49 protein-coding genes and 1 pseudogene (2 of these 50 only partly in view) are annotated in these 57671 nt (G+C 72.7%); 32 read left to right on the forward strand and 18 right to left on the reverse strand.

Annotation, left to right across the window (positions count from 1 at the left end):
• On the reverse strand, positions 1-1208 hold the 5' portion of the coding sequence (locus ACFYL6_RS01680; RefSeq protein WP_387166090.1) for a dihydrolipoyl dehydrogenase family protein. It extends 187 nt beyond the left edge of the window; the window shows 1208 of its 1395 coding nt (coding positions 1-1208); it begins with the start codon at positions 1206-1208; the stop codon falls past the left edge of the window.
• 262 nt (positions 1209-1470) lie between these two features.
• On the opposite strand from ACFYL6_RS01680, the gene ACFYL6_RS01685 reads away from it, so the two are divergent.
• Positions 1471-1944, forward strand: a complete 474-nt coding sequence (locus ACFYL6_RS01685) for a hypothetical protein (protein WP_387166092.1) — start codon at positions 1471-1473, stop codon at positions 1942-1944.
• 85 nt (positions 1945-2029) lie between these two features.
• Here the strand turns inward: ACFYL6_RS01685 and ACFYL6_RS01690 are convergent, their stop codons facing one another.
• Positions 2030-3796: a hypothetical protein gene (locus tag ACFYL6_RS01690; protein ID WP_387166094.1), complete on the reverse strand. Its 1767-nt coding sequence runs from the start codon at positions 3794-3796 to the stop codon at positions 2030-2032.
• A gap of 271 nt (positions 3797-4067) precedes the next feature.
• Positions 4068-5642, reverse strand: coding sequence for an FAD-dependent oxidoreductase (locus tag ACFYL6_RS01695; RefSeq protein WP_387166096.1), 1575 nt, complete (start codon positions 5640-5642; stop codon positions 4068-4070).
• A 76-nt stretch (positions 5643-5718) separates the two neighbouring features.
• On the opposite strand from ACFYL6_RS01695, the gene ACFYL6_RS01700 reads away from it, so the two are divergent.
• Positions 5719-6315 carry a helix-turn-helix transcriptional regulator gene (locus ACFYL6_RS01700; RefSeq protein WP_112725068.1) on the forward strand — a complete coding sequence of 199 codons (597 nt, stop codon included), beginning with the start codon at positions 5719-5721 and terminating at the stop codon, positions 6313-6315.
• Positions 6316-6502: 187 nt separating this feature from the next.
• Here the strand turns inward: ACFYL6_RS01700 and ACFYL6_RS01705 are convergent, their stop codons facing one another.
• Together ACFYL6_RS01705 and ACFYL6_RS01710 are read right to left on the reverse strand one after the other, a co-directional pair.
• The gene (locus ACFYL6_RS01705; RefSeq protein ID WP_387166816.1) at positions 6503-8056 is read right to left on the reverse strand and encodes a hypothetical protein; all 1554 of its coding nucleotides are present in this window, start codon (positions 8054-8056) and stop codon (positions 6503-6505) included.
• A gap of 1959 nt (positions 8057-10015) precedes the next feature.
• A pseudogene (locus ACFYL6_RS01710) lies at positions 10016-11353 on the reverse strand (choice-of-anchor A family protein); the annotation flags it as partial.
• A gap of 200 nt (positions 11354-11553) precedes the next feature.
• Here ACFYL6_RS01710 and ACFYL6_RS01715 point away from each other — a divergent pair.
• From ACFYL6_RS01715 to ACFYL6_RS01770, 12 genes are all read left to right on the forward strand, one after another.
• Positions 11554-12537 carry a zinc-binding alcohol dehydrogenase gene (locus tag ACFYL6_RS01715; protein WP_387166098.1) on the forward strand — a complete coding sequence of 328 codons (984 nt, stop codon included), beginning with the start codon at positions 11554-11556 and terminating at the stop codon, positions 12535-12537.
• Positions 12538-12539: 2 nt separating this feature from the next.
• The gene (locus tag ACFYL6_RS01720; RefSeq protein WP_196926417.1) at positions 12540-12938 is read left to right on the forward strand and encodes a 6-carboxytetrahydropterin synthase; all 399 of its coding nucleotides are present in this window, start codon (positions 12540-12542) and stop codon (positions 12936-12938) included.
• A complete protein-coding gene (locus ACFYL6_RS01725; protein ID WP_387166100.1) occupies positions 12935-13981 on the forward strand; it encodes a glycosyltransferase family 4 protein in 1047 nt (348 codons plus the stop codon). The genes ACFYL6_RS01720 and ACFYL6_RS01725 overlap by 4 nt, the downstream gene beginning before the upstream one ends.
• Positions 13978-14796, forward strand: coding sequence for a class I SAM-dependent methyltransferase (locus ACFYL6_RS01730; protein ID WP_387166102.1), 819 nt, complete (start codon positions 13978-13980; stop codon positions 14794-14796). The genes ACFYL6_RS01725 and ACFYL6_RS01730 overlap by 4 nt, the downstream gene beginning before the upstream one ends.
• 66 nt (positions 14797-14862) lie before the next feature.
• On the forward strand, positions 14863-15801 hold the full coding sequence (locus ACFYL6_RS01735; RefSeq protein WP_387166104.1) for a YbhN family protein: 939 nt from the start codon (positions 14863-14865) through the stop codon (positions 15799-15801).
• Positions 15802-15859: 58 nt separating this feature from the next.
• Positions 15860-16546, forward strand: coding sequence for a GTP cyclohydrolase II (gene ribA, locus ACFYL6_RS01740; RefSeq protein WP_387166106.1), 687 nt, complete (start codon positions 15860-15862; stop codon positions 16544-16546).
• Positions 16543-17286, forward strand: coding sequence for a RibD family protein (locus ACFYL6_RS01745; protein WP_387166108.1), 744 nt, complete (start codon positions 16543-16545; stop codon positions 17284-17286). Before ribA ends, ACFYL6_RS01745 begins: the two co-directional genes overlap by 4 nt.
• Positions 17287-17325: 39 nt before the next feature.
• The gene (locus ACFYL6_RS01750; RefSeq protein WP_387166110.1) at positions 17326-17877 is read left to right on the forward strand and encodes a DinB family protein; all 552 of its coding nucleotides are present in this window, start codon (positions 17326-17328) and stop codon (positions 17875-17877) included.
• Between the two features lie 92 nt (positions 17878-17969).
• Positions 17970-18782 carry a TetR/AcrR family transcriptional regulator gene (locus ACFYL6_RS01755; RefSeq protein ID WP_387166112.1) on the forward strand — a complete coding sequence of 271 codons (813 nt, stop codon included), beginning with the start codon at positions 17970-17972 and terminating at the stop codon, positions 18780-18782.
• Positions 18783-18792: 10 nt separating this feature from the next.
• Entirely contained in the window at positions 18793-19251 is a 459-nt protein-coding gene (locus ACFYL6_RS01760) for a GNAT family N-acetyltransferase (protein WP_387166114.1), read from the forward strand.
• 102 nt (positions 19252-19353) lie between these two features.
• Positions 19354-22044 (forward strand): Hsp70 family protein, encoded by a 2691-nt coding sequence (locus ACFYL6_RS01765; RefSeq protein WP_387166116.1) that lies wholly within the window; start codon positions 19354-19356, stop codon positions 22042-22044.
• A 37-nt stretch (positions 22045-22081) separates the two neighbouring features.
• Complete coding sequence (locus ACFYL6_RS01770; protein ID WP_387166118.1) at positions 22082-22654, forward strand: nucleosidase; 573 nt, start codon at positions 22082-22084, stop codon at positions 22652-22654.
• Between the two features lie 11 nt (positions 22655-22665).
• Here ACFYL6_RS01770 and ACFYL6_RS01775 read toward each other — a convergent pair whose 3' ends face one another.
• Both ACFYL6_RS01775 and ACFYL6_RS01780 read right to left on the reverse strand, forming a co-directional pair.
• Complete coding sequence (locus ACFYL6_RS01775; protein WP_387166120.1) at positions 22666-23850, reverse strand: low temperature requirement protein A; 1185 nt, start codon at positions 23848-23850, stop codon at positions 22666-22668.
• Positions 23851-23979: 129 nt separating this feature from the next.
• Entirely contained in the window at positions 23980-25161 is a 1182-nt protein-coding gene (locus ACFYL6_RS01780; protein ID WP_387166122.1) for a low temperature requirement protein A, read from the reverse strand.
• Between the two features lie 172 nt (positions 25162-25333).
• On the opposite strand from ACFYL6_RS01780, the gene ACFYL6_RS01785 reads away from it, so the two are divergent.
• The 4 genes from ACFYL6_RS01785 (at position 25334) to ACFYL6_RS01800 (ending at position 31959) form a co-directional block, all read left to right on the forward strand.
• Positions 25334-26194: a S1 family peptidase gene (locus ACFYL6_RS01785; protein ID WP_387166124.1), complete on the forward strand. Its 861-nt coding sequence runs from the start codon at positions 25334-25336 to the stop codon at positions 26192-26194.
• 88 nt (positions 26195-26282) lie between these two features.
• A complete protein-coding gene (locus tag ACFYL6_RS01790; protein ID WP_387166126.1) occupies positions 26283-27308 on the forward strand; it encodes a sugar kinase in 1026 nt (341 codons plus the stop codon).
• A 55-nt stretch (positions 27309-27363) separates the two neighbouring features.
• Positions 27364-27972, forward strand: coding sequence for a bifunctional 4-hydroxy-2-oxoglutarate aldolase/2-dehydro-3-deoxy-phosphogluconate aldolase (locus ACFYL6_RS01795; RefSeq protein WP_387166128.1), 609 nt, complete (start codon positions 27364-27366; stop codon positions 27970-27972).
• A 273-nt stretch (positions 27973-28245) separates the two neighbouring features.
• Complete coding sequence (locus ACFYL6_RS01800; RefSeq protein ID WP_387166130.1) at positions 28246-31959, forward strand: S8 family serine peptidase; 3714 nt, start codon at positions 28246-28248, stop codon at positions 31957-31959.
• A 60-nt stretch (positions 31960-32019) separates the two neighbouring features.
• Here the strand turns inward: ACFYL6_RS01800 and ACFYL6_RS01805 are convergent, their stop codons facing one another.
• The 4 genes from ACFYL6_RS01805 to ACFYL6_RS01820 all read right to left on the reverse strand — a co-directional run bounded on the left by ACFYL6_RS01805 (position 32020) and on the right by ACFYL6_RS01820 (position 37193).
• Positions 32020-34125, reverse strand: coding sequence for a penicillin acylase family protein (locus tag ACFYL6_RS01805; protein ID WP_387166132.1), 2106 nt, complete (start codon positions 34123-34125; stop codon positions 32020-32022).
• Entirely contained in the window at positions 34122-34946 is an 825-nt protein-coding gene (locus ACFYL6_RS01810) for an ABC transporter ATP-binding protein (protein ID WP_387166134.1), read from the reverse strand. The genes ACFYL6_RS01805 and ACFYL6_RS01810 overlap by 4 nt, the downstream gene beginning before the upstream one ends.
• 29 nt (positions 34947-34975) lie before the next feature.
• On the reverse strand, positions 34976-36004 hold the full coding sequence (locus ACFYL6_RS01815) for a FecCD family ABC transporter permease (RefSeq protein WP_387166136.1): 1029 nt from the start codon (positions 36002-36004) through the stop codon (positions 34976-34978).
• Between the two features lie 76 nt (positions 36005-36080).
• Positions 36081-37193, reverse strand: coding sequence for a FecCD family ABC transporter permease (locus ACFYL6_RS01820; protein ID WP_387166138.1), 1113 nt, complete (start codon positions 37191-37193; stop codon positions 36081-36083).
• Between the two features lie 73 nt (positions 37194-37266).
• Here ACFYL6_RS01820 and ACFYL6_RS01825 point away from each other — a divergent pair, with 73 nt between their 5' ends.
• The 7 genes from ACFYL6_RS01825 to ACFYL6_RS01855 all read left to right on the forward strand — a co-directional run bounded on the left by ACFYL6_RS01825 (position 37267) and on the right by ACFYL6_RS01855 (position 45139).
• Positions 37267-38298 (forward strand): ABC transporter substrate-binding protein, encoded by a 1032-nt coding sequence (locus tag ACFYL6_RS01825; protein ID WP_387166140.1) that lies wholly within the window; start codon positions 37267-37269, stop codon positions 38296-38298.
• 4 nt (positions 38299-38302) lie between these two features.
• A complete protein-coding gene (locus tag ACFYL6_RS01830) occupies positions 38303-39163 on the forward strand; it encodes a siderophore-interacting protein (protein WP_387166142.1) in 861 nt (286 codons plus the stop codon).
• Between the two features lie 99 nt (positions 39164-39262).
• The gene (locus tag ACFYL6_RS01835; RefSeq protein WP_387166144.1) at positions 39263-40801 is read left to right on the forward strand and encodes a pyridoxal phosphate-dependent decarboxylase family protein; all 1539 of its coding nucleotides are present in this window, start codon (positions 39263-39265) and stop codon (positions 40799-40801) included.
• Positions 40802-40863: 62 nt separating this feature from the next.
• Complete coding sequence (locus tag ACFYL6_RS01840; RefSeq protein ID WP_387166819.1) at positions 40864-42141, forward strand: lysine N(6)-hydroxylase/L-ornithine N(5)-oxygenase family protein; 1278 nt, start codon at positions 40864-40866, stop codon at positions 42139-42141.
• A complete protein-coding gene (locus ACFYL6_RS01845; protein ID WP_387166146.1) occupies positions 42138-42746 on the forward strand; it encodes a GNAT family N-acetyltransferase in 609 nt (202 codons plus the stop codon). Before ACFYL6_RS01840 ends, ACFYL6_RS01845 begins: the two co-directional genes overlap by 4 nt.
• Entirely contained in the window at positions 42743-44590 is a 1848-nt protein-coding gene (locus tag ACFYL6_RS01850; RefSeq protein WP_387166148.1) for an IucA/IucC family protein, read from the forward strand. Before ACFYL6_RS01845 ends, ACFYL6_RS01850 begins: the two co-directional genes overlap by 4 nt.
• Positions 44591-44638: 48 nt before the next feature.
• The gene (locus ACFYL6_RS01855; protein ID WP_387166150.1) at positions 44639-45139 is read left to right on the forward strand and encodes a DUF1772 domain-containing protein; all 501 of its coding nucleotides are present in this window, start codon (positions 44639-44641) and stop codon (positions 45137-45139) included.
• 34 nt (positions 45140-45173) lie between these two features.
• Here ACFYL6_RS01855 and ACFYL6_RS01860 read toward each other — a convergent pair whose 3' ends face one another.
• Complete coding sequence (locus ACFYL6_RS01860) at positions 45174-45647, reverse strand: MarR family winged helix-turn-helix transcriptional regulator (protein WP_387166152.1); 474 nt, start codon at positions 45645-45647, stop codon at positions 45174-45176.
• Positions 45648-45785: 138 nt separating this feature from the next.
• On the opposite strand from ACFYL6_RS01860, the gene ACFYL6_RS01865 reads away from it, so the two are divergent.
• The gene (locus tag ACFYL6_RS01865; protein WP_387166154.1) at positions 45786-46346 is read left to right on the forward strand and encodes an NADPH-dependent FMN reductase; all 561 of its coding nucleotides are present in this window, start codon (positions 45786-45788) and stop codon (positions 46344-46346) included.
• Positions 46347-46439: 93 nt separating this feature from the next.
• Here the strand turns inward: ACFYL6_RS01865 and ACFYL6_RS01870 are convergent, their stop codons facing one another.
• Positions 46440-47378 carry an SDR family NAD(P)-dependent oxidoreductase gene (locus tag ACFYL6_RS01870; protein ID WP_387166156.1) on the reverse strand — a complete coding sequence of 313 codons (939 nt, stop codon included), beginning with the start codon at positions 47376-47378 and terminating at the stop codon, positions 46440-46442.
• A gap of 151 nt (positions 47379-47529) precedes the next feature.
• On the opposite strand from ACFYL6_RS01870, the gene ACFYL6_RS01875 reads away from it, so the two are divergent.
• Complete coding sequence (locus tag ACFYL6_RS01875) at positions 47530-48435, forward strand: LysR family transcriptional regulator (protein ID WP_387166158.1); 906 nt, start codon at positions 47530-47532, stop codon at positions 48433-48435.
• Between the two features lie 16 nt (positions 48436-48451).
• Here the strand turns inward: ACFYL6_RS01875 and ACFYL6_RS01880 are convergent, their stop codons facing one another.
• Positions 48452-49369: an RNA polymerase sigma-70 factor gene (locus tag ACFYL6_RS01880; protein WP_387166160.1), complete on the reverse strand. Its 918-nt coding sequence runs from the start codon at positions 49367-49369 to the stop codon at positions 48452-48454.
• A complete protein-coding gene (locus ACFYL6_RS01885) occupies positions 49366-50568 on the reverse strand; it encodes an NAD(P)/FAD-dependent oxidoreductase (RefSeq protein ID WP_387166162.1) in 1203 nt (400 codons plus the stop codon). Before ACFYL6_RS01885 ends, ACFYL6_RS01880 begins: the two co-directional genes overlap by 4 nt.
• A 125-nt stretch (positions 50569-50693) precedes the next feature.
• On the opposite strand from ACFYL6_RS01885, the gene ACFYL6_RS01890 reads away from it, so the two are divergent.
• The gene (locus ACFYL6_RS01890) at positions 50694-51965 is read left to right on the forward strand and encodes an MFS transporter (protein ID WP_387166164.1); all 1272 of its coding nucleotides are present in this window, start codon (positions 50694-50696) and stop codon (positions 51963-51965) included.
• Positions 51966-52077: 112 nt separating this feature from the next.
• Here ACFYL6_RS01890 and ACFYL6_RS01895 read toward each other — a convergent pair whose 3' ends face one another.
• Genes ACFYL6_RS01895 through ACFYL6_RS01905 form a run of 3 tightly spaced genes read right to left on the reverse strand, consistent with a single transcriptional unit; the run spans position 52078 to position 54701 of the window.
• Positions 52078-52563, reverse strand: a complete 486-nt coding sequence (locus ACFYL6_RS01895; protein ID WP_387166166.1) for a GNAT family N-acetyltransferase — start codon at positions 52561-52563, stop codon at positions 52078-52080.
• A 48-nt stretch (positions 52564-52611) separates the two neighbouring features.
• Positions 52612-53631 (reverse strand): phosphotransferase family protein, encoded by a 1020-nt coding sequence (locus ACFYL6_RS01900; protein ID WP_387166168.1) that lies wholly within the window; start codon positions 53629-53631, stop codon positions 52612-52614.
• On the reverse strand, positions 53628-54701 hold the full coding sequence (locus ACFYL6_RS01905) for a LacI family DNA-binding transcriptional regulator (protein WP_387166170.1): 1074 nt from the start codon (positions 54699-54701) through the stop codon (positions 53628-53630). Before ACFYL6_RS01905 ends, ACFYL6_RS01900 begins: the two co-directional genes overlap by 4 nt.
• A 93-nt stretch (positions 54702-54794) precedes the next feature.
• Between ACFYL6_RS01905 and ACFYL6_RS01910 the strand changes: the two genes are divergently transcribed.
• From ACFYL6_RS01910 to ACFYL6_RS01925, 4 genes are all read left to right on the forward strand, one after another.
• The gene (locus ACFYL6_RS01910) at positions 54795-55139 is read left to right on the forward strand and encodes a cupin domain-containing protein (protein WP_387166172.1); all 345 of its coding nucleotides are present in this window, start codon (positions 54795-54797) and stop codon (positions 55137-55139) included.
• Positions 55132-55848: a cupin domain-containing protein gene (locus ACFYL6_RS01915; RefSeq protein WP_387166174.1), complete on the forward strand. Its 717-nt coding sequence runs from the start codon at positions 55132-55134 to the stop codon at positions 55846-55848. Before ACFYL6_RS01910 ends, ACFYL6_RS01915 begins: the two co-directional genes overlap by 8 nt.
• 157 nt (positions 55849-56005) lie before the next feature.
• The gene (locus ACFYL6_RS01920; protein ID WP_387166176.1) at positions 56006-56980 is read left to right on the forward strand and encodes an ABC transporter permease; all 975 of its coding nucleotides are present in this window, start codon (positions 56006-56008) and stop codon (positions 56978-56980) included.
• A gap of 23 nt (positions 56981-57003) precedes the next feature.
• Positions 57004-57671 carry the 5' portion of an ABC transporter substrate-binding protein gene (locus ACFYL6_RS01925; RefSeq protein WP_387166178.1) on the forward strand. 337 nt of this gene lie beyond the right edge of the window, so 668 of the gene's 1005 nt are visible here — the first part of the coding sequence; its start codon is at positions 57004-57006; its stop codon lies off the right edge, out of view.

Raw genomic sequence — 57671 nt, forward strand, 5'->3', positions numbered from 1 at the left:
CTGGTGTCGATGACCGCCTTCCACACGCCCTGGGTCTGACGCAGGGTGCGTGCCCGGGGGATGGCGGCGACCGGCAGGTGGGCGACCTGGACGTCGTACCCGGCGTGGCGCGCCTCGGTCTCGGTCAGCCCGATCCGTGCCAGCTCCGGGGTGGTGAAGACGGTGTACGGGATCAGCCGGTCGGCGGTGCTGCGCCGGCCTCCGGCGAGGTTGGCCCGGATGATCCGGTAGTCGTCCAACGAGACGTGGGTGAACTGCGGGCTGCCGGCGACGTCCCCGGCCGCCCAGGTGCGCTCGGCGCTGGTGCGCAGGTGCTCGTCGACCTCCACGAAGCCCCGCTCGGTGAGCCGTACGCCGGCCACGTCCAGGCCGAGCCCGTCGGTGACCGGTTCTCGGCCGGCCGCCACCAGCACGTCGTCCCCGATCACCACACCGCCGTCGTCCAGCGTCACCCGGAGCGAGCCGTCGGTCTCCCGGTCGACCCGCGCGACAGCCACACCCACCCGTACGTCGATGCCATCATCGAGGAAGACGCGCATCACCGCGTCGCTGACGTCGGGATCCTCCCGGGTGAGCAGCCGTGGACCACCCTCGACCAGGGTCACCGCGCTGCCGAACGACGCGAACATCTGCGCGAACTCCACCCCGACGGTGCCGCCGCCGAGCACCACCAGCCGGGCCGGCAGCCGATCCAGGCGCAGCAGCTCGTCGCTGGTGAGCACCCCGGCCTCGGCCATCCCGGGCACCGACGGCAGGTGGGGGCGGGTGCCCGTGTTGATCACCACGTCGCTGCCGCGCAGCAGTCGCTCGCCGCCGTCGGCGAGTGCCACCCGTACGGTCCGGGGGCCGACGAACCGGGCCTCGCCGATCACCAGGTGCAGGCCGGAGTCGAGGAACTGCTGCCGGTTGGCGGCGACCATCCCCTCGACCACGTCCTGCTTGTGCGCGCGCAACAGGTCCACGTCGACCCGGCCGCCCTCCACCGCAAGACCGAGCGCCGACGCGCCCCGCAGCTGACGGGCGGCCCGCGCGCTGGTCACCAGCGCCTTCGTCGGGATGCACGCGACGTTGATGCAGCTGCCGCCGATCATGCCGCGCTCGACCATGGCGACCCGCTGCCCGGACCGGGCGACGTCCATGCTCAACGTCTTGCCGGCCTTGCCGCCACCAACCACGAGCAGGTCGAACTCCTCCGGTTGGTCGGTCACCGGGCGCTCCTCTCGGTCACCGGCCAGGGCCGGCGGCCTCCGCTGGTGCGCGGCGGCCAGCCCAGCCTGCCAGCTCCGACGGGTACGGTGATCCGTTCCGCGCAGAATCCGCCCGGGCCGCCCCCTCTCCGCGATCTTGCACTTACTGTCCCGACGTAAGGGGGCATTCCGCGCATCTCGGCGACCGAAACTGCAAGATCGGCGGGGGTGAGGCGGGGCGTCGACTCACCACGCGGCTAGCCCGGTACGGGATCATTGTTGGATGCCTGACATCCCGCTGCGGTTCCGTGCACGGGTCCGCCATGAGGCGGACCGCTCGTACGCCGTGCTGGTAGCAGGACCCGAGGGGGAGGTGCTGGTCGGCGTCACCGGCAGCCTGAGGGAGGTGCGCACTGTGGCACGCGAGGGTGCCGCTCGTTTGTTCGGCGTGCCGACGGAGCGGATCGCCGAGGATCACCTGGACGTGGTGATCCCTCAGCCGCCGTACGCGCGCGACGGGCAGTGGGTGCGAATCGTCTCGGCGGGTGAGTCCGCCGCGCCGGACGACGCCATCGACCTCGGAGCGGCCGGACAGGCGCACTGGTTCGGCCACGAGGGAGCCTGGTTCGTCACGGTGGCCGGCTCCGGCACAGGCGTCCATCCCAGCGAGCACCTCGACTTCGCGCCCGTCCTCACCGACGATGAGGTCGCCGAGTTGCGGAGGTACCTCGATCGGTCAACCCAGCCTCCCTCTTGAGAGGTTGGTCGTTGACCGGCGACCGGGCGCTCGGCCCGGGCCCGTGCGGATCTCGCTCCGGGCCCGGGTGCAACCGCGGCTGAGGTCAGTGTCGGGCGGCGCCGTTCTCGCTGACCGGCTGCCCGAAGGCCAGGAACGGCACGGGCGTCGGTGCGTCCGTGCCGATGTGCCGAGGGAAGGTCGGCTCGGCGTCGTCGGCGCTCACCTCCCGGGCTGCCGCACGGTCGGACGTCGCCGACTCGTCCGCCACTGCCGGTGCGCCACCGTGCTCGTCGTTCGCCTGCTCGGCCGGGGCCCGGTCGCCATCCTCGACCGGGGTCCGGTCGGCATAGCCACTGTCGACCGGCGTCCGGTCGGCGTAGCCGTTCTCGGCCTGCGTCCGGTCGGCAGGGCCACTGTCGACCGGGGCGCGGTCGGCAGGTGCGGAGTCGAGCGGGGCACGGTCGGGGGTGGCGCGATCGGCGTCCGCATCGTCCAGGGTGACTCGTTCCGCGGGGCGCCGGTCGACGCCGAAGCGGTCGACGTTGAGCCGTTCGACGCCCACCCGCTCGGGAGCGGGCCGGTCGGCGCTGGAGCGGGAACCGACCATCGGGTACTCGGCGGTCTCCGTACCACCGGCGGCTGCGGCCATGACCGCGGCGGCCGCGAGGTCGGCCACCCGCTTCGCCTCCCGCTGTACGCGGGCGCGGACCTCCTTGGCGTGCCGCTCGGCGGAGTCGCCGGCCCGACGGGCCTCGTCCAGCCGGGCGCTCTCGGCGGTCAGGTCCCGGCGGACCTCGTTGAGTCGCTGCTGCATCCGGGACAGCTCGTTCTCCAGCGTCTCGCCCTCCTGGCGGATCTCGGCGAGCTGCTGGCGGCCGGTGTCCAGCTCGGCGTGCAGCTCGGCGGCCTCCTGCCGGCGCTCCTCAAGCTCCTTCTGCAGGGCGGCGAGCTGCTGCTGGTGACTGGCGGCCTGCTCGTCGGCGCGGTTGCGCAGCTCGGTCACGTGCTGCTGCGCCTCGGCCAGCAGCGCGGCGATCTGCTGCTCGGTCGCGCTGCGCTGCTCGGCCAACTCCTGCTCGGCGGCGGCCTGCTGTTCGGCGATGTCCTGCTCGGCGGCGGTACGCCGCTCGTTGACCTCTCGCTCCACGCTGGCCTGCCACTGGGCCATCTCCTGCTGGTGCTTGGAGCGGGCCGACTGGAGTTCCTGCTGGATCTGGGTACGGGCCGACTTCATCAGCGCGTCGGCGGCGACCCGGGTCTGGTTGAGCTGCTGCGCGCTCTGCTCGGTGATCCGCTTGGCCTCGTGCTGGGCGCGCTCGTGCGCGGCCTCACCGTCGGCGCGCAACTGCTCGGCGTGCTCGCGGATCGCGGTCAACTCGGCCTCGGCCAGGGTGCGCCGCTCCTCGTGCGCCTGCTCCTGCTCGGCCCGCCGGGCGGCCAACTCCTCGGCCAGATCCTGACGTGCCTGCGCGGCCCGCTCACGGGTGTCGGCGAGAATCCGCTCGGACTCGCTGCGCAGCTCGTTCGCCCGGTCGGTGGCCGACTCGGTGATGATGCCGGCCTGCTTCTCGGCGAGTGCCATGATCTCGCCGACCATCGGGCCCAGATCGTGGAACGAGGCGCGGTCCACCTGCACGGGTTGCTCCTGAAGCTCGGCCAGTTCGGCACGCAGCCGCTGCACCTCGGCGGTCAGTTCACGGACGCGGACGGCGGAGCGCCCGTGCTCTCCACTCAGCATCGAGATCTGACCGTCGAGCTGCTCCAGGTGCCGGTCCACCTGGCGTTTGTCGTATCCGCGCAGGGCGAGCTCGAAGCTCGGCCGGGAGGCCGCATCGTCGCGTGCTGCGTGCGGCTCAGCGCCGATGGACATGCACCATCCTCCGTACGATCGGGGCGTCAGGGTCGGCGGTCGCCTGCCCCACGGGCCGTCAGTGTGGCGCAACGCTACCGCCGAGCGGACCTCATGCGAAGTCCTGCCCCACCACCTCTCACGTTGCCGCCCCGCGTTCCCGCGTTCCCGCGCCGATCATGGACGCGTGGTGCCGGAAAGGTGGTGCTCCACCACCTTTGTCATCCAGCACAAGTCCATGATCGACGCAGGTCAGCAGGTCAGCAGGTCAGCAGGTCAGCAGGTCAGCAGGTCAGCGTCGGCGGGCGACCAGGACCGCGTCGTGCAGGGTGATGTCTTCGCCGTCGGGGTTGGTCGCGGGGCGGGAGCGTTCCTCCGCCGTCAGCACCTCCCAGTCGGCCGGTTCCAGATCGGCGGCGACGTCCTGCGCGGTGTACATCATGTCCGGCATGTGCATCCGGTGCGCCGACCCCCACAGATCCGACGGGTGGTGCCCGACGATCAGCAGGACGCCGCCGGGTGCCACCGCCGCGGCCAACCGGCCGAACAACTCCCGCCGCTGCGCCGGGGGCAGGTGCATGAACTGCGCGGACACCAGGTCGTACGCCTCCTCGGCGGGCGGCTTGTCCCGCAGGTCCGCGTGGGTGAACTCGATCCGGTCGCCCACGCCGACGGTCTCGGCGTGCGCGGCGGCCCGGCTCAGCGCCGTGCTGGAGATGTCCACCGCGGTCACCTGCCAGCCGCGCTCGGCCAACCACACCGCGTCGGCGCCCTCGCCGCTGCCCACGTCCAGGGCGCGCCCCGGGGCCAGGTCGGTGACCTCGGCGACCAGCTGCGGGTTCGGCCGGCCACTCCACACCGAGGGGCGGGACTGGTAGCGCTCCTCCCACGCCGGCTCCTCGAACGTGGTGGCCACCAACTGCCGGTACGCGACCACCGCGTCGCGGGTCTCCTCGGCGATGAGATCGGCGTTGATCGCCGCCGCCGCGGTCAGACCGGCCCCGGCGGACGTGATCACCTGCCCACGGATGTCGGCCACGTTGCCCGCCACCCAGACCCCTGGGACGGTGGTCGCGCCGGTGGCGTCGGTCGGGATCTGGGCACCGATGACGTGCTCACCCATCAGCACCTCCTCCGGGGCCAGACCCAGCCCCACCAGAACGTCGGCGCGAGGAGTCAGCCGGGTCGCCACCACGATCGCGTCGAGCGCCACCACCCGGCCGTCAGCGAGCCTTACGCCGGTCAGCGCGTCGTCGGTCACCTCCACCGCGGCGACCGGACCGGGCACCACCGCGATGCTCCGGGCGGCGAGCCGCTCGGCGGTCTCCGCGTCGGGTGCCGGGGCGTCGTGCAGCAGGAGCAACACGCTGGGGCTCCACTGTCGCCACATCTCGGCCTGGTGCACGCTCAGCGGGCTGGTCGCCAGGACGCCGATTCGCCGGTCCCGCACCTCCCAGCCGTGGCAGTACGGGCAGTGCAGCACGTCGCGACCCCACCGCTGGGCCAGGCCCGGCACGTCGGGCAGCTCGTCGGTCAGGCCGGTGGTCACCAGCAGCCGCCGGGCCCGCACCGACTCCCCGCCGTCGAGGTTCAGCCGGAACCCGTCGTCGTCCCGGGTCGCGGCCTCCACCCGCCCGGTGCGGAACTGCCCGCCGTACCCGGCCACCTCGGCCCGTCCGATCGCGAGCAGCTCACCCGGCGGCGTCCCCTCCCGGCCCAGGTAGTTGTGTATCCGGTCGGCCGGCGCGTTGCGCGGCTCACCGGAGTCGATCACCAGCACCGACCGTCGGGCCCGGCTCAACGCCAGGGCTCCGCTGAGCCCTGCGGCGCCGCCGCCCACCACCACCACGTCGTATGTCTCGTCCACCGGAATCTCCCTCTTGCTTCGTCGGCTGCGCCCACCATCCGTCGCCGCCGGCAAGGTGGCAACTATCCTTGCCGTTATGGCAAACGAGGACAGCGCCGCGCTGGCGGCCGTCGGCCCCCGGCTGCGTGCCCTGCGTCACCAACGCGGGACCACGCTGACCCAGCTCGCCGACCTGACCGGCATCTCGGTGAGCACCCTGTCCCGGCTGGAGTCCGGTAGTCGTCGACCCACGCTGGAGTTGCTGCTCCCGCTGGCGAGGGCCTACCAGGTGGCGCTCGACGAACTGGTCGACGCCCCCGCCACCGGCGACCCCCGGGTACGCCCCAAACCGATCGTCATCCACGGCGTGACGTATCTGCCGCTGACCCGCCGACCGGGCGGTGTCCAGGCGTTCAAGCAGATCTTCCCGCCGGACCCGTCCGCCGGGGGCCGAATCCCGCAGGCCCACGAGGGGTACGAGTGGCTCTACGTGCTCTCCGGCCGGCTACGCCTGCTGCTCGGCGACCGGGACCTGACGCTGACCCCGGGAGAGGTGGCCGAGTTCGACACCCGCGTTCCGCACCTCTTCTTCAACCCCGGCCCCGGCACCGCCGAAGCCCTCAGTCTCTTCGGGCCGCAGGGGGAGCGGCTGCACGTCCGCGCCCGCCCCGCCACGCCCGACAAGCAGCAGTGATCAAGCCTGACTCTGCCCGGTCCGCTGGTCCGGGGGCCAGGTGGGGCAGAGGGAAGAGCTTGTCGCAACGTTGACCGCGGTCGGAGCCGAGGTCGAGTTGTCGGTGGTGCCGGGTAGTGCTTCCCCGAGGCAGCCGCGAGGGCCGGACCGGTTCCCCTCCGGTCCGACCCCCGCAATCAGGTCCGCGCTAGGCGCGGAGCCTGCGCTGCCGGACGACCAGCAGCAGCGCCGCGCCGAGGAGGACCGCCAGTACGCCGGCACCCATCCAGAGCCCGGCCGGGAACGACGTGCCGGTCACCGGGAGCTTGCCCTTCACCGGGATGGTGATGGTGGACTCGGGTGAGACCGGCGCCGGGCCGTCCGGCGGGGTGCCGGTCGCCGTCGCGGTGTTGCGCAGCGACCCGTGGTGGTAGTCCGCCTTGCTGACCGTGTACGTCGCCGCGCAGGTCACGGCGGTGCCGGCCGCGAGGGTGACGGCGCCGTTCGGGGTCCGTTCCGGACCGCAGGTGATCGGGCCGAGGTTGGCCGCCGAGGCCGGCGCGGTCAGGGCGTCGGTGATCGTCACGCCGGTCAGCGGCACCTGACCGGTGTTGGTGACCACGAACTGGAACGGCACGTGCTGCCCCGGTCGGACGATCTTGTCGGTGCTACTCGACTTCACCACCGTGATCGCCGCGCCCCGGGTGGCCGTCACCTCGGCCGAGGCCGGCGCGGAGCGTACCGGTGTGGGCGGGTCCTGGCCGGGGATGGTCGGCGGCGTACCGGCGGCGACGGCCGTGTTGGTGATCCGACCGGCCTCGATGTCCGCCGCGGTGACCGCGTAGGTCGACGTGCAGGTGATGCTCGTCCCGGCGGCCAGCGTGACCGTGCCGTTGGCGACCGGCGGGGTGCCGCAGGTGATCGCTCCGGGCGTCCCGGTGCCGGAGAAGTCGGTCTCGTCGACAGTCACCGCGCTGAGCGTGGTGGTGCCGGTGTTGCTCACCACGAACCGGTAGGTGACCACATCACCGGCCGCGGACACCACGGTGGGCGTCACCGACTTGGTGATGGCGATCGCCGGGTGCGGGATCGGGATGTCCACCGGCGACGGTGGTGAGACCGGCGGCGGCCCGAACGGCGGCGTGCCGGTGGCCGTGGCGACGTTGCGCAGCGACGAGCCGGTGAAGTCCTCCGCGGTCACCGTGTAGGTCGACCGGCACTGGATGGAGGCGCCCGGCGACAATGTCACCGCGCCGTTCGGGATGTCCTGCGGACCGCAGGTGATCGGCCCGAGCACACCGCGCTCGGACGGCGGCAGCACGGTGTCGTTGACTGTCACGTTGGTGAGGGTGAAGCCGCCGGTGTTGACGACCAGGAAGGTGTAGGGCACCTGCTGGCCCGGCGCGGTGATCGCCACGGTGGTCGTCGACTTGATCACCTCGATGTTGGCGACGAGGCCGGACTCCGGGATGGTCAGTGTCGACGGCGGGGAGTCGACGGGCGTACCCCCGCCCGGCGGTGTGCCGTGTGCGGTGGCGAGGTCGGTGACGCCGTTGTTGTCCAGGTCGGCCTGGGTGACGGTGTAGGTGGCGGTGCAGGTGGTGTTCGCGCCGGGTGCGAGGGTGGTGGCGGCGCAGGTGATCGGGCCCAGGTTGGCGTTCGACGAGGGCGGTGTCTGCACGTCTGTCACGTTGACGTTGGTCAGCGTGAGCCCACCGGTGTTGACCACCTGGAACCGGTACGGGACCTGCTGTCCGACCATGTTGATCGCCACCGTCGTGGAGGTCTTCACGACCTGGATCGCGGCGACGATCCCCGCGTCGGGAATGGTGAGCGTCGCCGGCGTCGAGTTGATCGGCGTGTCACTGCCGGCCGGTGTGCCGTGTGCGGTGGCGACGTCGGTGACCTCGTCGTTGTCGAGGTCGGCCTGGGTGACGGTGTAGGTGGCGGTGCAGGTGGTGTTCGCGCCCGGTGCGAGGGTGGTGGCCGCGCAGGTGATCGGGCCGAGGTCGGCGTTGGACGACGGCGGTGTCTGCACGTCGGTCACGTTCACCGAGGACAGCGTCACGGTGCCGGTGTTGGCCACCAGGAACCGGTAGGGCACCTGCTGCCCGACCGTGTTGATCGAGACGGTGGTGGACGACTTCAGCAGGGAGATCGACTGGATCAGGTCGGCCGCCGGGATGGTCAGCGTCGAGGGTGCCGAGTCGATCGGGTCGTCACTGCCGGCCGGTGTGCCGTGTGCGGTGGCGACGTCGGTGACCTCGTCGTTGTCGAGGTCGGCCTGGGTGACGGTGTAGGTGGCGGTGCAGGTGGTGTTCGCGCCCGGTGCGAGGGTGGTGGCCGCGCAGGTGATCGGGCCGAGGTCGGCGTTGGACGACGGCGGTGTCTGCACGTCGGTCACGTTCACGTCGTTGAGCGTCACGCCGCCGGTGTTGGCGACCAGGAACCGGTACGGCACCTGCTGCCCGACCGCCGTGATCGAGGTGGTGGTCGACGACTTCACCAGGGCGATGCCGGGGACGACCACGTCGCTCGGAATCGTCAGGGTCGCCGGCGGCGACTGTACGGGCGGCCGGCCGCCGGGTGGTGTGCCCTGCGCGGTCGCGCTGTCCCGGACCGAGCCGAAGTCCAGGTCGGCCTGCGTGACCGTGTAGGTGGCGGTGCACAGGGTCTGCGCGCCGGGCGCGAGGGTGGTGGCGGCGCAGGTGATTGGGCCGAGGTCGGTGTTGGACGACGGCGGTGTCTGCACGTCGGTGACGGTCACGCCGGTGAGGGTGAACCCGCCGGTGTTGACGACGTGGAACTGGTACGGGACCTGTTGCCCGACCGTGGTGATCGACGTGGTGGTGGAGGTCTTCAGGATCGCGATGGAGGCGGCCAGGCCGGTCTCCGGAATGGTCAGTGTCGAGGGCGTCGAGTCGACCGGGGTGCCGCCGGGCGGTGTGCCGTGCGCGGTGGCGACGTTGGTGACGCCGTCGTTGTCCAGGTCGGCTTGCGTGACCGTGTAGGTGGCGGTGCACAGGGTCTGCGCGCCAGGCGCGAGGGTGGTAGCGGCGCAGGTGATTGGGCCGAGGTTCGCGTTGGACGACGGCGGTGTCTGCACGTCGGTCACGTTCACGCCGGTCAGGGTGAATCCGCCGATGTTCAGCAGGTGGAACTGGTACGGCACCTGTTGCCCGACCGTGGTGATCGACGTGGTGGTCGAGGTCTTCAGGATGGCGATCGCCGCGATCAGACCGGCCTCGGGAATGGTCAGCGTCGACGGCGGTGAGGTGACCGGCGTACCACCGCCCGGCGGGGTGCCCCGCGCGGTGGCGACGTTTGTCACGCCGTCGTTGTCCAGGTCGGCCTGGGTGACGGTGTAGGTGGCGGTGCAGACGGTGCTCGCGCCGGGCGCGAGGGTGGTGGCGGCGCAGGTGATCGGACCGAGGTTGGTGTTGGACGACGGCGGTGTCTGCACGTCGGTGACGGCCACGTTGCTCAGGGTCAGGCCGCCGGTGTTGGCGACCAGGAACCGGTACGGCACCTGCTGCCCGACCGTCGTGATCGACGTGGTGGTGGACGACTTCACCACCGTGACGGCGGCGGCGAGCACCTGCGCCGGGATGGTCAGGGTGCTCGGGTCGGAGACGACCGGTGGACCGGTGGGTGGGCTGCCCGTTGCGGTGGCGACGTTGGTGACGCCGTTGTTGTCGAGGTCGGCCTGGGTGACGGTGTAGGTGGCCGTGCAGGCGGTCTGCGCGCCGGGCGCGAGGGTGGTGGCGGCGCAGGTGATCGGACCGAGGTTGGTGTTCGACGACGGCGGGGTCTGTACGTCGGTGACGGAGATGTTGGTCAGTGGGACGCCGCCGGTGTTGACCACGTGGAACGAGTACGGCACCTGCTGACCGACGCTGGTGATCAGCGTGGTGGTCGACGACTTGATCAGGGCGATGTCGGCCGGGGTGGCGCCCGCGCAGGACAGGGTGGTGCTGAACGGGAAGTAGTGGATCTCGCCGCCGCGGTGGTCCAGCGTACGGGTGATGACGCTGCCCTCGGTGTTGCTGGAGGAGAGGTCGGTGAGGCTGGCGTTGGGGGCGTAGATGGTGCCCTCGACGGTGGCGGCGTTCGGGGTGAGGGTGAGCGCGGTGGCGGTCGGGAAGTTGAACAGGATGTAGCGCGCCTGTGGGCCGCCGATTCCGGCGAAGTTCGGGGCGGTCCAGGCGAACGTGTTGCCGACGCCGCTGGTGTCCACGTTGACCAGCAGCGGCGTGTCGGCGGTCGGCTGGCTCGCGAAGGTCAGAACCTGGATGTTGGCCAGGTCGGCGGCGGTCAGGTTGAGCACGTTGGTCACGCCCGGGGTCAACGTGACGACGGCGTTGCTGCCCGGCGGGATCGGGCGGGGCAGCAGGTCACCGTTCGGCGTCCGCAGCACCACCGTGTTGTCGCAGGTGGCCAGGCCTGCCGTGGTGTCCCGGAAGGCGGCGAACGCGCTGGCGAAGTTGATCGGCGAGGTCGGGCCGACGCTGGCCACCGGCTGCCGGGTCACCAGCTCCACCCGAGGCGAGGCGTCGTAGTCGTTCGCCGGCAGGATCCGCGTGTTGACCTGGGCGCCGTTGTTGTCGGTGTTGCGGACGAAGGCGCCGGTCAGGTTGCCGACCTTGGCGTAGCCGTTGGAGAGCACCTGGAGGCGGCTACCGCCGACGCTGCCGGCGAAGTTGACCTGTCCACCCACGACCAGGGCGCTGGGGTTGGCGTCGCCGGGCACCACGAACGACCCGGCGGTCGCCCCGGCGAGCTGGTAGGTGCCGAAGGTGAGATCGCCGCCGACGGCGAGGGTTCCCTCGTTCTCGTCGTTGTTCACCGTGGCGTTGCCCTCGGTCATCACGCCGAAGCTCAGCGCCTCGGCGACCGGGTCGACCGGTCCGATGGCCTCGTCCACGGCGGCCAGGACCGGATTGGTCGGGGTGGGCGCGACGGGCGCCGGCACCAGCAGACCGTTGACCGCCAGCACGCCCGCGACGGCGGACAGCGCCGCCGCCCGTGACCTGCGGCTACCCCACCACGAAATCCTCATCACGCCCCCGTTGGTTCGAATGTGCCAGAGGAGCCTATCGAGGCAAAACCATCTTATGTCGTATTTGTCCGAATCGCAGTTCTGCTGGGTGGGCTTCGAACTGTGCGCGCCGTACCTCCGTGTTTATGATCGACAACCCCGACCGGGGACCCCGAGGTGGCCGATCGGTCCGGCCCGGAGCAGAGGTGAGGTGCGCGACGGTGATCCGCGAGGCGTACGCCTGCTGGGTGCGTGAACCCGGCGTGGCCGAGATCCGGCCGGTGTCGCTGGCCGCCCCGGGCCCCGACGAGGTGCTGGTCCGGGCCAGTTACTCCGGTGTCAGCCGGGGCACCGAGACGCTTGTCTTCGCCGGCCGGGTGCCCACCGACCAGTACGCCACCATGCGCGCACCGTTTCAGGAGGGCGACTTTCCCGGCCCGGTGAAGTACGGCTACCTCAGCGTCGGTGTGGTCGAGCAGGGCCCACCGGAGCTGCTCGGGCGGACGGTGTTCTGCCTGCACCCGCACCAGAGCGCGTACGTCGTGCCGCTGAGTGCGGTGGTGCCGGTGCCGGAGGGGGTGCCGGCCGCCCGAGCGGTCCTCGCCGGCACGGTGGAGACCGCCGTCAACGCGCTGTGGGACGCCGCGCCGCTGGTCGGTGACCGGGTCACCGTGATCGGCGCGGGCATGGTGGGCTGCTGTGTCGCGGCGCTGCTGGCCCGGTTCCCCGGCGTACACGTCGAGTTGGTCGACACCGACGCGCGCCGGGCCGGTGTGGCCGGGGCCCTCGGCGTCGACTTCGCCCACCCGGCCGACGCCCGCGGTGACCGGGACCTGGTCGTGCACGCCAGCGCCACCGCCGCCGGCCTGCAACAGTCGCTGGACCTGCTCGCCCCGGAGGGCACGGTCATCGAGCTGAGCTGGTACGGCGACCGCCCGGTGCAGGTGTCGTTGGGCGGCGCCTTCCACTCCGGTCGACTCACCGTGCGCAGCAGTCAGGTCGGCATGGTGGCACCCGCCCGACGGGGACGGCGCAGTTACGCCGACCGACTGGCGCTCGCCCTGGACCTGCTCGACGACCCGGCCTTCGACGCGCTGATCACCGGCGCGTCCCGCTTCGCGGAACTGCCCGACGTACTCGCCAAACTGACCTCGGGTGACCTGCCCGCCCTCTGCCACCTCATCACCTACGACGACGGAGAGTGACCGTGTTCAGCGTGACCGTGCGGGACCACATGATGATCGCCCACAGTTTCCGAGGCGAGGTGTTCGGGCCCGCCCAACGCCTGCACGGCGCGACGTTCGTGGTGGACGCGACGTTCCGCCGGCCCGACCTGGACGCCGACGGGATCGTGGTGGACATCGGCCTGGCCACCGAGCAACTGCGGGCCGTGCTGGGCGAGCTGACCTACCGCAACCTCGACGACGAGGCGGCCTTCGCCGGGGTGAACACCACCACGGAGGTGCTGGCCCGGACGGTCGCGGACCGACTGGTCGAGCGGGTGCACGCCGGTGAGCTGGGCGCGGGGGCCCGCGACCTGACCGGCATCACTGTCACCCTGCACGAGTCGCACATCGCCTGGGCGAGCTACGAGCGGTCGTTGTGACCGATGCGGGCCGGGCGGTGCACGTCGTCCTGCCCGGTGACATCGACGACCCGGCCACACCCAGCGGCGGCAACTCCTACGACCGCCGGGTCTGCGCGGGGTTGGGCGAGCGCGGCTGGTCGGTCCACGAGCATCCGGTGCCCGGCACGTGGCCGCACCCCGACCCGGCCGACCGGGCGACGCTGGGCGGGGTGCTCGCCGCCGCGCCCGACGACGCCGTGGTGCTCATCGACGGCCTGATCGCCTCGACCGTGCCCGACCTGCTCGCCCCGCACGCCCGTCGGCTGCGCCTGGTGGTCCTGGTGCACCTGCCGCTGGACGACGAGGCGGAGGCACGCGCGCTGGCCACCGCCCGGGCCGTCGTCACCACCAGCGAGTGGACCCGCCGCGCCCTGCTGGCCCGTCACCCCACGCTCGCCGGCCGGGTCCGGGCCGCGCCGCCCGGGGTGCGGCCCGCGCCGACCGCGGGCGGCTCGGCGACCGGCGACCGGTTGCTCTGCGTCGCGGCGGTCACCCACCACAAGGGGTACGACGTGCTGGTCGACGCCTTGGCCACGCTTGTCGGCCGGTCCTGGACGATGGTCTGTGCGGGCACGCTGGCCCGGGAACCGGACCTGGTGCACCGGCTGCGCGACCGGTTGACCGGGGCGGGCCTCACCGAGCGGGTACGGCTGGTCGGCCCGCTGACCGGCGCGGCGTTGGACGACGCGTACGCCGCCGCCGACCTGTTGGTGCTGCCGTCCAGAGGCGAGACGTACGGCATGGTCGTCACCGAGGCGCTGGCCCGCGGCCTGCCGGTGGTGACCACCGACGTGGGCGGGTTGCCGGAGACGCTCGGTCACGCGCCCGACGGTGACCGCCCAGGACTGCTGGTCCCGCCCGGTGACCCGGCGGCGCTGGCCGCCGCGCTGCTCCGCTGGCTGGACGACGACGCGCTACGCGCCCGGCTGCGGCGTGCCGCTCTCGCCCGGCGCGACACCCTGACCGACTGGCCGGTGACCACCGCGCTGCTGGCCGGCGTGCTGAAGGAGGTGGCGGGATGACCGCCGAGGAGACTTTGCCGTTCGCGGACTGGCTGCGGTTGCGTGAGCCGGCCGACGCGGCGGCGCGCGCCGAGGACCTGCTCGACGCCGTCCGGGCCCGGCTGACCGGGCACACCCCGACGGTGATCCACGACCTGGGCAGCGGCACCGGCTCGATGAGTCGTTGGCTGGCCACCCGACTGCCCGGAGCACAGCACTGGGTGCTGCACGACCGGGACGCCGACCTGCTGGCCCGTGCCGCCGAGGGCATGAGCGGGGTGACCGCCGCCGACGGCGCCCCGGTCACCGTCCAGACCCGCTGCGGTGACCTCACCCGGCTGACCGCCGCCGATCTCGCCGACGCTTCCCTGGTCACCGCGTCCGCGCTGCTGGACATGCTCACCGCCGAGGAGATCGAACGGGTGGTGGCCGCCTGCGTCGGCCGGCCCGCCCTGTTCGCCGTCTCGGTGACCGGGCGGGTCCGGTTCACCCCGGCCGACCCGCTGGACGAGGCGGTCGAAGCCGCGTTCAACGACCACCAGCGGCGTACCGTCGAGGGCCGGCGTCTGCTCGGCCCGGATGCCGCCGCCGCCACCGCCGCCGCGTTCGCCCGACGCGGCGTCGACGTGCGGGAACGGCCCAGCCCGTGGCGTCTCGGCCCGGAGCAGGCCGACCTGGCCGCCGAGTGGTTCCGGGGGTGGCTCGGGGCGGCCTGCGAACAGCGCCCCGACCTGGCCGGCCCCGCCCAGGCGTACGCCCGACGTCGGTTGGCCGACGCGGCGGCCGGCCGACTCACCGTGCTGGTCGAACACAGTGACCTCCTCGCCGGTGGATGAACCGTTCACGCCCTGGGTACGTGCACTAGGGCAAGTGGACGATCTTCAAGGGGAGGGCCGGCGCCGATGTTCTGGGCCTGGGCACGAGTGGTCGGCGGGGTGGGTCTGCTCGCCGTCCTGCTGTGGCAGGTGGGCAGCGGCCCGTTCCTCGCCGGAGTACGACTGATCGACGCGCCGGCGTTGGCAGCGGCGCTGGTCATCGGGGTGCTCACCACGGTCTGCGCGGCGTGGCGGTGGAGCCTGGTCGCCGGGGGCCTCGGCGTCCGCCTGCCACTGGCGACCGCCGTGGCGCACTGCTACCGGGCCGTGTTCCTCAACGCCACCCTGCCCGGCGGCGTGCTCGGCGACGTGCACCGGGCGGTACGCCACGGCCGCGACGCCGGTGACGTCAGCCGCGGCATCCGCGCGGTGGTCTGGGAGCGTACCGCCGGGCAGGTGGTCCTGCTCGGAGTCGCGCTGGTGGTGCTCGCGGCCTTCCCGTCCCCGGTGCGGCCGTACCTGCCGGTCGCCGCCGCGCTGCTCGTCGCCGGCGGGCTGGCCGCCGTGCTGCTGGCCCGGCTCCTTCCCAACGGCGGTGGCTCGCGCTGGGCGACGGCACTGCGTACCGCCGTGGCGGACGTGCGCTCGGGGCTGCTGGCGCGGCGCACCTGGTTCGGTGTCCTTGTCGCCTCGGCCGTGATGGTCGCCGGTCACCTGGCCACCTTCCTGGTGGCGGCGCGTACCGCCGGATCGGACGCCCCGCTGTCCCGACTGCTGCCCTTGACGCTGCTCGCCCTGCTCGCCATGGGCCTGCCGTTGAACGTGGCCGGCTTCGGACCGCGCGAGGGGGTGGCGGCGTGGGTGTTCGGCGCGGCCGGCCTCAGCGCGGCCGAGGGCGTCGCCACCGCCACCGTCTACGGCGCTCTGGTGTTGGTGGCCAGCCTGCCCGGGGCCGCCGTGCTGCTCGCCCGCCGGCGTCGAATTCCGGTCGCCGCCCGGGAAGCCGCCTCCGGCGGCGACTGTTGAGTCGGTTGTGAGACGGTACGCGTCACCGGAGGATGGTGACGCCGGACAAAGGAGTCCCATGCCCGAAGCATTGCCGGTTGCCACGATCCGCACGCAGGTCACGGTGCCGCTGGCGTTCCCGGACGGCTACACCACGACCGCCCGGGTGTTCACCTTCAAGGGCCTGGTGGACGGTCGGGAGCACCTGGCCCTCGGCCTCGGCGACTGGGCGGGCGCCCTGGACCGGCTCGCCGCCGGGGGAGAAGCCCCGCTGGTCCGTCCGCACAGCGAGTGCCTGACCGGCGACGTGTTCGGCAGCCAACGCTGCGACTGCGGGCCGCAACTGCGTGAGGCGGTGCAGCGGATCGCCGAGACCGGCGGTTTTCTGCTCTACCTCCGACAGGAGGGCCGTGGCATCGGCCTGTACGCCAAACTCGACGCGTACGCGTTGCAGGACGCCGGGTTGGACACCTACGAGGCCAACGTGGCGCTGGGCCGGGGCGAGGACGAGCGGGACTACACCGCCGCGGCGCAGATGCTGGCCACGTTGGGCGTGCCGCGGGTCCGACTGCTGAGCAGCAACCCGGACAAGGCCGAGCAGTTGACCCGGCTGGGCGTGGACGTGGCCGAACGGGTGCTCACCAGCGTCTTCCTCTCCCCGGCCAACGCCGACTACCTGGCGGCCAAGGCGGCCAAGGCCGCGGAGGTCGAGGCAGCCGAGGCGGCGGACGCGCTGGCGGGTCGTCCTTCTGAGCGGCCCCGATGAGTTCGCGGCCGGAGCCGACGCGGCCGTACGTGCTGCTGAGTTGTGCCACCTCCATCGACGGGTACATCGACGACGCCTCCGAGCAGCGGTTGCTGCTGTCCAACGAGGAGGACCTGGACCGCGTCGACGCGGTCCGGGCCAGCTGTGACGCCATCCTGGTCGGCGCCGGCACCGTCCGACGTGACGACCCCCGGCTGCTGGTGCGCTCCCCGGGTCGCCGGGACGAGCGGGTGGCGGCCGGCCGGCCCGCCTCGCCCACCAAGGTCACCCTGACCGCCCGGGGTGACCTCGACCCCACCGCCCGCTTCTTCACCGCCGGTGATCCGGCCCGGCTCGTCTACTGCGCCACGGGCGCGCGGGAGAAGACCCAGGAACGGGTCGGCCGACTGGCCACCGTCATCGACGCGGGTGAGCCGGTCGACCCGGCCTGGGTGCTGACCGACCTGGCCGCGCGGGGCGTACAGCGGTTGATGGTGGAGGGCGGCGGGACCGTGCACGCCCAGTTCCTCGCCGCCGGTCTCGCCGACGAACTGCACCTGGTGGTCGCCCCGTTCTTCGTCGGCGACGGCCGGGCGCCCCGGTTCGTCGGTGAGGGGCGCTTCCCCTGGCACCCAGGTCGCCGCGCCCGCCTGGCCGAGGCCCGCCAGATCGGCGACGTGGTCCTGCTCCGCTACGCCCTCTCCACCCGCTGCCCCACCAACCCGCCCACCCGCCCTGGAGGCCTGGGAGGTGGGGGTTAATTTGTGGACGGTGGGCGTGGGTTCCGGGAGGATTCCCGGATGTCTGTAGCGCCCCTGGCCCTTTTGCGCTGGCAGTTCGACCTGGCGTGGTCGCTGTTCGAGTACCACCTGGAGCGACTCGATCCCGCTGACTTCCTCTGGGAGCCGGCCACCCACTGCTGGACGGTGCGGCAGAGCGCGGATGGCACCTGGACCCCGGACTGGGCCGACACCGAGCCCGACCCGGTTCCGGCGCCGACGATCGGCTGGCTCACCTGGCACGTCGGCTGGTGGTGGACCGTGACGATGGACCATCTCCGGGGTGGATCGGCGCGGCAACGCACGGCCGTCGCCTGGCCGGGCGCGGGCGAGCCGAGTGTCGCCTGGCTGCGTGGCCTGCGCACCGAATGGCTGGGTCTCCTCGACCAGCTCAGCGACAGCGACCTCGACCGCATCGCGACGTTCCCCTGGCCCGACGGAACCGACCACACCGTCACGCACACGATCGGTTGGGTCAACGCCGAGCTGATGAAGAACGTCGCGGAGATCGGTCAGCTCCGGCTGCTCCGCGCGGCACGGACCGATCGGGACGGCCCGGCCGCTCGACCGTAGGCCGACGCCGAGGAGGCGTTGACCGGGGCCGCCGACAGGACGAGGTGCAGTACTTTCGTCCCACCGAGTGCCGTGACGAAACTGGAGGCGGCGTGCTCAGTGTCCGGTGTGTCGAGTGCGAGGCGGAGCTACCCGTCGGGGCCGCCCGGGGGCGCCCGCGCCGCTACTGCTCTCGGCGCTGCCAGGCCCGCGCGTACCGCAGGCGTCGCGAGCACGGCCCCACCAGCGCCCCGCGTCGGGTGCGGGACCTGCCCGCGCCCACCGGCGGCGATCCGCGCCACCGGCTGGTCGCCCTCGCGGTCGAACTGGCGGACGCCGGCGGCCTGGACGCGGTCTCCATGCGGGTCCTCGCCCAACGTGCCGGCATGCCCGCCCACGCCGTGTACCGGCACGTCCGGAACCGGGCCGACCTCCTCGCCGCGATGGCCGAGCAGATCACCGCCACCCGCACGCCCGACACCGCACCACCCCCGCGTGACCCGCGCCAACGGCTCGAACGGCTGGCCGGGGACGAGTGGACGATGTACCGCCGCCATCCCTGGCTGCTGGCCGTCCTCGCCACCGACCGGCCGCCGACCGGGCCGGCGGTACTCGCCATGGTCGACCGGGTCGTGGCGGCGTTCACCACCGCCGGGTACGATCCGGCCGAGGCGTTCCGCGCCTACCTGGCGCTCAGCGGCTACGTCCAGGGCATGGCCCTGCTCATCCGGGGTGACCCGGCCGACACCACCTACCACGCCTGGTGGTCGGCGACCCTCAGCCGGCTGGAGCGGACCGGCCGGACCCGGGAGCGACCCTGGCTGGCCGCGGCCGGGCAGACCCGACCCGACACCGACCTCGACACCTGGTTCCAGTTCGGCCTGCGCGGGCTGCTCGACGGGCTGTTGCGCAGCCCTGCTCGGTAGGGTGGCCGACGTGCCGCGACTGGTGAGGATCACTCAAGACAATGTGGAAGCCGCGTGCCGGGTGAGCGTCCGACCCGACCAGGAAAAGTTCTCGTCTCCGGTCGCCTGGTCCCTCGCCGAGGCGTACGCGCAGCCCGAGGTCGCGTGGCCGCGTCTGATCGTCGAGGGTGACGAGATCGTCGGCTTCCTGATGGGCTTCTTCGACATCGTGTGGAATCCGGCCCAACCGGACGACAGGCGCTCGGGGCTGTGGCGGCTGAACATCGCCGCCGCGCACCAGGGCCGTGGGTACGGCCGCTTCGCCGTACAGGCCGTCCGCGACGAGGCCCGCCGACGGGGGCACGACCGCGTCTACACGACGTGGGACCCGGGGCCGGACGGCCCGGAGCAGTTCTACCTGAAACTCGGGTTCCAACTGACCGGGGAGACCAGCGGCGACGAGGTGGTGGGCGTCCACTCCACCCACTGACCGGGCGCCACCGACCACCCCGGACCGAGTGATCAGCGGTGCGGCGGGGCCTGCGTACGATGCGGGGTCGAGTTCCCCTCGTCGCGGCGGAGGTATCGGGCAATGGCAGGCCAGCACGAGGGTTTCGCGCTCGGCGTCGACCTCGGTACGTCCAACACGGTCGCGGTGCTGCGCTGGCCGGACGGGCGGACCCGTCCGCTGCTGATGGACGGTCAACCGCTCAGTCCGTCCGCCGTCTACGCCGACCCGGACGGCACACTGCACACCGGCTGGGACGCCCGACGGTTGGCGCAGGCCGACCCGGCCCGGTTCGAGGCGAACCCGAAGCGTCGGGTGGACGAGCCGACCGTCCGGCTCGGCGACCGCGCGTACCCGCCGGCCGACCTGCTCGCCGCGGTGCTGGCGGCGGTCGCGCGGGCCGCGGTGGGCGCGGTCGGTTTCCTGCCCCCGGCCGTGGTCACCTGCCCGGCCGCCTGGGACGCGACGCGGCGGCAGGTCCTCGCCGACGCGCTGCTGCGGGCGGGCTGGCCGCAGGCGGCCGAGCACACCCTCGCCGGGCCGACGCCGCCGGGCACCCGGCTGCTGCGGGAGCCGGTGGCCGCCGCCCGCTACTACACGCAGGTGCTGCACCGTCCGGTGCCGGTCGGCGGGGCGATCGCGGTGTTCGACTTCGGTGGCGGGACGCTCGACGTCGCGGTGCTGCGCAACGAGGGAGCGGACCCGTGGGGTGACTCTGGCTTCAGCGTGGTCGCCGACGGTGGCCTGCCCGACCTGGGCGGCCTGGACCTCGACGCCGCGCTGGTGCGGCGGGTCGGCGAGTTGGTCGGCGAGCGGCACGCCGCGCAGTGGGCCCGACTCACCCGGCCGGCGGATCCGGCGCAGCGCCGCGACCAGGTCCGGCTCTGGGACGAGGTACGTGGTGCGAAGGAGACCCTGTCCCGGTCCGCGGTCGCCCCGGTCGCGGTGCCGGGAGTGGCCGAGACGATCCAGCTGACCCGGGCGGACGTCGAGCGGGTGGCCACGCCGCTGCTGCGTCGGGCGGTGCAGCGGGCCCGGGAGGTCATCGCCGCCGCCGGTCTCAGCCCCGATCAGCTCGACGGGCTGTTCCTCGTGGGCGGGTCGTCACGGATTCCGCTGGTGGCCCGCATGCTGCACGCCGAGCTGGGGATCGCGCCGACGGTGCTGGACCAGCCCGAGTTGCCGGTGGCCGAGGGCGCCCTGACCGACCTGCCGCTGCGCAAGCCGCTACCCGCCCCGGCGTACGCGGGAGCGCCGCTCGCACCACCCGCGCCGGCTCCGGTGAGCCCGTCCGCCCCGGCCGGAGCCCCCGCGCCGGTCGTACCGTCGCAGCCCTGGCCGGGATCCACCCCGCCGGCGGGTCCTCCCCCCGGGCCGGGCCTGGCCGGCGCCACCCCGACTCCGCCGGGCGGCGCGACCCGCTGGCGGCGGGCGCGCTGGGTCGTGCTCGGCGCGGTGCTGGCCCTGGCCGGGGTGGCCACCGCGGCGACGCTCTACCTGACCCGGGACCGCTACCCGGATCTGGAGTTCTCCTCGCTGCGCGAGCTGTCCCGCCTGTCGGCCGGCGCCGAACGGCCGGCCGACATGTGGACGGCGGTGCTCGACGACCGGGCCTATCTGGCGTTTCCGCTCCCGGACGACCGGCTGGAGGTGGTGGCCGTCGACGCCAGCACCGGCGACCAGCTGTGGCGCAAGCCCACCGACGTGCGGGCCGACGACTGGGAGGCGGTCATCGCCGTCCCCGGGGGCGTCGCGGTCCTCGCCGACGCGCCGGGCGACAGCACTCCTCGACCGCTGGCCGTCCTCGACGGGCGTACCGGCGAGCAGCGTTGGCAGCGCGTGCTCCGCGCCGACGACGACGTGTACTTCGCCGACGACACGGCGGTGCTGGTGGACCGGGCCGCCGACGAGCTGGTCGGCCTGCGCCTGACCGACGGCTCGGCGAGGTGGACGCAGCCCAACCCCCGCGACCGGTTCGCCGGTGGCCGTACCGTGGTCCGGGCGGTCGGCACCGACGCGGCGGCGGGCGGACCGGCCTTCCTTGACGGCACGCCCCGCGACCCGTGGACGGGCAAGGGGCGGCGACTCGTCCAGGTGGGCGCGGACCGGTCGGTGCGACTGCTCGACATGACATCCGGCGCGGTCCTGCGCCAGTGGGGCAGCGTCGCCGACCTCGACGACCTGGTAATAGCCCACGAGGACCGCCTGTACGTGGCCGCCAACGAGGGTGGATACCAGCTGCTCGCGTACGACCTGGGTTCCGACGCCGAGCCGGTGGTGCTGCACCGGTCCGGGAACGACGAGTACCGCCCGCGGGAGCTGGTGGCCTGCGGTACGCGACGGGCGTGCCTGTTGCAGGTGCCGGACAATGACGTAGCGCGCACCGAGGTGGTGGCGGCCACCGAGGGTGAGCGCGTGGTCAGCTGGTCGGCGCCGGGGGTGACCGGCCTGGTCCCGTTGGGTGAGCAGGTGCTCGCCCAGCGGGAGTCCCCGGAGCCGACCGTCACCGTCTTCGACGCCGCCGGCAAGCCGGTGCTACGGGACCGGGGCGGGGTGGCGGTCCGCCTGGACGCGGGCAACCTGCTGGTCTTCGCGAAGGCCCCCAGCGTGGTCGCGGACAACCGGGTGCTGGCCGGGGTGTGGGCCGAGTCCGGGGAGGTCGACGAGTTGGGTGAGCTGAAGGATGTGCGCAGCTCATCCTGCTCGTGGAACACCCGCGTGATCGCCTGTGGCGCGGACAAGGACTTCGTGCTGTACCGCTTCACCGACGACTGACGTGAACGGCCCACGGGTTGGCTCGTACGATGCTCCGGTGAATCTTCGAGGTACGGTCCGCGCCGATCGTCCGTTGGTGGTTCTTGCGGTGGGGGAGGAGGCCCGTTACCTGCCGCCCGAGCTGCCGGTCCTGCTCACCGGCATGGGCAAGGTGAACGCCGCCGCCGCGGTGGCCGCGGTGCTGGCCGCCGGGCCGCGCCCCGCCCTGGTGCTCAACCTGGGTACGGCGGGTGCGTTGCGCCCCGGGTTGGCCGGCATCCACGAGGTGGCCACCGTGCTCCAGCACGACCTGGACACCGACCTGCTGCGCACGCTCACCGGCGAGACCTACGGGGCGCCGCTGTCGCTGGCCGCCGAGGGCGCGGTGCTGGCCACCGGTGACACCTTCGTGGCCGACGACGCGGAGCGGGACCGGTTGGCGCAGCGCGCCGACCTGGTCGACATGGAGGGGTACGCGGTGGCCTGGGCCGCCGCGCAGGCCGGCGTGCCGTGCCGGCTGGTCAAGCAGGTCAGCGACGAGGCGGGCGACGGCGCGGCCCGGACCTGGCAGGAGTCGGTGGACGCCTGCGCCCGGGACCTCGCCGAGTGGGCCGCTCGACACCTCGCCTGACCGTCGAGGGGTCATCCGGCGGGCGGTCGCGGTTCGAGCCCTCGCCTGGTTTCCCGGCCGCCGCTGGGGACCAGGACGTGCACGGCCAGCCCGAGGGCCACGACCGCGGTGACCAGCACCGGTGGCCAGCCGCCGGCCCAGGGCAGCAGCAGCAGGGGGAGCAGTTGCGACGCCAATCGCCCCCACGGCACGCGGGCGGACAGCAGATAGGTGAACAGTGCCCGGCCGAGCACGAACACCAGCGGTCCGCCGATGATCAGCATCAGCCACCGCACCGGTGTCGTTCCGGTCGGCCGGTCGACGACAAGGTCGAAGGAGGCCGCCGTGACGAGCACGCCGACCAGGAGCACCAGATGGGTGTACGGAGCGATCCGGGTGGACCGGCCGGGCATTGACTCGGCCGCGGTTTCGAGCAACTCGCCGGCCCGATAGACGTAGATCTGCCACAGCAGCAGCATGATGGCGAACGCGCAGAGCAGGGCGGTGATTCTGAGGCGGTCGAAGTTGCTGCGGCTGAGCTCCAGGGTGGGCACCAGGATGATGTCGCCGAGGGCCAGGATGACGAACTGTTGGTACCGCTCGCCCAGGTGCCCGGTGGTCCGGTCGTACTGGTCGAGAGGCACCCGGCCGAGCCACGGTGTGGGGTAGCGCGCCGCCGCGGAGATCAGGTCGATGGCGATCGCGGCGGTCCAGAGCCACCAGCGCGCGGTGAAGGCCATCGCTCCGACGATCCAGAGGACGCCGGACACCAGGAACCAGAACAGGAACCGGCTGGCTCGCGCCATGGCCGCGCGGTGCTGCTGCCGGTACAACGTGGTGACCAGGACGATGCCGCGCACCACGTGGGTGCCGACGTAGGCGAGCGCGAAGGCCAAGGACTGCCCTCCGGTGACCATCGGCAGCGATGCCGCCATTCCCACCGATCCGACCATGGCGATCATCAGGATGGCCTGGATGGGACGCTGCTGCGGGTCGTAGAACTCGGTCGTGGTGGTGGTGACCGACCAGGTCCACCAGATCGCGACCAGCATCAGCGCCACCGCCGCGCTGCGGGCCCAGGACTCCTGGTCGGCGAGGAGCTTCGAGGTCTGCGCGAGCGCGGCCACGAAGACCACGTCGAAGAGCAGCTCCAGCAGCGTCGCCCGGGTCGACCCGTCCAGTCGGCGTACCAGCGCCGCGCCGCCTCCGGTGGTCATGCCCGGCCTCCCGCCGTGTCTCCGAGGATTATCGGCGGTGCCGGCGCGGCCCGTCCCCGGATCGACGATTCCCGCCGGTCGGGGAAGGGCAGCCGGTGGTTGGCACGGCGAGCGCCGTGACGGGGGAGGTCACTCGTCGGGTTGCCGCAACCGCAGGCCCGGCGTGGTCTCCCGGGCCGCTCCGGGAAACATGATGTGACCGGCCAACCCGAGCGCCACGATCGTGGCCACCAGCACCGGCGGCCAGCCGCCGGCCCACGGCAGCACCAGCAGCGGCAGGAGCTGCCAGGCAACTCGCCGCCACGGCATGACCCACGACACCGCCATGGTGAAGATGACGCGGCCAAGCACGAACAGCGTCGGGCCGGTGATGATCAGCACGAGCCACGGCACCGGCGTCGTTCCGGTCGGCCTGGTGACGATCAGGTCGAAGGTGGCGGCGGTGCCGGCCACGCCGGCCAGCATGACCAGATGGGTGAACGGGGCCAGCCGCGTTGCCCGGCTCCCGTGGGACCCGGCCGCCACCAACAACTCGCCGGCGCGGAAGACATAGATCTGCCAGAGCAGCAGCATGGTGGCAAAGGCACAGAGCAGGGCGGCGAGCCGGAGATGGTCGAGATGGCCCCGGCTGACCTGCAGCGTCGGCAACAGGATGATGTCGCCGAGGGCCAGGATGATGAACTGTTGGTACCGCTCGCCCAGGTGCTCGGTGGTCCGCCCGTACTGGGCGAGCGGTATCTGGCCCAGCCGGGGCGTGGGGTAGCGGGCCGCCGCGGCGAACAGGTCGATCGTTATGGCGATCGTCCAGAGCCCCCAGTTCGGTGTCTTCGACAGCGCGCCGGTGACCCAGAAGACGCCGGACACCGTGAACCAGAAGAGAAACCGGGTGGCCCGCTCCCTGATCGTCCGGTGCCCCTGCCGGTGCAAGGCGGTGACCAGGATGATGCAGCGACTCACATGCGTGCCGACGTACGAGATCACGAAGAGCAGCAGGTGCCAGATGCTGACCATCGGCAGGGATGCCGCCATCCCCACCGACCCGACCATGGCGATCATCAGGATGACCTGGATCGGGCGTTGCTCCGGGTCGTAGAACTCGGTCGTGGTCGTGGTGACCGACCATGTCCACCAGACGGCGGTCAGCATCAGCAGCAGCTTGGCGCCACCGGACCAGGAGAGCTCTTCGGACAACAGTTTCGATGTCAGTGCGAGGGCGGCCACGAAGACCACGTCGAAGAGCAACTCCAGCAGCGTGGCCCGGGTCGACCCCTCCAGCCGGCGTACCAGCGCCGCATTCCCTTTGGTGGTCATGCCTGGCCTCCCGCCGCGTCTCCCGAGGAATTATCGGCGGCCCCGAGACGGGCCGTCCCCGGATCGGTGATTCCCGCTGGTCGGGGAAGAGGGCGGTCGGAGGTTGCCACGGCGACGGGCGCCGGGCGATGCTTGACTGCATCCATCAATCTCGATCTCTTCGGAGGTTCGGATGCGCCGCTCCCCGCTGGCCGCCCTCGTCCTGACCGTCCTGCTTCTCGTCGCGCCCGGCGCGGCGCAGGCCGCCGTCCCCGACCGGGCCGCCGCGCCCGCCGCCGACCCGGCGGCCCTGCTGACCGGGGTACGCACCGCGGGCGCCGCCTGGGGTCTCGACCCCGCCACCGGCCGGATGACCCTCACCGTCGACGACACCGTGGCTCCCAGCGAACTGACCGCACTGCGGGCGGTGGCCGACCGGGCCGGCGTGCTGCTGCGCCGCGAACCCGGCACGCTGCGTCCCCTGATCGCCGGCGGGCAGGCCATCTACGGCGGCGGCGCGCGCTGCTCGCTCGGCGCGAACGCGCGCAGCGGCAGCACCTACTACGTGATCACCGCCGGGCACTGCACCACCGCCGCCGCCACCTGGTACGCCGACAGCGCCCAGACCACCGTGCTCGGCACCCGTACCGCCACCAGCTACCCCACCAACGACTACGGACTGATCCGCTACACCGGTCGGATCGCCCATCCGAGCGCGGTCTACACCTACCCCGGCCTGCTGACCATCAACGGCCCCGGCACCGCGTACATCGGTCAGGCCGTGTGCCGCAGCGGCAGCACCACCGGGGTGCGCTGCGGCACGGTCACCGGTCTCAACCAGACCGTCAACTACTCCACCGGCGTGATCTACGGCCTGATCCGCACCAACATCTGCGCCGAGCCGGGGGACAGCGGCGGACCGCTCTACGTGGCCTCCACCGGCACCATCCTCGGCATCCTCTCCGGCGGCACCGGCAACTGCACCGCCGGCGGCACCACCTACTACCAGCCGATCGCCGAGGTGCTGGCCGCGTACGGGCTGACGTTGCCCTGAGCGTCGACGCGCGACGGGTTGCCCGTCCCGCGCGGGAGACCTAGGCTCGGCGACGCCCAGCACCCCCAGCCGCGAGGACGTGTGCCCGATGCCGACCGACCCCCGACCCGACCAGGCGAGCGTCCCGGCCGGTCTTCCGTCGGTCGAGGTGGCCGCGGTGGGGGAGACGATGGTGGTGCTCTGCCCCGCGCCGGGTGAGCCGTTGGAGCACGCCGAGCGGGTCGCGGTGTCGGTCGGTGGCGCCGAGTCCAACGTGGCCGGTTACCTGGCCCGCCTGGGACACCGGACGAGCTGGGTGAGCCGGGTCGGCGACGACCCCTTCGGTCGGGCCGTCATCCGACACGTCGCCGCCGCCGGCGTCCGCGTCGACCAGGTGTGCGTGGACCCGGCCGCCCCCACCGGCCTGTACGTCAAGGACCCGGGCCCGGAGGGGACCGCCGTGCACTACTACCGGGCCGGGTCGGCGGCCGCCCGGATGGACCCCTCCACGCTGGCCGACCCGGCGCTGGCCGGTGCCCGGGTGCTGCACCTGTCCGGGATCACCCCGGCGCTCTCCGCCTCCTGCCGGGCGCTTGTCGAGCACGCGGTGACCGACCGACCGCTGGCCGGGTCGCTGGTCAGCTTCGACGTCAACCACCGGGCCCGGCTGTGGTCCGCCGAGCAGGCCGCGCCGGTGCTGCGCGACCTCGCCAACCGCTGCGACCTCGTCTTCGTCGGGCAGGACGAGGCGGAAACCCTCTGGGGCGTCACCGACCCGGCGGCCGTACGCGAGCTGCTGCCCGCCCCGGAGACAGTGGTGGTCAAGGACGGCGCGGTGGGCGCCACCGCACTGGTCCGCGACGCCGAGCCGGTCTTCGTGCCCGCTCCCCGGGTGACGGTGGTGGAGCCGGTCGGCGCCGGCGACGCCTTCGCCGCCGGCTACCTGGCCGGGCTGCTCCGCGGCCTCGACCCCGTGCGGCGGTTGCGCCTCGGTCACCTCGTCGCGGCGCAGGCCCTGACCAGCAGCGGCGACAACGCCCCGGTGCCGCCGTGGGCCTGGTTCGAGAAGCTCATCGACGCCCCCGCCGACGCCTGGTCGCCGCTCGACCTGACCGGCCCGGGGGCGACGACCTGAGTCGGGCCGGCGGCCCGCAGCAACAGTTTCACCGCGACCCTGGATGGAGTGCACAATGACCACACCGGACTTCGACCACATCTTCGGCGGCGCCCGGGTGATGGCGATCCTGCGCGGCCTGCCGGTCGCCGAGACCGTTCGGCTCGCCGAGCGTGCCTGGGACCTCGGCATCGACGTGGTGGAGGTTCCGGTGGCCACCGCCGACGCGGTGCCGGCGCTGCGGGCCGCCGTCGAGGCGGGGGCCGAGCGCGACCGGATCGTCGGCGCCGGCACCGTGCTCGACGTCGACCAGGTCGCCGTGGCGGCCGACGCGGGCGCCCGGTTCACCGTCGCGCCCGGTCTGGACCTCGCGGTCGCCGACGCCGCCGCCGCGCGTGGCCTGCCGCACCTGCCCGGTGTGGCCACCCCCACCGAGGCCCAGCAGGCACTGCGGCACGGTCTCACCTGGCTCAAAGCGTTCCCCGCCATCTCCCTCGGGCCGGCCTGGTTCAAGGCCGTGGCCGGCCCGCTGCCACAGTTGCGCTTCGTTGCCACCGGTGGCCTCGACGCCAGCAACGCGGAAGCGTTCCTACAAGCAGGAGTACGTGTCGTAGCAGTCGGCTCCGCCCTCTCCGACCCCACCCAACTAGACGCCCTCGCCAAGCTAACCCGCTCCTCCCTCTAACCCGCCCCGCCCCCGCCCCGCCCCCGACCCACCGCGTCGATCTTGCACTTTCGGTCGCCGATGCGTCCTGATTCACCACTTTGGTCGCGACACCAAGTGCAAGATCGGCGCGAGAGGTGGGGCGAGAGGTGGGGCGGGTGGGGTGGGGCGAGGGTGGAGCACGGGTGGCGGGGTTGCGCCATGGCGTAAGTGCGTCGGGGTGCGGTGCGCGGTTGGGGTGGGCTCTGCGTCGATGCTGTGGTGCGTACCACTTCTCGACACAAAGAGGTCATCGTGACTCTGTCTCACCGGCGCCGCCGATCCGGGCTGATCGCCCTCGGCGCCGCCCTCACCCTGGCGGCCGGGTTCACCCCACCCGGCGTGGGAGCGGCCGCCGCCCCGCCGAGCAACCCCGACCGCCCGGCGGGCCAACCCCCGGCCGCCGCCGGACGCGCGTCCACCGTCACCCTGATCACCGGTGACACGGTCACGGTCACCACCGCGGCGGACGGCAGCACGGTGTCGACCGTGCGCCGGCCGGACGGCAGCACCCCGAGCTTCCACCGCACCGTGCGCGACGGCGACACCTACGTCTACCCGGACGCCGCGCTGTCCTATGTCACCAGCGGGGTGCTGGACCGGCAACTGTTCAACGTCACCGACCTCATCGCCGACGGCTACGACGACGCGCACACCGACGCGCTGCCGCTGATCGTCACGATGACCGACGCGGCGGCCCGCAACCGCACCCGCCCCGCCGTGGACGGCGCCGAGCTGGTCCGATCGTTGGACAGTGTGCAGGGCGCGGCGCTGACCCGTCAGCGCGCCACCGCCGAGCGGTTCTGGACCGCGCTCACCGCCGGCTCCAGCAGGCGTACCGGTGACGCCCCGACCCTGGCCAACGGCATCGCGAAGGTCTGGTTGGACGGCCGGGTGCACGCCGACCTGGCCGAGTCCACCGCGCAGATCGGCGCGCCCACGCTGTGGGCCGAGGGCAACACCGCCACCGGTGTCGACGTCGCGGTCCTCGACTCCGGGGCGGACGCCGAACACCCGGACCTCGTCGGCCAGATCGCCGAGTCCAGCAGCTTCGTGCCCGAAGAGCCCGACATCCTGGACTACAAGGGCCACGGCACGCACGTGGCCTCGACGATCGCCGGCACCGGCGCCGCGTCCGGTGGCGCCGAGCGGGGCGTCGCCCCCGGCACGCGGCTGCACATCGGCAAGGTGCTCAACAGCGAGGGCAGCGGACAGGACTCGTGGATCATCGCCGGCATGGAGTGGGCGGCCCGCGAGCAGAAGGCCCGGGTGGTCAGCATGAGCCTGGGCGGTGAGGCCACCGACGGCAGCGACCCGATGAGCCAGGCGGTCGACCGACTCAGCGCCGAGACCGGCGCCCTCTTCGTGATCGCCGCCGGCAACAGCGGCCCGGCCACCATCGGCAGCCCGGGCGCCGCCAACTCCGCGCTCACCGTGGGTGCCGTCGACAACACCGACCACCTCGCCGACTTCTCCAGCCAGGGCCCGCGCGCCGGCGACGGCGGGCTCAAGCCCGAGATCACCGCCCCCGGCGTGGACATCCTGGCGGCCCGCTCGCACCTCGTGCGGGGCGGCTCCGGGGACTACACGCTGATGAGCGGCACCTCGATGGCCACCCCGCATGTGGCCGGCACGGCCGCCCTGGTCGCCGCCGCGCATCCGGACTGGACCGGTCAGCGGATCAAGGAGGCGCTGGTCAGCACGGTCAAGGCCACCCCCGAGTACACCCCGTACCAGGCGGGTGCGGGCCGGGTCGACGCGGTCGCCGCCGCGCACGCCACCGTCTTCGCCACCCCGAGCGCCTACTCCGGCTTCCAGGCGTGGCCGCAGCAGCCGGGCATGACCGTCGACCGTACGGTCACCTACACCAACGTCGGCAGCGCGCCGGTCGCCCTGAAGCTGGCCCTCGACGTGGCCACCGCGCCGGCCGGTCTGTTCGCGCTCTCCGCCGACCGGGTCACCGTGCCGGCGGGCGGCACCGCCACCGTGACGGTGACCGCCGCGTACGACAAGCTGCCGGTGGAGAAGCAGGTCAGCGGCATGGTCGTCGCCACCGACGACGCCGGTGCGGTGCGCGGTCGCACCCTGATCGGCGCCGGCAAGGAGGGCCAGCGGCAGAACCTGACGCTTGTCGCCAAGGACCGGGACGGCAAGCCGCTCGTCGGCAAGGTCATCCTCACCACCGACACCCTGTTCACCGCCGTGGACCTGCCCGAGAGCGGCACGGCCACGCTGCGGCTGCCGGTGGCGAGCTGGAACGGTTGGATCTCCGCCGACGTGCGTGGCGCGCACGGGCCGCACTCCAAGGGCATGGCGATGCTCAGCTTCACCGACGTCAACCTTGACCGGGACCGCACCGTCACCCTGGACGCGCGGGCCGCCCGACAGGTGCAGGCCCGGGTGCCGCAGGAGGCCACCGCCAGCGCGCTGCGGATGGACATCCACCGGTCCACGAAGAACGGTCTCACCGAGAGTCAGGTGCTGCCCGACGACTCGTACGACAGCATGTGGGCGTTGCCGACGAGCCGTCCGGTGACCGACGGCGAGTTCGAGTTCGGTGCCCGGTGGCGGCTGGAGCAGCCGGCCCTGACCGTCTCGGCGGGCGGTCGCTCGTACGACGATCTGCTGGTGAAGCGGGCGACCCCGGCGCTGCCGGCCGGTCGTCAAGAGCTGGACGCGGTCTACGTCGCCGACGCGTCGGCGGCGGGGCTGGCCAAGCGGCCGGTCCGGGACCGGGCCGTGGTGGTGCGGCGCAGTGACAGCGTGGACATCGCCACCCAGGCGCAGGCCGCCGCGGCGGCCGGGGCGAAGCTGCTGCTCGTGGTCAACGACGGCGTCGGTCGGCTCCAGCCCTGGGACGAGGCGCCGTGGAGCCCGGAGAGCCCGGCCCCGGTGACCGTGGCCACGCTCGGCGCCGACGAGGGTGGGCAGCTCATCACCGCGCTGGAGCGCGGCGCGGTGCGGCTCACCGTCGAGTCGCACCCGGAGACCACCTACCTGTACGACGTGGCGCACCACTGGACCGGCACGGTGCCGGCCGACCCCACCTACCGGCCCACGGAGCGGCAGTTGGCCCGGGTCGACGTGGAGTTCCGCAACTACCGGCAGGGCAAGGCGCTGGAGTTCCGCACCGACGTCTGGCGCGGCTGGGCGTCGAGCAACCAGGAACCGGCACCGGCGCAGGGCCGGCGCACCGACTGGGTGAGCGCCGACCAGCGGTGGATCGACGACGCGTTCATCGCCGGCGAGACCGGTCAGCACGTGCAGGCGGTGACCACGTACCCGGCCGGGAAGCCGAGCGCGGTCACCTGGTTCGGGCCGATCCAGCGGCCCCGGATGGGCGGCAGCTACGTGCCGGTCCGCTACCTCGACACCGTCTACCTGCCGGCGCCCGGGTGGGGCGACGGGGGCGGCCACATCGGTGAGGCGTACGCCAACTTCGACATGGTCAACCGGACCACCCTCTACCAGGGTGACAAGGAGCTGAACTGGGGTAACGCCGAGTACCTCCAGGTCTCCGGGCTGGCGGCGCAGCGACTGCCGTACCGGCTGGTGGTGGAGAACGACCGGGCCGCCTGGACCAACCCGTACTCCCGGCAGACCCGCACCGAGTGGGGCTTCCACTCGGCGGTCACCGGCGAGGAGTCGGCCGAGGTGCTGCCGATGATCCAGCTGGACTACCAACTGGCCATCGACTCCACCGGCAGGGCGTCGCGGCGGGCACCGCTGACCGTGGTCGCCTCCCACCTGCCCGATGTCACGGGCACGATCGGCGCGGTGACCGTCGAGGTGTCCTACGACGACGGGGCGACCTGGCAGAAGCAGCGGTTGACCCGGCACGGCGACGGCTGGCGTACCTCGCTGGCCGCACCGGCGAAGGCCGGCTTCGTGAGCCTGCGCACCACCGCGCGGGACACCGCCGGCAACACCGTGAGCCAGAGCATCACCCGGGCGTTCGGCCTGCGCTGACGCCACGGTGGCCGGCCGCCGCTCGGGGTTCCTCGTGGACCCCGGCGGCGGCCGGTGCCGTCAGTGGAGTTCCTCGACGAGGCGGTCCCAGTCCGTCACGACCGGGAGCAACTCACCGGCCAGCCAGGCGGGGCTCTGGTCGTCGTGGTGCGGGTCGCCGGGTACGCCGCAGGCGCCCAGCGGGACCACCCAGCGGCTGTCCGCGCGGTGGGCCAGGTCCCAGACGAAGCGCGCCGCCGGCCCCCGGAAGCACCAGTGGGTGACCCCGGGCACGCTGGAGGTGGCCAACACGCAGTCGTGGTCACCGTCGAGCCGGGGGCCGGGCCCGTCGTCCGGGCCGGGCAGGGCCCGCCACGGCGCCAGCCGGTGCAGGTCCCCCCAGGACACCTGCCCGGCCGCCGCGTCGGCGACCTCCTCGGCCGCCGCGCCTACCAGCGCGGTAATGTCCACACCGGGCAGCGGGGTCGCGCCGAGCAGGTGCTCCAGCGCGTGACCGACGCGCGGCGTCAGCGCCAACCAGGGCGCGAACACCTCGGGGTACGCGGGCAGCTCGGCGAGCGCGGCCAGCGTCGGGTGGGCGGCGATCCGGCGTACGACAGCCGCCCGCAGGAAGGCGTAGGCCGCCGCGTCCGTGCTGTCGGCGGCCATCCGGCGATCCCAGCGCAGCAGCCGTTCGCGCAGCGCGGCGGCGGGCGGGCCGAGCCCCGTCGACTCGGCGAGGACCGCCAGCAGCGGACCGGCCGCCCCCAGGTAGGTGTCGGTGTGCACCGTGGCCATCCCGTCGGCCGTCCAGGCCGAACCGGCGTCGAGCAGCTCGGCGATGCGGTGCGCCCGGTGCGGTGGGGCGAACTCCACCCCGAGCGGCGCCGCCAGCCCGCGCTCGTTGGCCATCACCGCCCGACCGACCACCTCGGCGCGGGGCATCGGCGCGTACCAGCCCTGCCAGGCGTGCGCGGCGTCCCACCCGGGGACCACCCGCCGGCCGTTGTCCACGTGCCGTACCGGCACCGCCCCGGCGACCCGGTGCAGCAGCCCTCCGGCGGTGTCCGCCGCCTGCACCACGTTGACCGGCTCCACCCAGTGCCGCAGCGCGTGGTCCACCTCGGCCACGGTACGGGCGCGCAGCAGCTCCGGCAGCGTCGCGAAACCGAGGTCACCCCGGACCCGGGGCGGGTAGCGCAGGCTGATGGCCGTCTCGTCGTCCGGCCCACCGGCGATCACCGGACCACGGTCGGTCTCCACCACCTCGACCTCGACCGGGTCGGCCCCGGCCACCTCGATCGTCTCGACGTGGCGGTGCGCCGGACGCCAGCCGTCCGGGCCGAGCGCCTGCACCCGGGTGCCGTCGCGGCGCAGCCGCTCCGCGTACACGTCCTGGTAGTCGGCCATCGCATTGGTGATCGCCCAGGCCACCCCGCCGGTGTGCCCGAAGTGCGCGATGCCCGGCACGCCCGGCACCGCCAGCCCGACCACGTCGTACTCCGGGCAGGCCAGCCGGATCTGCTGGTAGACGCCGGGATCCTCGATGAACCGGTGCGGGTCGCCGGCGAGCAGCGCGGCCCCGGTACCGGTGCGTTCGGCGGCGAGCAGCCACCCATTGCTGCCGGCCACGGCCGGCCCGTCGGTGGCGAACAGGTCGACCGCGTCCGGCCCGAGCCGCTGCGCCACGTGCTCGCGCCAGAGCTTGCCGGGGAACCCCGCGAACAGGATGTGGTGGCCCAACCAGACCGCGAGCGGTGTCCACGGCTCCCACCGGCCCGGCCGCAGCCCGGTGGCGGCGAACTCCGGCGACCGGGCCGCCCCGGCGGCGAGACCGGCGTTGACGCCGTCCACGTAGGCGCCCACCCACTCGGCGGTCGCCGGGTCCAGCGCCGCGTGGCAGCGGCGTGCGGTGTCGTCGAGCCGGACCTGCCGGACGAACCGGTCCCAGCCGAGCGCGTCGGGGCCGAGGAACGCCGCGCTGGTGCCCCGAGCCCGGTGCCGTTCCACCTCGATCTGCCAGGCCCGGTCGTACGCGGTCACCCGGCCCTGCGCCGCCGCCAGCGCGAGCGGGTCGTCGGCCCGCAGGTGCGGCACCCCCCACGGGTCACGGAAACGCCGGGCCGGGTTCTGCCCACCGGTGCGCTCGCTGCTGTGCTTGCTGGTTCGCTCGCTGCGCTCGCTCACGCCGGCTCCGGGGCCAGGGTGGTGGCGCGGCGGCGGGCCGCCGGGACCACCAGCGGGGTGCCCGTCTCCGGGTCGTCGATCACCCGGCAGGGCAGCCCGAACACCTCCGCCACCAGGTCGGCGGTGACCACCGACGCCGGATCCCCGGCGGCCACCACGCGTCCGTCGCGCATGGCGATCAGGTGGGTGGCGTAGCGGGCTGCGTGGTTCAGGTCGTGCAGCACCGCGACAAGCGTGCGGCCCTGCTCCTCGTGCAGCCGGGCGCAGAGGTCCAGGATCTCGATCTGGTGGGCGATGTCGAGGTACGTGGTCGGCTCGTCGAGCAGCAGCAGGGGCGTCTGCTGGGCAAGTGCCATGGCGATCCAGACCCGCTGCCGCTGCCCGCCGGACAGCTCGTCCACCGCCCGGTCGGCGAGGTCGTCCACCCCGGTCGCGACCATCGACTCCTCGACCACCCGTTCGTCCTCGCGCGACCACTGCCGCAGCAACCCCTGGTGGGGGTAGCGACCCCGGGCGACCAGTTCGGCGACGCTGATGCCGTCCGGCGCGATCGACGACTGCGGCAGCAGGCCGAGCGTACGGGCCACCTTGCGGGCCGGCAGGTCGTGAATGTCCCGTCCGTCCAGCAGCACCGCACCGGCGCTGGGGCGCAGCATCCGGGACAGTGCCCGCAGCAGCGTCGACTTGCCGCACGCGTTCGGGCCGATGATCACGGTGAAGGACCGGTCGGGCACCGCCACGGTCAGGTTCTCGGCGATGGTGCGCTGGTCGTAGGCGAGGGTCAGCGCGGTGCCGCCCAACCGGGAGTCGCCGGGTCGCATGGGTGCTCCTTCGAAGGCGTCAGGGGTGTTCACAGCCGGCCCGCCCGACGTTCCATCGCCAGCAGCCAGACCAGGTAACCGCCACCGATCACGCCGGTCACCACGCCGACCGGGAGTTGGTGCCCGGCGAACGCGCGCTGCGCCAGCAGGTCGGCCCCGACCAGCAGCGCCGCGCCGACGGCCATCGACGGCAGCAGGTTCGGGCCCGGTGCCCGGGTCAGTCGTTTCGCCACGTGCGGGGCGACGAGCGCCACGAAGGACACCGGCCCGGCGGCGGCCGCCGCGAACGAGACCAGCAACACGGCGGCGGCGAGCAGCACCAGGCGCAGCCGGCGTACCGGCACGCCCAGGGCGCTGGCCGCGTCGTCGCCCAACTCCATCATCCGCAGCGCCGGGGCGCAGCCGACGAGCACCAGCGGCGCCAGCACGACAAGGACCGCGAGCAGTGGCCCGGCGTTGGCCCAGCCCCGCCCGTCCAGGCTGCCGGTGAGCCAGAGCACCGCGCGGGCGGCGTCCATCAGGGGCGCCCGGGTCAGCAGGTAACCGTTGACGCCGGTCAGGATCGCGGCCACCCCGATGCCGACCAGGATGAGCCGGTAACCGTGCACCCCGCGCCGCCAGGCGAGCGCGTAGATCACCAGGCCGGTGCCGAGCCCACCGAGGACCGCCGCGCCGGCCAACGCCAGGCTGCTGCCGCCGAGGACGACCACCACCAGCGCCCCGGTCGACGCGCCCTGGGTGAAGCCCAGGATGTCCGGGCTGCCCAGCGGGTTGTGGACCAGCGACTGGAACACCGTGCCGGCGAGAGCCAGCGCCGCACCGACCAGTAAGGCGGTGACCAGCCGGGGCAGACGCAGGTCGAACACGATGAACTGCTCCGCCACACTGCCGCCGCCGGTCAGCGTGCGCAGCACGTCCGCCAGCCCCATCGGGTAGTCACCACTGCCCAGGGCCACCAGGCCGAACCCGGCCGCGAGCAACGCCGCGCCGGCCCCGACGCCCAACGCCCGGGGCCGGAACCGCAGCGACAAACCCCCAGGTGTACGAATGACAGTCACGCCATCGCTCCGCTTCGCTCCGCGCCGGCGCGACGCCTCACAACACTGAGCCTGCTGGTTCGCTCGCTCCGCTCGCTCACGGTTGCGCCACCGGTCGGCGGGTGACCAGCCACAGGAAGAGCGGGCCGCCCAGTACGGCGGTCACCATGCCGACCTGGAGTTCCCCGGGCCGGCCCAGCACCCGGCCGAGCACGTCGGAGCCGAGCAGCAACGCGGGCGCGAGCACCGCGCAGTACGGCAGCAGCCAGCGCAGGTCCGGGCCGGTCAGGGCGCGGACCAGGTGCGGCACCAGCAGTCCGACGAAGACGATCGGACCGCACGCGGCGGTCGCCGCGCCGCAGAGCAGGGTGACCGCGACGATCACCGCGGCGCGGATCAGCGCGGGTCGAGCGCCGAGGGCTCGCGCCGCGTCATCGCCGAGCGCGAGCGCGTTCAGCGGACGGGCGGCGCCGAGCGCGACCAGCAGCCCGACCAGGATGAACGGCAGCACCCGGGTGACGGTCGCGGTGTCCGCGCTGGCCAGTGAGCCGACCGTCCAGAAACGCAGCCGCTCCAGCGAGGCGGTGTCCAGCAGCATCACCGCGCTGACGTACGAGTAGAGAGTGGCGTTGAGCGCCGCCCCGGCCAGCGCGAGTCGGGCCGGGGTGGCGCCGCGTCCGCCGCCGACGGCGTAGACGAGCGCGGTCACCGCCGCCGCGCCGAGCAACGCGAACCAGACGTACCCGCCGACGGCGGTGACGCCCAGGAACGCGGCGGCGGTGGCGACGGCCGCGGACGCGCCGGCGTTGATGCCGAGCAGCCCGGGGTCGGCGAGTGGGTTGCGGGTGAGGGCCTGCATGACCGCGCCCGCCACCCCGAGGGCGGTGCCGGCGAGCAGCCCGAGCAGGGTGCGGGGCAGGCGCATCCGGTGCACCACGGCGTACTCGGTGGCGTCGCGATGCAGCAACCCGGACCAGACGTCGGCGAGCGGCATGGCCTTCGCGCCGACCGCGATGCTGAGCACCACGATCACCGCGAGCAGTGCCACGGCGGTGACCAGGCCGGCGGCGCGGGCCGCCCGACGGCCACGCCGGCTCGGGGGTGCTGCCGTTTCCCTGGCCGGCACGGGCGGTGCCGGTCGGGTGACGGTGGGTGTGGCGTCCAGTGTGGGCTCCGGGGTGATGGCGACACGGCGTACCGCTGTTGACAATGACCGAGGTTAGGCTAACCTAACCCCGCTGCCCTGGTCGACCCCGGCCAACCCTTGATCGAAAGACAACACCATGCCCGATGCCCTGTCCGCCCGCCGCCTCTCCCGCCGTGGCCTGCTGGCCGCCGGTGGCGCTGCCACGCTGGCCACCCTGCTCGCCGCCTGTGGCAAGGACGACGCCGCGAAACCCGCTGCCGGCAACGGAAGTGGCCCCTGGTCGTTCACCGATGACCGCGGCACGAAGGTCGAGGCCGCGGCCCGTCCGACCCGCGTGGTGGCCTTCACCGGCGTGGCGGCGGCTCTGATCGATTTCGGTCTGGACAAGCAGCTCGTGGGCGTGTTCGGTGAGACCAAACGCGCCGACGGCACGGCCGACCCACAGGCCGGCGACCTGAACGTCGAGGGCGTCGAGATCCTCGGCAACGTCTGGGGCGAGTTCAGCCTGGAGAAGTACGCGGCGCTGCGCCCCGAACTGCTGGTCACCCACATGTACGACCCGGACGCGCTCTGGTACGTGCCGGACGAGAGCAAGGCCAAGATCCTCCCGCTGGCGCCCAGCGTGGCGATCACCACCGCCCGGGTGCCGATGACCAAGCCCATCGAGCGGTACGCGGCGCTGGCCGAGTCGCTCGGCGCGGACCTCTCCGCGAAGAAGGTCACCGACGGGAAGGCCCGCTTCGACGCCGCCGCCGAGGCGGTCCGCCAGGCGGTCAAGGCCAACCCCGGGATCAAGGTGATGGCCTGCTCCGGCAGCCCCGACCTCTTCTACGTCTCCAACCCGAAGGTCAGCACCGACCTGATGTACTTCGCCGAGTTGGGCGTCAACATCGTGGTCCCCACCAAGCTCGAAGCCGGCGACTACTTCGAGGCGCTGAGCTGGGAGAGCGCCGGCAAGTTCCCGGCCGACCTGATCCTGCTGGACAACCGCAGCACCGCCCTGCAGGCCAAGGACCTCACCGCCAAGCCGACCTGGCAGCAACTGCCGGCGGTCAAGGCCAACCAGGTGAGCCCGTGGGACGCGGTACCCCGCTTCTCCTACGCCGGCTCCGCGCCACTGCTGGAGAACCTCGCCACCGCCATCCGCAACGCGAAGAAGGTCAGCTGACGCCATGAGTACGAGCGCCACCGCACCGATCGCCTCGCAGTACCGCTTCTACGCCGCGCACGTCGTCCGGGCCCGCCGGGTCGGCGCCTCGCTGATCCGGGTCACCTTCGGTGGCGCGGAGCTGGCCGACTTCGCCGGGGGCGGCCGGGACCAGAGCGTCTCGCTGTTCCTGCCGCACCCCGGGCAGGACGCGCCGGTGGTCCCGGTCGAGCAGGGTGAGGACTGGTTCGGCGGCTGGCGGGCGCTGCCGGCGGACGTCCGCGCGGTGCTGCGCTCGTACACCATCCGGGAGCACCGCCCGGCCGACGCCGCTGTCGACATCGACTTCGTCAGTCACGGCGACACCGGCCCCGCCTCCCGCTGGGCGGCCCTCGCCGGTCCCGGCGACCGGGTGCTGCTGCTCGGCCCGGCGGTGCCCGACAACCGCAGCGTCTGCTTCCGCCCGCCGGACGGCACGGACCTCGTGCTGCTCGCCGCCGACGAGACCGCGCTGCCGGCCATCGAGGGCATCCTGGCCTGGCTGCCCGCCGGCACCCGGGTCCGCGCCTGGATCGAGGTGCCCGACGCCGCCGACATCACCGACCTGCCCACCGAGGCCGACGCCGAGATCAGGTGGATCGTGCGGGGCAGCACCCCGCCCGGTAGCGACCTGCTGGTCAGTTCCGTCCGCGCCGCACGGCTCCCCACCGGCGGCACCCCGTACGCCTGGATCGCCGGTGAGTCCGGCGTGGTGCGGGCGCTGCGCCGGCACCTCGTCGACGAGCGCGGCCTTGACCGTCGGACGGTGACCTTCGCCGGCTACTGGCGACGCGGACTGTCCGAAGAGGACCTGCGTACCGGGGCGCTGGCCGGCGCCACCGCCTGACTGACGACCCCCAATCGATCGGCAGCACTGCCCCGAGGCGCACCGCCGCGCCGGGGAGGGTTCCGGCTGCCCCTCGTCGAGAACGTGGAAGGACATTCCGTGACCGTGCCGACGTACCCCGTCGAGACCACCACGCCGCCTGCGGCGTCAACCGCCGCGCGGGCCCAGCTGCTGCACGGCGGCTCGGTCGAACAGTACCGCCGGACGATCGCCGACGGCGTCGACCGGGTCGCCCGCCGGGTGGCCACGGTGGACCGTCCCGGCACCGGAATCACGCCGGCCGAGCTGGCCCCCCTGGTCGACCGGGTTGACCTGGACCGTCCGTTGGGCGACGCCGGCGCCGCTCTGGACGAGCTGGAGAACGTCTACCTGCGTGACGCCGTCTGGTTCCACCACCCCCGCTACCTCGCCCATCTCAACTGCCCGTTGGCCATCCCGGCGCTGCTCGGTGAGGCGGTGCTCACCGCCGTGAACTCCTCACTGGACACCTGGGACCAGAGCGCCGGGGCCACCCTCATCGAGCGGCGGCTGGTCGACTGGACGGCTGAGCGGATCGGCCTCGGCCCGCACGCGGACGGCATCTTCACCAGCGGCGGCAGCCAGTCCAACCTCCAGGCGCTGCTGTTGGCCCGGGAGGAGGCGTGCGCCGACGCCATCGGACCGGCGGCGCGCGCGGAGCTGCTGCCCCGGCTGCGGGTGATCACCTCCGCCGCCGGTCACTTCAGCGTGCAGAAGTCGGCCAAGCTGCTCGGCCTCGCCCCGGACGCGGTGATCGCGGTGGCCACCGACACTCGGCGACGGATCAGCGCGGCTGCCGTCCGCGAGGAAATCGTGCGGTGCCGCCAGGCCGGGCTCGTGGTGATGGCCGTCGTCGGCACCGCCGGCACCACCGACTTCGGCTCGATCGACCCGCTCACCGAACTGGCCGGGATCTGCGCGGCAGCCGGCGTCTGGCTGCACGTGGACGCCGCGTACGGCTGCGGTCTGCTCGTCTCGCCGACGCGCCGGCACCTGCTCGACGGCATCGAGCGGGCCGACTCGGTCACCGTCGACTTCCACAAGTCGTTCTTCCAGCCGGTCAGCTCCAGCGCGCTGCTGGTCCGCGACCGGCGGACGCTGCGGCACGTCACCTACCACGCCGACTACCTCAACCCGGCCCGGATGGTGGAGCAGCGCATCCCCAACCAGGTCGACAAGAGTTTGCAGACCACCCGCCGCTTCGACGCGTTGAAGCTCTGGCTCACCCTGCGGGTGATGGGCCCGGACGCGCTCGGCGGGCTCTTCGACGAGGTCGTCGACCGGGCGGCCGACGCCTGGCAGCTGGTCAGCGAGGACCCGCGCTTCGAGGTGGTGACCCGCTCGGAGCTGAGCACCGTGGTGTTCCGCTACCTGCCCACCGGCCCCGGCCGGGAGCTGGCCGACGCCGCCAACCTGCACGCCCGGGAGGCCCTCGCGGCGTCCGGTCTCGCCGTGGTCGCCGGGACCCGGGTGGACGGCCGGCACTTCCTGAAGTTCACCCTGCTCAACCCGGAAACCACAGTCGACGACGTCGGGTACGTGCTCGATCTGATCGCCACCCACGCCGGCCGGTACGTGCACGACCACGTCGACGCCGACCTGACCTGCCACGTCGGCTGACGCCGATGAACCTGCCCCGTCGGCTGACGCCGGTGACCACGAACCCGCGCCTGGAGACCCCGATGTCCACCCACGACTTCATCGCCATCGGGTTGGGCCCGTACAACCTGGGCCTGGCCTGCCTCACCGCGCCGATCGACGAACTCGACGGGGTGTTCCTGGAGGCCCGGCCGAGTCTCGCCTGGCACCCCGGCATGCTGCTGGAGTCGGCCCGGTTGCAGACCCCGTTCATCGCCGATCTGGTCAGCCTCGCCGACCCCACGTCGCCGTACTCCTTCCTCAACTACCTCAAGGAGATCGGCCGGCTCTACCCGTTCTACATCCGGGAGAGCTTCTACCCGCTGCGCAGCGAGTACGACGCGTACTGCCGGTGGGCGGCGGCGAAACTGCCGAACCTGCGCTTCGGTCAAACCGTGACGACTGTGGAGTACGACTCCGCCGACGAGCGGTACGTGGTGCGGGCCAGCACCGGCACGGGGGAGACCGTGGAGTACCGCGCCCGACACCTGGTGCTCGGCACCGGCACCCCGCCGCACCTGCCCCCGGCCGTCGCCGATCTGCCCGGCGACGCCGTGCACAACTCGCGCTACCTGGAGCACCGCACGGCGCTGCGCACCAAGCGCAGCATCACCGTGGTGGGCAGCGGGCAGAGCGCCGCCGAGATCTACCACGACCTGCTCGGCGACATCGACCGGTACGGCTACCAGCTCAACTGGGTGACCCGGTCGCCGCGGTTCTTCCCGCTCGAATACACCAAGCTGACGCTGGAGATGACCTCACCGGACTACGTGGACTACTTCCACGCGCTGCCCGAGGCGACCCGCTACCGGCTGGAGTCCGAGCAGAAGGGCCTGTTCAAGGGCATCAACGCCGACCTGATCAACGACATCTTCGACCTGCTCTACGCGCACAGCGTGGACGGGCCGGTGAACACCCGCCTGCTCACCAACACCGAGCTGGTCAGCGCCGACCACCGGGACGGGCAGTACACGCTGGGGTTGCGTCAGGTGGAGCAGGAGCGCGACTTCGCCCTGCGTACCGAGGGGTTGGTGCTGGCCACCGGTTACCACTACCGGGTGCCGGACTTCCTCGCGCCGGTGTCGGACCGGATCCGCTGGGACGCCCACGGTCGCTTCGACGTGGCCCGCAACTACAGCATCGACCACAGCGGGCGGGGCATCTTCCTGCAGAACGCGGGCACCCACACGCACAGCATCACCTCTCCCGACCTCGGCATGGGCGCCTACCGCAACTCCTGGATCATCAGCGAGCTGCTGGGTCGGGAGCACTACCCGATCGAGAAGAGCATCACCTTCCAGGAGTTCGGGGTGTCGTCGTGACCGCCGTCTTCACCCACGTCGACGGGGGGCTCGGCGAGTTCGCGCTGCGGCCGCTCGACCCGGACGCCGACGCCGCGCTGCTGCACACCTGGGTGACCCACCCCAAGGCGGCGTTCTGGATGATGCAGGACGCCGACCTGGCCCAGGTCACCGAGGAGTACCGGCGGATCGCCGAGCACCCGCACCACGACGCGTACCTCGGGCTGTGGCGGGGGAGTCCCGCCTTCCTGGCGGAGCGCTACGACCCGGCCCACGTCGAGCTGGTCGGCCTGTACGACCACCAGCCCGGTGACGTCGGCATGCACTTCCTCTGCGCGCCGGTCGACGCGCCCGTGCACGGCTTCACCCGGGCGGTGATCGGCACCGTCATGGCGTGGCTCTTCGACGACCCCACGACCCGGCGGGTGGTTGTCGAACCGGACGTGCGGAACACCGCCGTGCACGCGCTGAACGCCGCCGTCGGCTTCACTGTCGTCGGCCCGATCGCCAAGCCCGAGAAGGACGCACTGCTCAGCGTCTGCACCCGAGCCCAGTTCCAGGCCGCCACCGACCGCGCCGTTGCCGACCGCGCTGCCGCCACCCGAATCGAAGGAGCCCCGGCGTGACCACCACCGCCGTCCCCACCCACCCGCCCGTCGCCACCGCGCACAACGCTTCCGGCGACCCGGTCGGGCACCTCACCCCGCAGCGCTGGGCCCGGGCCAACCGGCTGCTGGTCCGCAAGGCGCTCGCCGAGTTCACCCACGAGCGGCTGCTCAGCCCGGAAGCCGTGGCCGGCCCCGACGACCGGCAGTGGTACGAGGTCCGCAGCGACGACGGCACGGTCACCTACCGGTTCGTGGCGCGGGTGCTCGCCCTGGCGCACTGGCAGATCGACGCGGACAGCATCACCCGACACCGCGGCGGCGCGTCCCTGGCACCGGACGCGGTGGACCTCATCGTCGAACTGCGCGACACCCTCGGTCTCTCCGCACGGGTGCTCCCGGTCTACCTGGAGGAGATCACCTCGACGCTGGCGGGTACGGCGTACAAGCTGGCTCAGGCCGCGCCGAGCGCCGCCGAGCTGGCCGAGGCGGACTTCCAGACCATCGAGACCTCGATGACCGAGGGCCACCCCTGCTTCGTGGCGAACAACGGCCGGCTCGGCTTCGGTGTCGACGAGTACCACCGGTACGCCCCGGAGGCCGCCGCGCCGGTGCGGCTGGAGTGGCTGGCCGCGCACCGCGACCACTCGACGTTCAGCAGCGCCGCCGACCTGGACTACGACAGGCTCATCGAGAGCGAGCTGGACGCCGAGACCCGGGCCCGTTTCGCGGCGACGATGGCCGGTCTCGGGCTGGACCTCGCCGACTACCACCTGATCCCGGCGCACCCGTGGCAGTGGTGGAACAAGCTGGCGGTCACCTTCGCCGGGGAGTTGGCCGAGCGCCGGCTGGTGCACCTCGGCCCCGGCCCGGACGTGTACCTCGCCCAACAGTCCATCCGCACCTTCTTCAACGTCAGCGAGCCGGGGCGGCACTACGTCAAGACCGCGCTGTCGGTGCTGAACATGGGCTTCATGCGGGGGTTGTCGGCCGCGTACATGGCGGCCACCCCGGCGATCAACGACTGGCTGGCCGACCTCATCGCCGCCGACGAGGTGTTGGCCGGCACCGGCCTGACCGTCATCCGGGAGCGGGCCGCGGTGGGTTACCGGCACCGGCAGTACGAGGCGGCGACCGAGCGCACCTCCCCGTACCGGAAGATGTTGGCCGCCCTGTGGCGGGAGAGCCCGGTGCCCAGCCTGGCCCCGGGAGAGCGGCTGTCCACCATGGCCGCGCTGTTGCACGTCGACGACGAGGGCGGCTCGCTGGCGGCGGCGCTGATCGCGCGGTCCGGCCTGGCGCCCGAGGTGTGGCTGCGCCGCTACCTGGACGCCTACCTGACCCCGCTGCTGCACAGCTTCTACGCCCACGACCTGGCCTTCATGCCGCACGGCGAGAACGTCATCCTGGTCCTCGACGAGCAGGACACGGTCCAGCGGGTGATCTTCAAGGACATCGCCGAGGAGATCGCGGTGATGAGCGACAAGGTCGAGCTGCCGGCGGCGGTGGAGCGGATCCGCGTCGAGGTGCCCGACGACACCAAGCTGCTGAGCATCTTCACCGACGTGGTGGACTGCTTCCTGCGGCACCTCAACGCGGTCCTGGTCGAGGCCGGTGTGCTCGCCGAGGACGATTTCTGGCGTACGGTCGCGGCCTGCGCCGCCGACTACTTCGACCGGGTGCCGCACCTGGCCGAGCGGGTCCGTCACTACGACCTGTTCGCCCCGGAGTTCACGCTGTCCTGCCTCAACCGGCTGCAGCTGCGCGACAACCAGCAGATGATCGACCTGGCTGACCCGTCGGCGGCTCTCCAGTTCGTCGGCACCCTCACGAACCCGCTCGCCGCTCACGCTCCGGCCCGGTGACCGCTATCGCGTTTGGTCGGCGCGCACGCCAACGGGTGCAATAGGCGGATGGACGTTCTGAGTACGGCCAGCCTGTTCGCCGCAATCCTGACCACCGGCCTTACCGCCGGGCTGTTCGCCGCCTTCGCGTACGCGGTCATGCCGGGCCTGGCCCGCACCGACGACCGGACGTTGGTGCTCGCCATGCGGCGGATCAACGAGTCGATCCTCAACGGTTGGTTCGCGGTGTGCTTCGGGGGCGCGCTGCTGTTCACGCTGCTGGCGGCGGCGCTGCACCTGGGGGCCGGGCGTCGGGCGGTGCTGCCGTGGGTCGTCGCGGCGCTGCTGCTGTACCTGGTGGTGCTCGGTGTCACCGCCGTGGTCAACGTGCCGCTCAACAACGTGCTGGCCCGCGCCGGCGACGTGGACGGTGCCACCGACCTCGCGGGCCTGCGGGCGCGCTTCGAGGTCACCTGGGTACGCGGCAACGTGGTCCGTGCCGTCGCGTCGACCGGCGCCTTCGGGCTGCTGGCGTGGGCACTGGTGGCCGAGGGCCGGCTGTCCGGCTGAGCCGGGCGGGGCGACCGACCGGGCCGGCGCCGGCTCAGTCGGTCGTCTCCGCCGTTCCGGCCCGCTGGAACGCTTGGGCCAGTTGGGCGAGGTCGAAGCCCTCGAAGTGCTGGAGGAACCGGCGGCGTACGGCAGCCAGGTGGCTGGGCCAGGACTCCTGCAGGCGGGCGAAGCCCGCGTCGGTGAGGACGGCGTTCCAGCCGCGCGCGTCCTCCTCGCACCGTTCCCGCCGGACCAGGCCCTGCGTCTCCAGCCGGATGACCGTGCGGGTCATGCCGCTGAGGGAGAGGTGGCAGAGCGCGGCGAGCTCGTTCATGCGCATCCGCCGCTCCGGTGTCTCGGAGAGGTTCATCAGCGCGGTGTACTCGGTGAGCGGTAGCTGACGGTCACCGACCATGTCGGCGTCTATCGCGCGAGGCAGGACGTGCATGACCTGACCCAGGGCGCGAACCAGGGATTCCTCATCAGGGGTGAGCGGTTGCGGAGTCGCTGGGCCGGTGTCGGACATCCTCATATCATACTTGATTGACTGAGCAAATGCTCACCCTCCGTGTGACCACGCCCATAGGACAGATATTTGCTTGACCAATCAAGCAGCGGTTAGCGTTCCGGTCGTCAGGCAAGGACCCTCTGAAAGGCGCCACACATGACCAGGATCGGGATCATCCTCGGCAGCACCCGCCCAGGGCGTAACGGCGAGGCCGTCGCCCGCTGGGTGCTCGAGATCGCCAAGCAGCGCTCCGACGCGGAGTACGAGCTGATCGACCTGCTCGACTACCAGCTGCCGCACCTCGACGAGGCGTACCCGCCCTCGATGGGCCAGTACAGCCAGCCGCACACCAAGCGGTGGGCCGAGACGATCGCGTCGTTCGACGGGTTCATCATGGTTACCCCCGAGTACAACCACTCGACCTCGGGCGCCCTGAAGAACGCGATCGACTTCCTCTACGCCGAGTGGAACAACAAGGCCGTCGGCTTCGTCAGCTACGGCTCGGTCGGCGGGACGCGCGCCGTCGAGCACCTGCGTCTGATCTCCGGTGAGCTGCAGATGGCCGACGTGCGCTCGCAGGTCGCGCTCTCGCTCTTCACCGACTTCGAGAACTTCAGCGTCTTCAAGCCCAACCAGTTCCACCAGGACTCGCTGACCGCCACGCTCGACCAGGTGGTCGCCTGGAGCACCGCGCTCGCTCCGCTGCGCAAGGGCTGAGCGTTTCGCGCCTTCCGGAAACGGCCGCGGGGGATCCCGCGGCCGTTTCCGGGCGTTCGGGCCCATTCCCGTCCGCCGGGGGAGACCCTGCGGTCAGGCAGCCCGGGTACCGGCGAGCAGGTCCAGCGAGAGCTGCCACAGTCGCGCCGCCGCCGCGGGGTCGATCGCGTGGTCGGCGACGCCGCGCAGCGGGTCCGCCGGGTCGTGGCGCACCGCCTGTTCGCAGTCCTCGAAGTACCGGCCGCCGATGCCCTCCAGTTGCGGCCCGGCGGCGAGCAACACCGACGTCGCGGCCCCCTGCTGCGGGGTCTTGAAGTCGAACGCCGGAAGCTGCGCGTAGTCCTCCTCGGTGAGGTGCCGTCCCAGGTTGGTGGTGACCGCGCCCGGGTTGGCCGCGTTGACGGTGATGCCGTCGCCGGCCCAGCGCCGGTTCGCCTCGACCGCGAACAGCGCGGTGGCGGTCTTCGACTCGCCGTAGGCGAGGAGACGGTCATAGGGGCGTTCCCGGAAGTTGACGTCCTCGAAGACCATCGGGGCCGAAACGTGGGCGATGGAACTCAGCGACACCACGCGGGCCCGACCGGCCTCGGCGAGTGCCCGGCGCAGCCCGGTGGCGAGTGCGAAGTGGCCGAGGTGGTTGGTGGCGAACTGCAACTCCCACCCCTGCGCGGTGCGCATCTCCGGGGTCGCCGACACACCCGCGTTGTTGACCAGGATGTGCAGGGGGCCGTCCCAGGCGGCCACGAAAGCGGCGACCGACCGCTGGTCGGACAGGTCCAACGGCCTGACCCGGAGCAGCCGGTTCGCGGCCCCGGCACCGATCTCCCGCGCGGTCCGCTCTCCCGCCCGCACGTCCCGTACCGCCAGGGTCACCTCGGCACCCGCCATGGCGAGCGCCCGGGCGGTCTCCACGCCGATGCCCGACGAGGCGCCGGTGACGATGGCGCGCCGACCGGTCAGGTCGACACCGGCCACGACGTCGGCGGCGGTGGACCGGGCGTTGAACGGCGTGGTGACGCGTGTTTCCGACATGATCGACTTCCTTCGGTGGTGTCCGCACGTGGCCGTGCCAGCTCGCCGTACCGGCGTACGGTGTGCCGGCACCGCCCTTCGCACCGATCGTGCGCGGAGGTCTGCGCGGACGGCCAACACACGCTTCCTGGCGTGGCTACAGTCTGTTCCTGTGGCCACGCCTGAGCTGCGACAACTGCGTTACTTCCTGGTCCTCGCGGAGGAGCTGAGCTTCACCCGGGCCGCCGCCCGCCTGATGATCGCCCAGCAGTCGCTGTCGCAGCAGATCACCGCCCTGGAACGCGTCCTCGGGGTGAAGCTGTTCGAACGCGACAGCCGCGGCACCACCCTCACCGACATCGGCGTCCTGTTCGTGTCCCAGGCACGCGCCGTGACCGACCGCGCCGACCAGGCCGTCGCCGTCGTGGAACGGGCCCTGCGCGGCGAGGTCGGCACCCTCCGGCTCGCCTTCCTGACCACCGTCGCCAACCACCTCCTGCCCCCGGTGGTCCGGGCGGTCCGCCACCACCTCCCCGACCTGCACCTGGCCACCGAGACCACAAGCATCGCGCCCCTGGTGCAGGGCGTCCTCGACGGGCGGTTCGACGTCGCCTTCACCCGGACCCCGCTCGTTGCCGGCCTGGAGTCCAGGAGACTGACCACCGAACCGGTCTGCGCGGTGCTGCCCGAGGGCCACCCGCTCGCGGCGCGCGCCCAGCTGACGCTCGCCGACCTGGCGAACGAACCGTGGGTCATGACGCCGCGCAGCTCCTGGGAACCCTGGCACCGCGCCTACGAGGACCAGTTCCGGGAAGCGGGCTTCGTCCCGACCGTCGTCCAGGAGGAGGCCGGCGTGCAGAGCCTCCTCGGCCTGGTCGCCGCCGGACTCGGCGTCACCCGGCTCGCCTGCTCGGCGGCCAGCCTTCGCCGCACCGGCGTGGTGTTCGTCCCGCTGGCCGACGCCTACGCGTACACCGAGATGGTGTGGTTGGCGGGCAACCCCGCACCCGCGCTGCACCGCTTCCTGGACGTGGTCACGGAGCTCGCGGCGACGACCGACCTCACCAGCACCGGCTGACGGTGAGCCGGCCGGCTCAGCGCGTCGCGAGGTGGTGGATGGTGCCGTCGGCGACGACGCGGAGCTTGTCGGGGTTGGCGACGTTGTGGATGGCGGTGATGCGGCCACCGGCGTCGATGTCGAAGGAGACGGTGGCGACCACCCGACCCGCACCGCTGAACACCAGCCCCGGCCCCCCGTTGATCTCGACCAGGGCTGCGTGCATGTCGTGCGGCGCAACGCCCTGGTAGGTGACGGTGCCGATGGCCGCGAACCACGCGGCGACCGTGCCCGCGCCCCGGATGGGACGCAGGGCCTGGCGGACCTTTCCGCCACCGTCGGTCCACAGTGTGACGTCCGGAGACAGCAGCTCCAGCAGGGTGTTGATGTCGCCACCGGTCGAGGCGGCGAGGAATCGCTCGGTGACCCCGCGCTGCTGCGACCGGTCCGCGGTGAAGCGTGGCCGCTGACCCCGCACGTGCTCGCGAGCACGGTGGGCGGTCTGGCGGACCGCGGCCTCGGAGCGTTCCACCGCCACCGCGATCTCCGCATGGCTGAAGTCGAAGACCTCCCGCAGGACGAACACGGCCCGCTCGAGCGGGCTGAGCGTTTCCAGCACCACGAGCATCGCCATCGACACCGACTCGGCGTCGGTGACGGCGTCGGCGGCGTCCCCGTCGGTCAGGATGGGCTCGGGCAACCACGGCCCCACATAGGTCTCGCGGTGGTGCCGGGCCGAGCGCAGCCGCTGCAACGCGAGGTTCGACACGATGCGGGCGAGGTACGCCTTGGGGTCGGCGACCTGGGAGCGGCCTGCCGCGGACCAGCTGATCCAGGCGTCCTGCACCGCGTCCTCGGCATCGGCCGCGCTGCCGAGTATCCGGTAGGCCACCGAGAACAGCAGGTTGCGATAACTGTGGAACACCTGCTCGTCGGCGTCCGGCTGGTGCGTCACCGCGCGTCCCGTAGGCGGGTGAAGCGGCCGCCGCGCGGCCAGAACGCGCCGGAGGAGGGCAGCCGCGACATACGGCGGTAGGTCGACCAGGGTGAGGCGCTCACGGTCTCCTTGTACCAGACCGCCATCCGCCCGGTCAGACACCCGCGGCGAGGGCTGTCGTCGGGGCGGGTGAACTGCACGACCGCATCGTTTCGACCCAGGCTCACCGGCGTGTGGTAGTAACCGAACCGGAACGGTCTGGGCTGCCTGCCCCGCAGCGTGCGGGCGATCGACACCGCGGCGTGCACGCCGGTCGGCATGCCGCTCTGGCAGGTGCCGTGCAGCATCCCGTAGCCCTGCCGGATCGCGGCCGCGTCGCCGACCGCGTACACCTCGGGGTGCGTCACCGACCGCAACGCGAGGTCGGTGACGACCCGACCGCGTTCATCGACGGTCAGCCCGGCGGCGGCCGCCAGCGGCGCCACCCGGGTACCACCGGTCCAGAGGACGACGTCAGCCGCCAGGGTCTCCGCACCGGCCAGTTCGACCCCGTCGGGCCGGACCCTCGTGACCGCCGCTCCGGTGACCACCTGGACGCCGAGGCGGGTCAGCGCGGCCCGCAGGTACGCCCGGGCCTTCGGGTTCATGCTCGCCCCCGGGTCCTGCTGGCCCACCAGCGTGACGCCGACCTCCGGGTGTCGTTCCGCGATCTCCGCAGCCGCCTCGACACCGGTCAACCCGCTGCCGACGACGACGACCCTGCCGGTGCCGAGCCGAGCCAGCCGGTCCGCCAGCGTGGTCGCCCCGCTGGGGCTGTCCAGGGCGTACGCGTGCTCCTCGACGCCCGGGACCGCCGCCGTGTCGGTCACGCTGCCCAACGCGTAGACCAGGGTGTCGTAGCGCAGCACCCGGCTGTCGTCGACACGGACGGTCTTCGCCTGGGCATCCACCGCCGTCACCCAGCCGCGCACGAACTGGGCACCGGTCTCCGCCAGCAGTTGAGGGATGTTCAGCTCGGCGAGCCGCTGCCCGGTGGCCGTCATGTGCAGCCGGAGGCGCTCGGTGAACCGTTCCTGCGCGTTGACCACTGTCACCTGGACGTCGGCCCGCCTGGTGCGTGCCGCGAGCTGGGTCGCCGCGGCCATGCCCGCGTAACCCGCGCCGAGGATCAGGACGCGGTGCGTGCCCGCCGGGACCTGTCGATGCGATGTGCTCATTGTTTCGCCTCTCTGATCGAAGTGACGACCACGAGATGCCTGCCGCTCGTCGGTTCGTGACATCGCAGCGGTGTGACGCCCGCCACGGCCAGCGTCCGACGGGCGCGTTCACTACCCTTGGCGCGATGAGTCGATCTGCCACCACTGGTAGGGCTCCGCTCTGGCGGGACCGCACCTTCGGCACGTACTGGGTCGCGCAGTCGCTCTCGGCGGCCGGCGACTCGTTCGCCTACCTGGCGGTGCCGCTGCTGGTGCTCCAGGCGACCGGGTCGGTGGCGCAGATGGGCCTGCTCACCGCCGTCGCCGGCGCGGCGTCCGTCGTCGCCGGGATCTTCGGCGGGGTGCTGGTCGACAGGTACGACCGCCGCACCCTGATGATCGTGGCGGATCTGACCCGACTGGTGCTCTACGCCCTGGTGCCACTGGCGTGGTTCGCCGGCCCGCAGGTCTGGCTGCTCTTCGTCGTGCTGCCGATCTGCGAGGCGGCCGGCATGCTGTTCCAGGTCGCCGCGGTGACCGCGGTCCGCAACCTCGTCGACTCCGACCGGATCACCGAGGCCAACGGTCGCTTGCAGGCGACATACGCGGCGGCGGCCGTCCTCGGGCCGCTGCTCGCCGGCGTGGTGGCGGCCCGCTTCGGCCCGGCGACCGCCATCGCCGTCAACGCGGCGAGCTTCGCGCTCTCGGCGGCCGGCCTGTGGCTGATTCGACTGCGCCCGGTGCAGGTGGGAGAGGGGGTGACCCGGCAGCGTCCGCTGGCCGAGTTCCTGGCCGGGGCGCGGTTCCTGTGGCGACAGCCCGTGCTACGCGCGCTGACCGTCCTGTTGTCGGTCTTCATCTTCCTCACCTACGGCTTCGTCGACGTGCTGATCTACCACGTCACGCACGACCTCGGCGGCTCCGAAGGCACCGTCGGCACGGTGCTCGGCCTCGCGGCGCTGGGCACGGTCGCCGGCGCGCTGCTGGTGGCCCCGCTGCGTCGCCGTCGCGGCTTCGGTGCCACCTGGATCGGCGCGCACGCGATCTGCGGCTTCGCGGTGGCGGGGGTGGGCATCGCCACCACCGTGCCGGCGGTCACCGCGCTGACCGCGGTGTACCTGTGCTGTCTCAGCGTCGGCGGGATCTGTTCGATGTCCCTGCGCCAGGAGATCACCCCCGATCACCTGCTGGGCCGTGTCACGTCGGCGTTCTGGAGCACGCACTACGCCCTCGGCCCGGCCGGCGCTGTCGTGCTGACCTGGGCCGCCGGCCGGTACGGCGCTCCGGCCGTCACGCTGGCGGCGGGCGCGGGGTGCCTGTTGGTCGCGGTCGGCGCCCTCTTCACCCCGATCCGCCGTGCCGGTGCGGAGCCGGCCGCCGGGCAGCCCGGACTGCGCCCGGCCCCGGCCGGCGGCTGAGCCCTCCTGGTCGATCATGGACTTGTGGTGGGCGCGTTGGGAAGGCTCGTCCCTTTTGCACACCACCACAAGTCCATGATCGACGCGAGCGAGGCGAAGCGGAGCGGCGCGGTCAGAACTCCTGGTACATCACGTGCAGGCCGACCCGGCCCACAGTGGGGTGACGGAACGCGCCCGGCACGGTGCCGACCACCTCGAAGCCCTCCCGCCGATACAACCGCACCGCCGAGCTGTTGCTCTCCACCACGGCGTTGAACTGCATGCCGGCGTACCCCTGCTGGCGGGCCCAGGTCAGGGCGTCGCGGCACAGCGCGGTGCCCACGCCCCGGCCGCGCGCGGTGGCGGCGACCATGAAACTCGCGGTGGACACGTGCGCGCCCGGCCCGGGCCGGTTGGTGCCCATCTTCGCGGTGCCGAGCACCCGCTCACCATCGACCGCCACCACGGTCCGCCCCGGCGCCGCCTCGACCCACATGCCGTACGACTGCTCGGCGGTCATCGCCGGGTCGTAGGGGAACGTCTCCTGTGCCCGGATCACCTCCTCGATGATCGGCCACACCTGCGACCAGTCCCGGTCGACGAACTCCCGAATCAGCACCCGGGGCAGGTTACGGGCGGTGGCCCACCCCGGCAACGGAGATTCGGTTCAGCGAGTGCCGAGGGCGGCGAGCTCCTCGTCGAGCAGGGCCGCCAACCGGGCCTGCCGCCCGGGATGGCTGCGCGCGGTCATCCCGCGGCTGGGCATCTCCACGGTCATCAGCAGGTACAGGTGCAACCGGTAGAGACCGAGCCGGCGGCGTGCCGAAGCGTCCAACGCCAGCGGTTCGGGTGCGGCGGCCCGGTAGCCGCGCAGCAGGGGGTGCTCCGGCTCGTCCTCGACGCGTCGGAAAAGCAGTGGCGAGACCAGGTCCAGCAGCGGGTCGCCGTAGAGGTACCGCTCGCCGTCCACCAGGCCGCGCAGGCGCAACCGGCCGTCCCGGTCGGGCGCGGCCAGCACGTTGCCGTCCCAGCAGTCGAACTGCAACAGCGCCGGGCGGCGTACCGCGTCGAGCACGTCGGCGTGCCGGCCCACCAGTGCGTGCAGGCGGGCCGGGGTCACCGGTAGTCGGACGTCCCAGTCGGCCGCATCGGCCAGGAGCGCGTCGAGCATCGCCGTGAACGCCGCCCGCCAGGTCGGTCCGCCGGCCCGGTCGCCGTCGTACCCGAACCGTTCGCCGGTGACCCGGTGCAACGCGGCGAGGGCCACCCCCAGGTCGTAGCGCGCCGGGCCGTCGTCGACCGTGACACCGGTCTTGGCCAGGTCGGACAGCGACCGGCCGGGCAGCATCGCGGTGACCAACCACTCGCCGTACGCCGGGTCGGCGCCCCGGAAGAGCACCGGGGGGACGGGCACCTGCGGCGCCCGCTGCGCGACGAGCCGGAAGTACCGCTCCTCGGCGGCGCAGAGCCCGTGCTCGTAGCGCAGCAGCGGTGTTCCGGCCGGCGGAGCCAGCTTCAGCACCACCCGACTGTCGTCGTCGAGCAGCGCCCACCAGACCGTCGCGTACCCGCCGCCGGCCAGCGGACCGGCGTCCCGGACCCGGGCCTGTGGCCCGAACGACGCCGCGATCAGGTACGTCACGTCGGCGGGTGTGAGGCTCCGCTGGGTCGGGCTGGCACCGGTCACGACGTGGTGTCACCTCGCCGTGCCCGTGGCGCGGAACCCGCGGTGGCGGCGATCGACGGTGGGACGGGACCGGCGGTGTCGCGGCGGACCAGCTCGGCGGGAAGCACCTCGACCCGGGGCGCCGGGGCCCCGACGCCGAGCACCAGGGACATCGCCCGCACTCCCATGTCGACCAGGGGCAGGCGCACCGTGGTCAACGCCGGGGTCACGTCCCGGGCGATCGGCATGTCGTCGAAACCCAGCACCGAGATCTGCTGGGGCACCGCCAGCCCACGCGCGCGTAGGGTGGCCAGCGCGCCGATGGCCATCGAGTCGTTGAGCGCCACGATCGCGGTCAGCTCGGGGTCGGCGTCGAGCAGTCGGGCGGTGGCCTCGGCGCCACCGTCGCGGTCGAACTCCGCGTACCGGATGCGCCGATCGGGCAGCTCGCGGCCCTGCTCGGTGAGGGCCTGCCGGAGGCCGGCCAGCCGGTCGGTCGTGGTGGTCAGGATGCGCGGGCCGGCGACCACACCGATCGCCCGGTGCCCCAGCCCGCACAGCTCCCGCCCGGCGAGGTAGCCGCCGGCCCGGTTGTCCGGCATCACCGCGTCGCCGGAGTGCTCGTGCCGGCCGATCACCGCCACCCGTCCACCGGTGGCCTCGTACGCGGCGAGCTTCTCATTGAGCTGCCGGGTGAACGCCTCGTCGTGGTAGCCCGAGCCGGCCAGGATCAACGCCGCCACCTGGTGGCCGCGCAGCAGCTCCACGTACTCCAACTCGCGGTCCGGGTCCCGGTAGCTGTTGCAGATCATCAGCAGCCGGCCCTGGTCGGTGGCGACCCGTTGCAGCCCCCGGGTGATCTCGGCGAAGTACGGGTCGGAGACGTCGTGCACGATCACCCCGACCGCGCTGCGGTGCGAGCGGGCCAGCAGTTGGGCGTGCGCGTTGGGCACGTACTGCAACTCGGCGACGGCGGCGAGCACCCGTTCGCGCAGCTCGTCGGTGACCGGTTTGCTGCTGCCGTTGATGACGCGGGAGGCGGTGGCGGGTGAGACGCCCGCCCGGCGGGCCACATCGGACAGGGTCGCCATGGCCCGCCCCCTCGATCTGTTGACGGCGTTTCGTCGTGCCGGCTAGCGTCACCGTACCGCAGAGAAAGCCCTTTCCCGCAGGGAGGCCCGGCCATGTCCGATCGCTTCGCGGTACTTCAGCTCGACGACCTTCCCGCCCGAAGCTGCTCGTGCGGGACCACCCGCCGGGGGTTCATCGCCGAGAGCGAGGGCCAGGCCAGCGTGCACCTGCTCCAGGTGCAGGACGCGGTGACCCACCACCACCGGATCGCCACCGAGTACTACGTCGTGCTTGCCGGTGAGGGCGAGATCGAGCTGGACGGCGTACGTCACCCCGCCCGGCCGATGTCCGCGTTCCTGATCAAGCCGGGCTGCCGGCACCGGGCCATCGGCGACCTCACCGTGCTGCTGGTGTCCCTGCCGGCCGCGGACGACACCGACGAGTACTTCGATGCCTGATCGGCCCGCGCCGCTGCCGGGCGGGATCGGGGTGTCCCGGCTGCGCGTCTACGACACCGTGGCCTCGGACGGCCTGGTCGGTGGCACCCCGCACGTGCACCTGTGCTGCACCGAGGGGTACGTGGTGACCGACGGCGAGGGCGCGGTGCAGACCCTGACCACGGCCGGTTTCCGGGAGACGCCGCTGCGGCCGGGGGTGGTGGTCTGGTTCGAGCCGGGCACGGTGCACCGCCTGGTGAACGGGGGTGGCCTGACCATTGTGGTGCTCATGCAGAACAGCGGCCTGCCCGAGGCCGGCGACGCCGTGCTGACCTTCCCACCAGAGGTGCTGGCCGACCCGGCCGCGTACGCCGCGGCGGCGGCGTTGCCCGACGGGGGAGCGCCGGGCGCGGACGTGCGCGCCGCGTACCGTCGGCGGGATCTGGCGGTGACCGGCTTCCAGGCGCTGCGAGCCGGCGGGCCGGCGGCGTTGGCCGCGTTCCACGCCGCCGCGATCGCGCTGCGCCAGCCGCTGCTGGCGCGGTGGCGTCAGCGGTGGGAGGCCGGCGCGGGCCGCGCCGCCGCCGACACCGCCGGGCAGCTCGACGCCCTGGAGCGGGGGGACCCCGGGCACCTGGGCGAGGCCGGGGTGTACGCGGCGAACGAGCCGGTCGATCGGGGCCGGTTGGGCATGTGCGGCCTCCTCGACACCTACCCGACGGGCGGCTGACCGTCCCTTCGGGACAGCTGCCAGGCATCGGTGGAAACAGATCGAGGAAAGGCCTTGCCCGGCGTGAGGGTGCCGCCTACTCTCCAGGAAAGCGTTTGCCTGATCCGCCGACCGGCCCGGTCCACGAGTGCCGTTCCGGGCCCCGAGGAGGTTCCGTGTGACCGAGAACTCTTTGGACACGGCGGGCCGGCAGGCCGCCGCCGACAAGGCGGGCGGTGAGCGGGCAGCCGCTTCCACGCCCGGCGGCGCCGGTGCGACGGACGGCCTCGACGGTCCCGCTCCGTCCAGGGTGGTGGCACCGCCACCCGACCGCGCCGGCCGTCCACCACGCCCGACGCTCGGTCGCCGGGCGGCGGCCTTCGCCGACTCGCTCTGGCGCCCGGCGCTGGTGCTGGCGGTCTTCTTCGCCGCCTGGTGGTTCGTGGCCGCCCGGGAGTACGTCCCGAACTACCTGGTGCCCACCCCCGGCCAGGTCTGGGAGACGATGACCACCCAGTGGTCCGAGCTGGCCCGGCACACACTGGTCACCCTCTACGAGACGGTGCTCGGCTTCGTGCTGGCCGCCGCGTTGGGTCTGGTCACCGCGGTCGCCATCGCCTACTCCCGCACCCTGGACAAGGCGCTCTACCCGATCGTCCTGTTCGCACAGGTCATCCCGAAGATCGCCATCGCGCCGCTGCTGGTGGTCTGGTTCGGCCTCGGCCTCACCCCGAAGATCATCCTGGCGGTGCTCATCGCGTTCTTCCCGGTGGTCATCTCCGGCGTGGCCGGGCTGCGCTCCACCGACCCGGAGCTGCTCGACCTCGCCGCCACGATGGGCGCCGGGCCGTGGCGCACCTTCCGCAAGATCCGCTTTCCGAACGCGTTGCCGCACCTAATGGCCGGCCTGAAGGTGGCCGTCACCCTCGCCGTGGTCGGTGCCGTGGTCGGCGAGTTCGTCGGCGCCAGCGAAGGGCTCGGCTACGTCCTGTTGCTGGCCAACGGCAACCTCGACGCCCCACTGCTGTTCGCCGACCTGATCCTGATGTCCGCCATCGGCATCGTCCTGTTCGTCCTGGTCGAGATCGCCGAGGCACTGCTCATTCCGTGGCACGCCAGCCGCCGGGCCGGCGTGTCCCTCACCACCTCCTGACCGACCCCATCACGGAGGCACCGATGAAACGCACCGCCACCACCATCCTGGCCACCGCCGCCCTGCTCCTCGCCGCGAGCGGCTGCGGTGGGGACGACAACGCCGGCAGCACCAACGCCGACGGCAGCAAGCAGGTCACCCTCACCCTCAACTGGGTGCCCTACGGCGAGCACGCGCCCTTCTACTACGGCCTGCAGAAGGGCTACTACTCCGCCGAGGGCATCGACCTGAAGATCCTGCCCGGCAACGGCTCGGGCAACACGGTCAAGCAGGTCGCCCAGAAGCAGACCGACTTCGGCTGGGCGGACAGCCCGGTGCTGCTGAAGTCGGTGGCCAGCGGGATGCCGGTGCGCAGCCTCGGCGCGTACCTGGAGAAGGGACCCTCCTCGGTGGAGTTCTTCACCGAGGAGAACATCAAGACCCCGGCCGACCTCAAGGGCAAGACCGTCGGCGGCACTCCCGGCGACGCCCTCTACGCGACCTTCCCGGCGTGGCTGGAGAAGAACGGCCTCAAGAAGGACGACGTCAAGGTGGTAAACGTCGACGCCGCCGGCAAGATCGCCGCCCTGGCCGAGGGCAAGGTCGACGCCATCATGGGCTTCTTCCACGACCAGGCGCCCACCATCGAGAGCAAGACCGGCAAGAAGGTCGACGTGCTGCTCTTCGCCGACTACGGGATGAACCTGCTCGG

This window comes from Micromonospora sp. NPDC007208 (genome assembly GCF_042869175.1).
GTDB lineage: Bacteria > Actinomycetota > Actinomycetes > Mycobacteriales > Micromonosporaceae > Micromonospora > Micromonospora foliorum.

Excerpts from the sequence above, each read along its gene's own strand:
- ACFYL6_RS01685 (WP_387166092.1), top strand. The coding sequence starts at position 1,471 with ATGCCTGACATCCCGCTGCGGTTCCGTGCACGGGTCCGCCATGAGGCG.
- ACFYL6_RS01690 (WP_387166094.1), bottom strand. The coding sequence starts at position 3,796 with ATGTCCATCGGCGCTGAGCCGCACGCAGCACGCGACGATGCGGCCTCC.
- ACFYL6_RS01700 (WP_112725068.1), top strand. The coding sequence starts at position 5,719 with ATGGCAAACGAGGACAGCGCCGCGCTGGCGGCCGTCGGCCCCCGGCTG.
- ACFYL6_RS01705 (WP_387166816.1), bottom strand. The coding sequence starts at position 8,056 with ATGGTCGGACAGCAGGTCCCGTACCGGTTCCAGGTGGTCAACACCGGT.
- ACFYL6_RS01730 (WP_387166102.1), top strand. The coding sequence starts at position 13,978 with ATGACCGCCGAGGAGACTTTGCCGTTCGCGGACTGGCTGCGGTTGCGT.
- ACFYL6_RS01735 (WP_387166104.1), top strand. The coding sequence starts at position 14,863 with ATGTTCTGGGCCTGGGCACGAGTGGTCGGCGGGGTGGGTCTGCTCGCC.
- ribA (WP_387166106.1), top strand. The coding sequence starts at position 15,860 with ATGCCCGAAGCATTGCCGGTTGCCACGATCCGCACGCAGGTCACGGTG.
- ACFYL6_RS01745 (WP_387166108.1), top strand. The coding sequence starts at position 16,543 with ATGAGTTCGCGGCCGGAGCCGACGCGGCCGTACGTGCTGCTGAGTTGT.
- ACFYL6_RS01750 (WP_387166110.1), top strand. The coding sequence starts at position 17,326 with ATGTCTGTAGCGCCCCTGGCCCTTTTGCGCTGGCAGTTCGACCTGGCG.
- ACFYL6_RS01765 (WP_387166116.1), top strand. The coding sequence starts at position 19,354 with ATGGCAGGCCAGCACGAGGGTTTCGCGCTCGGCGTCGACCTCGGTACG.
- ACFYL6_RS01775 (WP_387166120.1), bottom strand. The coding sequence starts at position 23,850 with ATGACCACCGGAGGCGGCGCGGCGCTGGTACGCCGACTGGACGGGTCG.
- ACFYL6_RS01780 (WP_387166122.1), bottom strand. The coding sequence starts at position 25,161 with ATGACCACCAAAGGGAATGCGGCGCTGGTACGCCGGCTGGAGGGGTCG.
- ACFYL6_RS01785 (WP_387166124.1), top strand. The coding sequence starts at position 25,334 with ATGCGCCGCTCCCCGCTGGCCGCCCTCGTCCTGACCGTCCTGCTTCTC.
- ACFYL6_RS01790 (WP_387166126.1), top strand. The coding sequence starts at position 26,283 with ATGCCGACCGACCCCCGACCCGACCAGGCGAGCGTCCCGGCCGGTCTT.
- ACFYL6_RS01795 (WP_387166128.1), top strand. The coding sequence starts at position 27,364 with ATGACCACACCGGACTTCGACCACATCTTCGGCGGCGCCCGGGTGATG.
- ACFYL6_RS01810 (WP_387166134.1), bottom strand. The coding sequence starts at position 34,946 with ATGCGACCCGGCGACTCCCGGTTGGGCGGCACCGCGCTGACCCTCGCC.
- ACFYL6_RS01825 (WP_387166140.1), top strand. The coding sequence starts at position 37,267 with ATGCCCGATGCCCTGTCCGCCCGCCGCCTCTCCCGCCGTGGCCTGCTG.
- ACFYL6_RS01830 (WP_387166142.1), top strand. The coding sequence starts at position 38,303 with ATGAGTACGAGCGCCACCGCACCGATCGCCTCGCAGTACCGCTTCTAC.
- ACFYL6_RS01840 (WP_387166819.1), top strand. The coding sequence starts at position 40,864 with ATGTCCACCCACGACTTCATCGCCATCGGGTTGGGCCCGTACAACCTG.
- ACFYL6_RS01855 (WP_387166150.1), top strand. The coding sequence starts at position 44,639 with ATGGACGTTCTGAGTACGGCCAGCCTGTTCGCCGCAATCCTGACCACC.
- ACFYL6_RS01860 (WP_387166152.1), bottom strand. The coding sequence starts at position 45,647 with ATGTCCGACACCGGCCCAGCGACTCCGCAACCGCTCACCCCTGATGAG.
- ACFYL6_RS01865 (WP_387166154.1), top strand. The coding sequence starts at position 45,786 with ATGACCAGGATCGGGATCATCCTCGGCAGCACCCGCCCAGGGCGTAAC.
- ACFYL6_RS01870 (WP_387166156.1), bottom strand. The coding sequence starts at position 47,378 with ATGTCGGAAACACGCGTCACCACGCCGTTCAACGCCCGGTCCACCGCC.
- ACFYL6_RS01885 (WP_387166162.1), bottom strand. The coding sequence starts at position 50,568 with ATGAGCACATCGCATCGACAGGTCCCGGCGGGCACGCACCGCGTCCTG.
- ACFYL6_RS01890 (WP_387166164.1), top strand. The coding sequence starts at position 50,694 with ATGAGTCGATCTGCCACCACTGGTAGGGCTCCGCTCTGGCGGGACCGC.
- ACFYL6_RS01905 (WP_387166170.1), bottom strand. The coding sequence starts at position 54,701 with ATGGCGACCCTGTCCGATGTGGCCCGCCGGGCGGGCGTCTCACCCGCC.
- ACFYL6_RS01910 (WP_387166172.1), top strand. The coding sequence starts at position 54,795 with ATGTCCGATCGCTTCGCGGTACTTCAGCTCGACGACCTTCCCGCCCGA.
- ACFYL6_RS01915 (WP_387166174.1), top strand. The coding sequence starts at position 55,132 with ATGCCTGATCGGCCCGCGCCGCTGCCGGGCGGGATCGGGGTGTCCCGG.